Below are 57,671 nucleotides of genomic sequence, written 5' to 3' on the forward strand. Positions count from 1 at the left end.
CCCCTCGACTTGGAAGCTGGAAAGCAATTGGCCACGCCGTTGCGATTTCCGGGCAAGATCCTGGCCGATGAGCCGAGTGGGCGGCTGTTCATCTCGGACAGCAATCACAACCGCATCGTAATCACCGACTTGGATGGCAAGTTGCTCGACATCATCGGCAGCGGCGCGATCGGCAAGGACGATGGCGCATTTCAAACCGCTTCGTTCGATCATCCTCAAGGCTGCGTGCTGCACGGCGACACACTGTATGTGGCCGATACCGAAAACCACTTGCTCCGCAAAGTCGATTTGAAAGCCAAAACGGTCAAGACCATCGCGGGCGTCGGTTCACAGGCCAAGCATCCGTGGCCTGGTCTGGAAGAAGCTCGCCTTTCTGGCGCGATTCCCGAACGCTGGGCCGGCAAGCCGCTGGTGACTGGCCTCAATAGTCCCTGGGATTTGTGGATTCACGGCAAGAACATGTACATCGCCATGGCTGGACCACACCAGATCTGGATGATGCCGCTCGATGAATCCGAGATTGGCCCTTACGCCGGCAACGGTCGCGAAGACATCGTCGATGGCCCCCTCATGCCACCCACACCTTACGAGGCGGGCTTCAGTTCGTTCGCCCAGCCCAGCGGGTTGTCGAGCGATGGCGAATGGCTGTTCGTCGCCGATAGCGAAGGCAGCTCCATTCGCGCGGTCCCCTTCGATCGCAAACAGGAAGTGCGAACCGTTGTGGGTTCGAACCTGTTGCCCGGTGGCCGTTTGTTTGCCTTCGGCGATAGCGATGGCCCCAAGGAAAAGGCCAAACTGCAGCACGCGCTGGGCGTGACCTATCTCAACGGTCAACTTTATATCACTGACACCTACAACGATAAGATCAAGGTAGTGGACGCCAAGACCGGCGAAACGACGACCCTCGCCGGTACCGGCGAACCTGGCAAGACTGACGAGCCAGCAACCTTCGATGAGCCAGCTGGCATCTCTCATGCCAAGGGTAAGTTGTACATCGCCGATACCAACAACCACCTGATCCGCACCCTTGATCTGGCCACCAAGAAGGTGAACACGCTCGCCATTAGTGGGCTGACTTCTCCTGCCGCCAGCAAAGCCCCCGACAAGAAACCCACATTCAAGGGTGCACTGCAAGAGGCCGTTCCGCTGGCCAGTTTGAAGCCAACCGATGGCTCAGTAAAGGTAAACGTCCAGATCAAGATTCCTACGGGCTGGAAGGTGAACCCGCTCGCCCCGATGTCGTACTGGGTCGACTCGGCCAAAGCTGAGGGGCCGGTGAGTCGCACCTCGTTTGGCCGCAAAAAGCTAGGCGAGCCAACTGCGAATTTTGAAGTTGTGTTGCCAGTTACAGGTACGGGCGAAGATGAAATCAACATCTCGCTGAATTACTATTACTGCCAGGATGCCGACGAAGGCGTTTGCAAGATTGGCTCGGTGGTCTTTACCGTTCCACTCAAAATCGCCGACGATGCCAAGGAAAGTAGCGTCGTTATTTCGCATGTAATCCCGGAGTAGTCGTTTTATTCTGCTTTCGTACTTCTACAGTCTGCATTCACGTGACTGACGTCAACGGTGCCGCCAAGCGAATCATCGCCAACGTCGAAAAGGCGATTGTCGGCAAGCGTCAGTCATTGGTCCTGGCACTCTGTGCCTGGTTGTGCGAAGGGCATCTGCTGCTCGAAGATGTGCCGGGCGTCGCCAAAACGATGCTCGCCCGCGCGCTGGCCCGCAGCGTGGGCTGCTCGTTCAAGCGGATTCAATGCACGCCCGATCTCTTGCCCGGCGATGTGACCGGCGCATCGATCTTCAACCCCAAGACGACGGACTTTGAGTTTCGTCCCGGGCCCCTTTTCGCACAGGTGGTACTCGCCGACGAAATTAACCGCACGACGCCGCGCACTCAAGCTGCCTTGTTAGAAGCGATGGCCGAGAGTCGCGTGACCGTCGACGGGACAACGCACAGACTGGGGCCGCCGTTCCTGGTGATTGCCACGCAGAACCCCGTCGATCATGAAGGGACGTTCTCGCTTCCCGAAGCTCAACTCGACCGCTTTCTGATGCGGTTCAGCCTGGGATATCCAACCATGGAAGAAGAGTTGAAGATGCTCGAGATGCTGCAGCACACGCACCCCATCGATTCGCTCGAACCGGTCGTTAGTGCGGAAGAGCTGGTTGCGTGTCAGAAGGCCGTGCGGAACATTTATGTCGACGACAAAGTCCGGCGTTACCTGATGCAAATCGTCCACGACACGCGTTCGCACGAAGATATCGCCCTCGGCGGCAGCCCGCGGGCATCGATCGCCCTCTTTCGCTCGTCGCAAGCGATGGCCGCGCTGCGTGGCCGGGCCTATGTGCTGCCCGATGACGTGAAGCGAATTGCCGGGCCCGTGCTGACGCATCGCGTAATTGTGAAACCCGAGAGTCGACTGCGCAAAATAACCGCTGCCGCACTGGTCGAAGAAATCGTGGCAGAAATCGCCGTGCCCATTCTGGCCGAGAGTAACACGGCATGATCTGGCCAGCTGCCATCGTGCTCGTGCTGGTGTTGGCCTTGATCTTTCGGCTAGGACTGCTGGCCTACGCGATGTACACCCTCCTCGGCGTGGTGCTGCTCAGTCGCTATCTCACACATCGCTGGGCGACGGCCCTTTCCGCCTCGCGCGAATGCAACCGACTGACGGCCGAAGAAGGTGACGATATCGCCGTCATCATCACCATTGAGAATAGTGGCAACTTGCCGATTCCGTGGGTCATGGTCGAAGATCTTCTGCCGCGCGAAGCACTCCTCTATAGCCCTCCGCGATTGGCCGTCATGGGAAGTCGCGTGGAACTAACGCACCTTTGGTCACGCAGTCAGAAGAACCTGCGCTATCAATTGAAGTGCAATCGCCGCGGCTATTATCAGCTGGGGCCGCTAGTGCTGGAGACAGGCGACTTATTCGGCCTGCATCGGCGATTTCGCGTGCTCACGCAGCCTCATTTTTTGCTGGTGATGCCCAAGATCGTGCCGCTCACCGGCTATGCCATTTCGTCGAAGCGACCGATTGGCGAAGTCCGCATGACGTATCGCCTGTACGAAGACCCGACGCGCATCAGCGGAGTGCGGGCCTATCAAGAAGGAGATTCGCTCAATCGCATTCATTGGCGCGCGACCGCTCGCACGGGCGTACTCCATAGCAAAGTCTATGAACCGTCGACTGTGGCGGGCGTGACGTTGCTCGTCGACTTTCATCAAGCCTCGCACCCCGCGCGCAATGAGCCGCGGCGAAGTGAACTGGCAATCACCGCTGCAGCTTCAATTGCCCACGCCGTCAGCTTAATGGGGCAGCAAGTGGGATTGGTTACCAACGGCCGCGATGCCGCCGACCGCATCCGAACCGAGGGCTGGGCCAGCGACTGGCGAACTCGTGAAGCCGCGAATGTCGCCGCCAATGTGCGAGAAACGAGCGACCGCCTGCGCCCCGTTGTGATTGATACTCGACGGGGCGGCGATCAACTGCAGCAGATTCTCGAAATGCTGGCGCGGCTCGAACTGACCGACGGCTTGCTGCTTTCAGAGCTCATTCTCGAAACCTCGTCGCGTCTGCCCCGCGATGCCACGGTGATCGCGATTCTCCCCCACGTCACTCACGAAATTGCCATCTCGCTCGGCATGCTGCGGCGACGCGGTCTGGCCGTCGTGGCCATTCTCAACATGTTCGAGACCTATGAATACGCTGAAGCCGCCGGTCCGCTGATGGCCGAAGGAATCGAAACCCGGCACATGCCGGATGAAGCAGCGGTCGCAGAGATTTGTGCGCAGTATTGGCTGAGATGACAAGAACAGCTAGTTCAACTCATTGCCCGAGCGAAGTGCCAATTGATCGTCCGAGTTCATGTTGAATACAGCAACAGTTGTGCGCCCAACTGCCGTCTTACCAACGATGAGCAAACCTACCCAGTCGAAATGCTCGGTCCAAACTTGCCGGCGTGGATGAAACAACGCGGTTAGCTTTCCCGACTCTGGATCGAAACCGGTAAGATTCGGTCCCTTGTGCAAATTGCAGTCGATGCAAGCCAGTGCAAGGTTCTCATCGTCATCAGAACCGCCGTGTTTCTTGGGGATGATATGTTCGACGTGCAACACTGCCAGCGGCGAATCGGATTGGTGCAGATGGCAGTACTCGCACCGATTCGCCGCACGCGCGCGAACAAGCGACTTCGTTCCAGCGCTAACACTCACGACGGATCACTTAGAAACTTGCGAGCCTGCCTTTGGAAGATCGCGATGAATTTGTTAGCGCGCACATAGCCGGCGTACTCGGCTCGTTCGTCGGGAGTTAGTTCACCCTCGGTACTTTTTGCAGCGAGTTCTTCGATTCGTGCGCTCAAATCACGATCTACTTGAAATCCAGCGACTTGCGCGGCCTTATCAGGCAGAACGAGTTGCAAGAGTGAGTCGATACCACGCTCGAACGCGGCAGATTCTGAAGATGCGATCATGCAATTACTCTAACATGAGAGGCGAATATTCTGTCAATACTTTTTCGTTAAGCGGGCTGAGTATTTTCGTTGGCCAACGGCCACAGCGACTGACCAAACGAACTAGAATTCGGGCATGTCTCGTCGCACACCCGAAACACTCGTCGATTGGCTGGTCGTGGGGATTGCTCCCTTCCTGATCATGATGCTGGTCGGCAGTCTGGTGTTTTATCTGGTCGAAGTCTTTTACCTGGGTGACTATCAGATCCGGCTCTTGTTCGTGCTGGGACTGTTTGTGATGGCCATCGTTTGCGTGGCGCGTATCTCGATGGAAGACGGCGGCGCGTATGCAGCGTTGTTTGGCGTGCCGCTGGCGGTTGCCGTGGGAGTGGCGATCGCTACCTTTGTCGAAGTGAGCGGGCCGCTGGCACCGCTTGGCCCAGCCTTGAATTGGGCCCTAATGGCGCTCGTTTGGTGGGCCGCGCATAAGTTGACGTGGGACTGCACACTGATTGAAGGTGGCCGCGATTTTACCGGCCAAGGCTTGATGCAGACGACCGGTCTCGATCGCTTTTTCACTCCGAAAGTGCGAACTGCAGAGACTCTCGAGAATCCTGAGTCCGCTGCGCCCCGCTTAGCAGGCACGACTAGCACCGCGCCGCCAGCGAATCTTCCCGTCTGGCAATGGTGGCTAAAGCGCGATGAGCGACCACACGCGCCGGGTGTCTGGGTTGTCTACTTCTCACTCGCCGCATTGCCACTCTTCGGGCTCGGGCAATGGTTTATTCCAGCAGCCGATCTCGCACTCAGACGTCGCACATTTTGGCTACTCGTGATCTACGTCGCGGCTGGACTAGCCCTGTTGCTCTCGACCAGCTTTCTCAGTTTGCGGCGTTACTTGCGGCAACGCAAACTCGAAATGCCGTTGGAAATGGCTGGCATTTGGCTCTGCACGGGAGTCGCGATGATCGTCGCCTTGCTCATCATTGCGTCGCTCTTGCCGCGGCCGATTCCCGAGTATTCCATCACTCACTTGGCCCCAGAGATTCAATCGCCCGACCGCTCCGCCTCACGCTGGGGTTGGGGGAAAGAAGGAGCTAAGGCGCAGCCCGATTCAGCCCAAACCGCAACGAAGGGAGAGTCAGCGCAGAACTCGGAGCAGTCGTTAGCAGAGGGAAAAGGATCGCCGCAACCAAGTGCCGATGGCCAATCGGGATCAGGGCCACCGAGTTCGTCGAGCGACTCAGAGAAAACATCCGTCGGAAAACAAGACCAATCGAAACAAGGCGAACAGGGCTCCAAGTCCGATTCAGGCTCGTCATCGCAAAGTAAGCAAGACAACGAGTCTAAAGAAGGCTCGCAGCAACAACCACCAGAAGACAAACCGCCCGCTGAAACTGAAGCTAGTAAGTCCAACGAACAATCGCAGCCGAAGACCGACTCCGAATCTTCGCCCCAGAATGAGCAACCGCCGCCAACTGGCGAATCCAATCCCGCGCCGCCAACTCAGACCCTTTCGCAGAGGGCTGGTCAGTTGTTTGCGTACTTGATGCGGCTGTTGCAATGGCTCTTCTATTTGCTGGTGGTGCTTGTCATTGGCTATTTCGCCTGGCAGCATCGCCAGCGATTGTGGGCCGCTTGGCAACAGCTGCTCGCAGAGTTGCGAGAGCTCTGGGCTCGTTGGTTCGGGCCAGAGAAGAAACAGGCTGAGCCGCTAGCGCCCGTCGCTCTTGCTCCGCAACCCAAGCGCTTCGCCGAGTATGCCGATCCATTCCTATCGGGGTTGGCAGCACGCTGGTCGCTAGCAGAGTTGGTTCGCTACACTTTCGAGGCACTCGAGGCGCGCGGGCGCGAGCGGGCTTGCCCTCGGGGCGTCGACCAAACTCCGCTGGAATATGCGGCCATTGTGGGACAGGCCGAACCAGCGCTCGCGAGTGAATTTCAGCGATTGGCCGATCTTTATGGCCAATTGGCTTTCGCCCGCGGACTGCAATCGCCTCAAGCCCTGGCCCAACTTCAGCAACTTTGGCAGCGTTGGAAACTGGGCTGATCTTGACCCAGCATTGCTCTCTGGCGTACTCTGCACCGCGCCTTCGGTCCGCATTTTTTGCCGGAGGTGCCGCTCAACGATGTGCGGCGGATGACCCTGAACGCGTGCAAGGATGCACTGTAATGAATGCTCCGCTCGGCTCGGCTGGCAAGACCAGCAATGTTCCTCTGCTCGATGTCAACCGCGGCAACGCACCGTTGCGAGAAGAGTTCATCGCAGCCCTTACCCGCGTCGTCGACTCGGGTCGCTTCCTCTTCGGGCCCGACGTTACTCAGCTCGAACGCTCGGTCGCCGAGCGCTGCGAAGTCGAACACGCAATCGGCTGTGCGTCCGGCAGTGATGCCCTGCTGCTCGCCCTGATGGCGCTCGATATTACCGACTACGACGAAGTGATTGTTCCTAGCTTCACGTTCTTCGCCACGGCCAGCGCCGTGACGCGAGTGGGAGCAACACCTGTTTTTGTCGACATCGCGCCGGCCACGTTCAATCTCGATCCAGCCTGCCTCGAACGTGCGATCACCTCGCGTACGAAGGCGATCATCGCCGTTCACCTGTTCGGCCAATGTGCCGACATGACCTCGATTCTGGCCATTGCCAAGGCCCACAACATTCCGGTGATCGAAGACGCGGCCCAGGCCATCGACGCCAAGCATGGCGGCAAGCCGGCCTGCTCGATGGGGACCATTGGCTGTCTCAGCTTCTATCCCACCAAGAACCTCGGTGGCATGGGGGATGGCGGCATGCTCACCACCAACGATGGTGCGTTAGCAGAGCGGTTGCGCCTGTTTGCGGCCCACGGCATGAACCCGCGCTATCATCATCGCGTCATCGGGATCAACAGCCGGCTCGATACGCTGCAAGCTGCGGTCCTTAACGTCAAATTGCAACACCTGGCTCAGTGGGGTCAACAGCGGACGCAGAATGCTCTCGGCTATCACGCCGGGCTCACGTCTAGCGGACTGCACCATACGCTCGGCCTGCCGATCGCGCTGCCAGGAAACGAACACGTGTGGAATCAATACACCGTCCGCATCCCGAATGGCCAGCGGAACATGGTCAAGCAGCGTCTGAATGAAGCGGGCATCGGCAGCGAGGTCTACTATCCCATCCCGCTCCACTTGCAGGAATGTTACCGCTCGCTCGGCTATCGCCCCGGCAGCTTGCCGGAAACGGAACGGGCCGCGGAAGAAGTTCTGAGCCTGCCGATCTTTCCCGAGTTGACCTCGGCGGAACAACAAACCGTCATCGCCCGCTTGGACGAACTCCTCCTACCGCGCCGGGCAATGGCTGCTTAGTTGGCAATTTTTTCCTTCTGAGCCGGAAGCGTTAGCGCCCGGAGTTTTTCGCGTTAGTTACTCCGGGCGCTGACGCTTCCGGCTCAGACAAGAACGTCTTCTCCGAGATTCCACGTGTCGCTTCTGTTCAAGGTCGTCTTTGCGTCTGCGGCACGCAGCACGCATCACAAGCTGGCGCTCGATGCGCTCCGGCAGCTGCGCGGCCACGATGCCCAGGCTTGGATGGACGTCTTTCTTCGTTATAACCGCTCCTATCTGGAAGGAGCGAAGGCCCCCGACACTCAGTTCAAGGACTTCAAGAACCACGTCCTGCATGTGCAAGACAACTATTGGGGCGGCGCTGTGGCTGCAACACAAAAGTGGTACGCAGCCGCGCACACGTCGTTCCAGAATCAAGACTGGGAAGAAGCGGCTTACTCGGTCGGTGTGCTGAGTCACTACTTTTCCGATGCCTTGATGCCGCTGCACACGGGGCAGTCCGAAGACGAAGGTCCAATTCATCGCGCGGTCGAATGGAGTGTTTGCAAATCGTACGGCGAGTTGCGGTACATACTCGAAACGAATCGGGATGGCTACCCTCGCTGGGAATGTCCCACGGGCGATGACTGGCTCGCGCAGATGGTTCGCCGCGCTGCGGAAATTTCCAATCCCCACTACGACACCGTCATCGATCATTACAATCTGGCCCTCGGCACGCGCGACCCGCTGCAAGGGCTCGATCAGACGCTCAAAGACTGCCTGGCCAAGTGCCTGGGTTTTGCGACAGTCGGCCTCGCGCGAATCATCGAAAAACTGATCGACGAAACCAAATCGGTGCCGCCGTTTGTCGACGTCACGCTGCAAGGGATTGTCGCCGCCGCTAAAATGCCGTTCCGCATGCTGGCCAAGCATATTGAAGATGTGCGCGAACGAGAAACCCTGCGACTGATTTACGACGAGTTCGAACGAACCGGCAAGGTCGTCGATAATCTGTCTGCCGACGACGCCGAAGTGCGCAAATTGCACGCGGAAGAAGTGCTGCATACCTCGCTCACCAAACTCAATGCTCAGCCGATTCGCAAACCGGGCGAGCGGCATGGACAAAGCGCCACGCAACGTGACCGCAGCGTCAAGAGTGTCAGCACGGCACCCATCAGCGACAATCGCGAACAATCCGCGAGGGTCGCCCCCGAGCCCACAAAGATCTCCTCGGCTGTTGAACGACTGCTGAAAGAAGCAGAAACCAAGCCCACACCCGTCCCGCGTGACATGCTCAAGCCCAAGGAAGAAGTACTGAGTCCTTGGAAAGCTCCAACACAGATTGCCGACGAAGTCAAACCGGTTGCTCCCGCAGTTCCCGCCAAAGCCAAGCCGGAATCACCCGCGGTCTTGAAGATGGAGCCCATTAAGGTAGAGTCACCAAAAACTGAACCGAAAAAAGCCGAACCCAAACCGGCAGTCGCCGAACCAGCAAAGAAAGCGGAAGCTGCCAAACCGAAGGAAAAAGAGAAAGAAAAGCCTGCTGCAGAATCGAAGTTAAAGTTCTATCTCGATCGTAGCAAGCAGATCCAAGATGCACCTTCGATTGGCAACAAGACAGCCGAACGGATGCGCGGGGCGGGAGTTTCGACCGTTGGTGAATTGCTGGCCTCTCATCCCGAAAAACTCGCGGCCAAGCTCAATGTGGCCCACATCATTCCCGACGTGATCCGCCAATGGCAGGCGGAAGCCACCCTCTGCTGCCGTGTTCCCGGCCTGCGGGGTCATGACGCTCAAATTCTCGTGGCCTGCGGCATCGACCAGCCCGCCGAACTTGCCGAGTGCGAGGTCGATGATCTGCTCGATCTCATTCAGCCTTTCGTCGAAAGTCCGGACGGCCAACGCGTCCTCCGCGGCAGTTCGCCCCCCGACGAAGAAGAGGTGACCGAATGGATCGCGGCCGCCAAGCAGGCCCGCTCGCTCAAAGCGGCCTAATCGTGGGATAGGCATCCTGCCTGTCATCAATGGCGAGAGAACCGCACAGGCTGGAAGCCTGTGCCACTGCCAAGTTGGAAGTGCGTAAATCCGTTCTGATAAACTAGCGACTACTACAGGGCGAGACGTTAGAATAGGCAACGCGCCAGCCCATCTGTCAGCCTCAGCAATTAGGTACCTACCGTCACCGGGCCTGCGCGCAAACCATCACTTCACTCTCGCTTGGCGAGCCCCCTCCCATGAAGTTGTGCGTGCAATCTCTCTCACTCTACCTGTACGTGTTTGCGTTAACCAGCGAGGTGCGCGCTGCTGATAACGCTCTTCCCGCCAGCGCTCCATCCCCCTGCACGACAGCCGTCGATACCTATTTTGCCAACGAGTTGTGGGCCAAAGTGGCTTCCCAATCGTGCTTGAACTGTCACAAAGTGGGGGGCGATGCGGAGAAGAGCAAGTTCATCCTCCGCGATCTGGCCCGCATTCAAGGCGAAGAGCGCGAAGCAGCGCTGCGGGAAAACTGCGCCACTTTCGCGCGCCTTGCGAAGCTAAAAGAAGGAGAACAGTTTCGCGTGCTGCTGAAGGTCTCGGGAGGTCTCGATCACGGTGGAGAAGACGTTCTCAAACCGAACTCGGCTGGCTATCGAATCCTGGCAGAGTATGTACGCCGCGTGAATGCTCCCGCCTCAACGCCAACACCTGCCGAAATTAACTCGGCTACCAAGAACTTGCCGCCGTTCTTCGAGGGTGTCGTCATGCTGGACAATCGCCGGCTGTTGCGGCGGGCAACCCTGTCTCTCGCTGGTCGCTTGCCCACCGAAGCTGAACTCGCCGCCGTCAGAGAAAAAGGTCTCGACGCGCTGCCAGCCATTCTCGACGACGTGTTGAAGGAGGACGCTTTTTACACCCGGCTGGGCGAAGGCTTTAACGACATCTTTCTAACAGTCGGCTACGACGATGGGGCCGAATCGGCCCTCGCTTATGACCACTTCAACAAAACCAGACTCTGGACGCAAAAGCATGACCTGAGCCATGTCGGCGATGCCAAGATGCAGCAGCAGGCGCGCTACAAGTTAGCCGACGACTATCGCGCAGCCTTGCGCGGCGAACCGATGAAACTGGTGGAGCACATCGTCCGCAATGGCAAGCCATTCACCGAGATCGTCACCGCGGATTACATCATGGTCACGCCCTATTCCGCGCGCGGCTATGGCGTCTACGACGAGTTGAAAGAGAAGTTTGAGAATCCCGATGATCCGTTCGAATACATTCCAGTCAAGTTAAAGGCACTCAAGGGGCGCGATCGGAATCAAGACCAAGAGTCGGCCACCGGCGACTATCCGCATGCCGGCATGCTCAGCGTGTTTCAGTATTTGCGGCGATATCCCACCACCGAAACCAATCGCAATCGCCTGCGGGCGCGCATGTACTTCCAGCATTTTCTCGGCATTGATGCCTTGGAACTAGCCGCGCGAGTTTCGGACGCAGCTGCGGTGACGGCCAAGTATGAAATCCCCACAATGCAAGCTTCGGAGTGCGTCGTCTGCCACAAGACGATCGACCCGGTAGCGGGACTCTTTCAGGACTACTACAAGTTCGAAGGAGTGTACGGTCGTCGTAAAGAAGGTTGGTACAAGGATATGTTCCCTGCGGGCTATGAAGGGGAAGAAATGACTGCCGAGGAGCGTTGGCGATCGCTGCAATGGCTCGGGGAGCGAACTGCTAAAGACCCGCGGTTTGCGGTGGCGATGGTCGAACACGTTTACTACATCCTCACAGGCCGCAAGGTGCTACTGCCGCCGAAGGATCTCGATCACCCGCTGTTTGGCTCCAAGCAGCGGGCCTATGTTGAGCAGCGGAAAGAAATCGAGAAGATCGCTCAGCGGTTTGCTGCCGATAACTTCAACCTGAAGAGTGCCTTCAAGCAGTGGGCAGTTTCTGATTTCTACCGGGCCGATGGCGTGGCCACGGCCAATCAGAATCCCGAGCGAATGGCGGAACTTGACGATATTGGCCTCGTGCGTCTGTTGGGGCCAGAACAGGTGGAACGAAAGCTGGCAGCAGTCTTTGGAGAGCGCTGGGGAAAACTGCGCGATCAACTCGCCATGCTGTATGGCGCTATCGATTCCCAAGAAGTGACGGAACGACCGTCCGACCCGAGTGGAGCCATCGGCGCTATCCAGCGGATGATGGCCAACGACGTAGCCGCGCGACAGACGATTCGGGACTTTGCCCGCGCACCATCCGAGCGCAGACTCTTCTCGCAGGTCGAGCCGTCCATGATTCCGGGATCTTCCCCCGCAGCAGACGCGGCAATCCGGCAAAATATCGTACAGTTGCACGAAAAAGTGCTCGGCAAATACGATGCGACGGATTCGCCGGACGTTGAACGCACTTATCAACTATTTACGAGCATCGTTAACGATGCCAAGGGCAAGAAGGGACTCGATACTCGCGAGATATATCACGCGCGGAATAATGTTCCCGATGCCCCCAATGATCCACACTACACCATTCGAGCCTGGCGCGGCGTTGTGACTTATCTGCTCCGCCGTCAGGACTTCCTTTACGAGTGACACCATGCGACGCGACTTTCTCAAACTGTGCGGCCTCGCAGGGCTCGGACTTGCCTTTCCCTGGATAGACCAGCGGGAAGCTCAGGCTGCCCCCACCGACGAACCCTATGCGGGGCCGTTTTATGTGGTGCTCAACGCCTCGGGCGGTTGGGACACTACGTACCTGATGGATCCCAAGGGGATCGGCGGGATCAATCGCCTGTACGAAGAGGGAGACATTCTCACGCAGGGGGCACACAAGTATGCCCCGACAGCCAAGCACATGCAGGGCGGTCTGAGCAATGAGGACTTTTACAAAGAATTCGGCGATCAACTGCTGGTGCTGAATGGGCTCGATTACTCGGTGAATAATCATTCGCCGGGTGCCCGCTACATGGCCACCGGCAAGCTCGACAGTATGGCCTATCCGACGTTCGCCGCGTTGGTGGCGGCCTGTCAGGGGCCGAATTGCCCCATTTCGTATCTGACGTTTGGCAACTACTCGGCCACCGGCAACCTGGTGGCCATGTCGCGCGTTCCGTATCTTCCTTCGTTGCAAAAGCTGGCGAATGCCGACGCCATCGAAGGAAACGAGCGTTCTCCCTATCACGATTCGTTCGCCCTCGACCGCATCGAGCAGGCCCTGCAAGAGCAGCATGCCAGTGCTGCCACTCAACCACGTTTGCCGCGCTTGGAGCGGGCCGAAAATATGCTCTATGCGGCGCAGGTCAACTCCAAAGCCTTGCAACGGGTGACGCCGCACATTCCCAAAAGCATTCCCAAGGAACGGCTGTCGCAGCAAGCTGAAATTGCGTTGGCTTCGTTCAAGGCAGGAGTCTGTGTGTCGGCGAACTTGACGATTGGGCAGTTCGATAGTCATGCCAACAACGACCCAGACCAGATGAAACTGATTCCCGAGTTTCTCGCCGGTATCGCGTACCTGATTCGCCGCGCCGAGGAGTTACAGATTCGCGATCAACTGGTGGTGATCGTGCAGAGCGAAATGGGTCGTACACCGACCTACAACAAAGGGAACGGCAAAGACCATTGGTCGATTGGTTCGATCATGTTCCTCGGCCGCGGCATCAAGGGAAATCGAGTCATCGGCGCGACCGACGAAAAGCAATTTCAAGTGCCGATCGATCCGCAATCATTGGCGTGCGACACAGAGAAGGGTCTGCGCGTGCGACCCGAACACATTCACCACGCGCTGCGCGAATTTGCCGGCATTGCCGACCACGCCTTCAGCAAGAAATTCCCGCTGGGCGTCGCCGAGAAAGATCGCCTGCACGGGCTGTGGGGATAGAAAAAATCATCAGCGGGAAGCGTCAGCGCCCGGAGAGTATTTACTTAGTCATTTCTGATGTACTCTCCGGGCGCTGACGCTTCCGGCTCAGAAGATCAAAAGATCCCTTCACCGAAGCCACCATTCTTGGGCTTCGGTTTGTCACTTTGCTCACGCTTCTCTTTCGCCAGTCCCGAATGGGGTGTTTGCGGGCCACTCGGAGGCGGCGCTGGCGCAGGCAGCATGTGCGGCGCGCGAATCTCGCTTTCCGCGGGTTGGATTTGAGTTCCCGGCGGCAGATTCGGCCGGCGACTTTCACCAGCAGTGGGAGGCGTCAAGTCGGCGGCATCCACATCGTCATCGTAGTCGTCGTCGTACTTCGAAACGTAGCCGGGCTGTTTGGCGCGATCGAGTTCCGCGCGATACTCGGCTATCACCCGATTCTGAATCATCTCGCGGCACGACGAATTGATCGGGTGCGCGATATCGGCATACAGCTTCGTGCGACCTTCCTGATCGCGCACCGTGCGATCCTCCTTCAGCCGGCTGCCGCACTGATTGCAATGGGCGGCCTTGAGGTGGTTCTTGCAGCCGCACTGCGGGCAGTGGCTCGTGAGTTTGCGGCTGGGCATGGCGACGAAGGGGCCGCTGCTCCCTTCAATGATTTTCAGATCGCGAACGACGAAACAATTGTCGAACGTGATCGAACAAAAGCCTTGCAGGCGATCATCGGAATCCTCCATGAGCTTGACGCGAACTTCGGTAATTTCCATCGCCGCTTTCCCCTCCCGTGGTGCAGTTGGCTGCCAGTCTGTCGTGCAACTTCAAAAGGTGCTAACGCCGCCTGACCTGCTCTCCGTACTTTATCAATTCGCTACCAATGTTGCCTGTTTATGTCCGCTGCCGATCGTGCTGATCCCCGCAGTTTGAGCCATCATCACGGCTCCTATGTTTTGCCCGCGCAGGCGCGCCGCCGCTCTCCGTGCTTGAGCCGCGTGCCAGAAGAGTCCGAAATAGCTCGAGCCACTACCACTCATTTGATGACCGATGCACCCTGTGCGCGCGAATGCCTCTCGCAACTTGCCGATCCAAAGCGATAGCGCTTCCGCCGGACCTTGCAGGCCATTGTGCATCCCTTGCGCCGCAGCTGACAAATCGCCTCGATCTAAAGCCGCCCGCACCACGGCTGTCGCCCGACGATTGGGCTCGGGCTGGCAACCACGAAAGACAGCCGGTGTACTAAGGCCGACGGGTGGCCGCACTATCACCAGCCAGCAACGTGGCGGCCGAATCGCTTCGATCCGTTCGCCCCGCCCCCGGCAGATCGCTGCGCCGCTGGTGACAAAAAATGGCACGTCGCTCCCAAGCTGCGCGGCGAGTTCACAGAGTCGTGCTGTCGTCCAGTGCAATTGCCAAGCTTGATTGGCAACCAACAAAGCCGCGGCAGCATCAGCCGAAGCGCCACCCAGGCCAGCTTGCGCGGGAATTCGTTTGGTCAGGATCACATTTGCTCCCAACCGAATCCCCGCCGTTGTTTGCAGCAAATGAAGTGCCTGCCAAACCAGGTTATCGTGCGCAGCAGGCAAGTCGGACCACGCTTGCGCACTAACTGGAAGACCAGTTCTTTCATAAACACGGCGAGCGGCAACCAGGCCCGTTGCCCACTGGCAGTGCAAAGTAATTTGGGGTGCCGGGGTCGGCTCGAGGGACAACGTATCGCACACATCAACGGCCAGCATGAGCGTTTCGAGCTCATGAAAGCCATCAGGGCGGCGAGCCAGAACCTCTAGCGAAAGATTCACTTTCGCAGGGGCGCAGGCCGTCAGCCGCCAATCGTTGCGAAGTAAATACATCCCTGCTGTTGCCCACGAAAAAGCGGCCTGCTGAAAAGCCTCACTCACTGCCGCGGACCTTACCGCGACAGCATGAGGTGCAGACGACTAGCGTCGAAGCAAAACCCGGGTGCAGCATCAAGAGAAAGTCGAATGATTAACATTCGATTGTACCGGAGCAGGGGGTGGGGTCAACCTGCAAGTACATGAACCACTGCAGGTTGCTGCAATGTTGAGGAGACACTCGCGCGTGCGAGACTTAGTCGCCGCTCCCCATCACCAGGCTGCCCAGCCCGCCGATGTGGTTGAGCACCGAGCCTTCATCCTTGTTTCCTCTGGTGCCTGCATTCGCAAGGACGCGACCAGCTAAACGCGAGAAGGGCAACGACTGGAGCCAAATTTTTCCCGGGCCCGTCAGCGTGGCGAGAAAAAGACCTTCACCGCCGAAGAGCGTGTTCTTAATGCCGCCGACGAAGCCGATGTCGTAGTTGACGCTTGGCATTAGCGCGACGATGCAGCCGGTATCGACCTTGATTGTCTCTCCGGGCGCAAGATCCTTTTCGTACAACGTGCCGCCGGCATGCACCATGGCGATGCCGTCTCCTTGCAACTTTTGCATGATGAAGCCTTCGCCGCCAAACAGCCCGACCATCACTTTCTTCTGAAAGGCAATGCTGATCTGAATGCCGCGGGCACCGCACAGGAACGAATCTTTCTGGCAAATCAATTCGCCGCCGAGCCGGTCGAGATGTAGCGGAATAATCTTGCCGGGATAGGGTGCCGCAAAGGCGACCGTTTCGCGGCGATTCGAGGCGGCGGTGAATGTCGTCATGAACAGAGATTCACCCGTCATCGCGCGCTTGCCCGCTGACATCATTTTTCCCCAGAAACCTTGATTGCTTTGGCTGGGGTCGCCGAAGACGGTTTCCATCTTGATGCCGCTGGTCATGTACATCATGCCGCCCGACTCGGCGATGACCATCTCGTTCGGGTCGAGCGTGATCTCGCAGAACTGCATCTCCGAGCCGAAAATCTCATAGTCGATTTCGTCGGCTTTGCGGCCGCCACGGTTGGCGGTCATGTTGAACCCGCCAAAGCCACCTGCCACCGGCATGGCTTCCATCACTTCCAAGCCTTCGGGAGCGAGAGTCGGCACCGAAAACACTTGACCACACGAGCGACAACGAACCTGCCGGCCAGCTAGTTCCGGCGAGTACGGATATTGTTTGCCACACGAGGTACAGGCGATGTTCGGCATGGTTTGCTACCTATAGTGAAGGAAAGAACAACGGCAATTCGCCGTGGCGGAGCGATTCTTGGAATTCGGACGGACTACTTCACCAACTCGCGACCCTTCAACCAACGGAGGCAGGCTTCCGACCAATCCCCTGTGCCGGGAATGGACTTGCCCAAACCCACGCCGTGGCGACCTTTTTCATACACATGCAGTTCGCCGGGCACTTTGTGCTGCAGCATGGCCTGATAGAAAACGATGCTATTTTGCGGCGGGACGCCCGTGTCTTCGTAGGTGTGCCAGAGGAAGCAAGGAGGCGTTTGCGGCGTCACTTGCTTTTCGTTCGACAGGCTGGCCACCAGTTCCGGGGCGGCTTCGGCACCGAGGAGATTTTTTTGCGAACCCTTGTGAGTGAAGGGTTGATCGAAGGCGATCACGGCGTAGCAGAGCACGCCGAAGTCGGGGCGACTGCTGACACGATCGATGGGATCTGCCGATTTTTCGTCACCTGCATCAAAGTGTGTCACCGCTGTCGAAGCCAGATGCCCACCTGCCGAGAAACCGAGCACGCCAATCTTGGTGGGCTCGATGCCCAACTCTGCTGCGCGACTGCGGGTCGTACGAATCGCGCGCTGCACGTCCTGTAGCGGGGCGGGATGTCCATAGCCTTTGCCGCGGTGACGATAGTCGCAAATGACTGCCGTGATGCCATGGCTGTTCAACCATTCGCCAATCTGCTTTCCTTCGTGATCCATGGCCAGCCCACCGTAGCCGCCGCCGGGACAGACTACAACCGCTGCACCACAGTTCTTCTCCTTCTCGGGTGAATAAATAATGAGCATCGGTTTGTCCTTGGCTTCGGTGCCATTCGCGCCCGGTGCGCCGTTAGGCCAGAGGAGTTCGGTCTTCGGCTGAGCGGAGGCGAGGGAAGAGAAGCAACAAACGGCAACAGAAAGAAGAGCAACTCGACGCAGCAACATGGGCAAGAACTCCGGAGAGAGAATGAGAATCGAGGCTATCGTAGCCCTTGGCGCGCTATATCTCAATCAGCGAAGCTGTGTCGCAGCCAGTCCACTCACTCTCACTGTACACGGCTCGCCATGACCACCGATTATTCTTGCCTTCATCAACTGGCCAGCGATCTATTCAAGCTGCCACAGTCACCCGCCGAATGGGACCGCTATCGACTGACGGACGAGCAAGTCGATTTCTTTCAGGAAGAGGGGTACCTCGCCGGCGTGCGAATACTCACCGATGATCAAGTCGAAACGCTGCGCGGCGAACTGACCGAATTCTTCAATCCCCAGCATGCAGGGCGCGAGTTGTGGTACGAGTATCACACCAACGAGTCGGCCAGTCCCGACACGGTGCTGTTTCATGCCCTGGGGGCCTGGCGCTTGCGACCGGCCTTTCACGACATCCTCTGGCACCCGGCATTCACGGTACCCGCCAGCCAATTGCTCGAGGGCGCGGTCCGCTTCTGGCACGACCAGTTGTTCTGCAAACCCGCGCGGCACGGCGGCGTGGTCGCCTGGCATCAAGACTATTCTTATTGGACACGCACGACGCCGATGGCGCATCTCACGTGCTGGATTGGGCTCGACGACAGCCGGCGCGACAACGGCTGCCTGCACTATGTGCCGAAGAGTCATCGCTGGCCACTTTTGCCGATTACCGGACTGGCCGGCGACATGGAAGCGATTCGCGAGGTACTTTCGCCCGCGCAGTGGGAGCAATTTCAAAAGCCCGTCGCCATTGAACTGAAAGCGGGCGAGGCCTCGTTTCATCATCCGCTACTGGTGCACGGCAGCTTTGAGAATCGAACGGAGCGACCGCGACGGGCTACCGTCATTAACGTTTTTCGCGACGGCGTGCAAAGCCAGAGTAACGAACCACTGCTGCAAGGCGTGCCCGCGGTCCCGACTGGTGAAACGATGGATGGTCAGTACTTTCCGCTGCTCTATCAGCCGCAGTAGCAGTAACGGTGGCCGATCTGCGCATGAAAAAACCCCGCGAAAACCGAAGTCTTCGCGGGGTAAGATTGCTTGTTTCAACGAGTCAAATCGTGACTAGAAATCACCCACGACGTTGCCGTCGTCACGCACGGCAAGCCGTTTGAGCGTCAGCACAGGGATTTGTGCTGTTAATAACTGCACGTGGCCATCCAAAAAGCCCGTCACGCAACCAGCTGGGTGACCGGACAAGAGGGGAGTTTGGGTGCCCCGGATGTTGATATTTCCACTCGCCCAGTTGGTATCAGCCCCAGTGCGGTCATTCATACCGATCCGATAGGCAATTGTGACAAGATTGGCAACGTTGGCATTCGTTAATGCCTGCGACGTACCGGAACAGACCACGTTGGTATTCGTACCAGCAACCCAACCCATGTCTCGAGACAAACCGGCGTCCTGCCGGGCTGGAGTTTGACCGGGTGCGTAGTACCAGTCGGAAACCTCGCCAACCACGATGCAATTCGAAGTTCCATCCTGGCAAGCAGCGAAGGTCAAGGACTCATTAGGAACCAGCATTCCCGATCCACCCATGCCACCGCTGCTTAACCGAGTTTCGACCAAGTTAGTGCCGTCCGCCGTTGCACCAGCAATGCCGCCGTACGACGGGGCCGTTAATACGGTGGTGGCGGTAAAGGCCTGCGTCTCGGGCAGTGGGCTCGAAGGGCAGAGCATGTACTTGATCTTGGCATTGTGAGCCGGTACACGCAAAGTCGCCGCATTGTATTGGTGCGTAGCTTCCAGCGGGATGATTCTGTCGTAGAGCGCCTTTTGTTCGCAGAACGGGGTGATAGCGAACAGCCACGACGGCCCCCAGCCATTGGTACCTCGGGAACGCGCGCCATAGGGGCAGCTCATAAACGTGTCGTGGTAATTTTGCACACCAAGCAGCAACTGCTTGATGTTGTTACCACATTGCATACGACGGGCGGCCTCGCGAGCCGCCTGCACTGCCGGAAGCAGCAGTGCGACGAGCACACCGATGATCGCTATGACCACCAGCAACTCGACCAGTGTGAACCCTCTTCTCTTCATGCGTCCGTTCCCCAAACAAATACGAATAGATAAAAACAACGACCAATCCAGATATAAACACCCGGAGGCCGCACATGTTTCTAAAGTTCGCACAGTTCAGGGGAAAAGTCAACGAAAAAACTCAATCCGAACCACCCGCCTTCCACTGCAGAGAGCGAAAGGGTCGTCGGTCGTTATTCTTTTTCGCAACAAAACGAGACGTCTACTTTTCGAATCGCGCCTCCCAATATTCAAGCTGCCCCGCCTCCAACAGGGGAGGAGGGGCCAAACTGCTAAAATTCACGTACTAGAAGCCCCCGACGACGTTACCATCGTCACGAACGGCAAGTCGTTTGAGCGTCAGCACTGGAGTTTGTGCTGTCATTAACTGCACGTGGCCATCCAGGAAGCCCGTCACACAACCAGCTGGGTGACCGGACAAGAGGGGTGTTTGGGTACCACGGATGTTGATATTTCCACTCGCCCAGTTGGTATCAGCCCCCGTCCGGTCGTTCATGCCAATACGGTAGGCAATCGTGACAAGATTGGCAACGTTGGCATTCGTTAATGCCTGCGACGTACCGGAACAGACCACGTTGGTATTCGTACCAGCAACCCAACCCATGTCTCGAGACAAACCGGCGTCCCGACGGGCTGGAGTTTGACCGGGTGCGTAGTACCAGTCGGAGACCTCGCCAACCACGATGCAATTCGAAGTGCCATCCTGGCAAGCAGCGAAGGTCAAGGACTCATTAGGAACCAGCATTCCCGATCCACCCATGCCACCGCTGCTTAGTCGAGTCTCGACCAGGTTAGTGCCGTCCGCCGTTGCACCAGCAATGCCGCCGTACGACGGGGCCGTTAATACGGTGGTGGCGGTAAAGGCCTGCGTCTCGGGCAGTGGGCTCGAAGGGCAGAGCATGTACTTGATCTTGGCATTGTGAGCCGGTACACGCAAAGTCGCCGCATTGTATTGGTGCGTAGCTTCCAGCGGGATGATTCTGTCGTAGAGCGCCTTTTGTTCGCAGAACGGGGTGATAGCGAACAGCCACGACGGCCCCCAGCCATTGGTACCTCGGGAACGCGCGCCATAGGGGCAGCTCATAAACGTGTCGTGGTAATTTTGCACACCAAGCAGCAACTGCTTGATGTTGTTACCACATTGCATACGACGGGCGGCCTCGCGAGCCGCCTGCACTGCCGGAAGCAGCAGTGCGACGAGCACACCGATGATCGCTATGACCACCAGCAACTCGACGAGCGTAAATCCTCGTTTTTTCATGACAGAATCCTTGAATGAAGAGAATGATTAGAACAATCAGCAACTTCGATCGAAGCAGCTGTTGAACCGCCAGAATGGAGCAACAAGACAAGAGAATTGGCCGAATGTTCGTTCGTTGCCGCAATGCGCACAGCACCAGTGCCGGACTGCAACTCGGGCATTAAAGCGGTCAATTGCTGGAGCGTGGCAAAAATCTGCAACCGCTCCCAAGAATGCAGCGTTGCCAGCTTCTGGACCAGTGCTGCGTCCCAAGAGTCACGCGTTGCCTCGACCTGGCAGCAACGTTGGGTAACGCCGTACAGGGCTTCAACAATATCAATATTCAGTGAGGAGAGGATCGGCACCGAACTAAACTCCCGTTACGATTTACATTCGCGACCGAAGTATGTGAATGAGCAAGAGCAGTGTCAACACTTTTTTCACGGCAAATTGCTGCCTCTCACCAACAGCCTATAAATCACCGAAATATACTGACATTTTGTCACCGAACTGCGAAGAACTGACGGCCTTCACCGACCCGGCCAATCCGTACTGTCGCAAATAAACACACCAAATATAGTTCGTGTACAAATATAGAACCCGCGACAAATTGTCGCTACACTGCTTCCTTCACGAGTAATGCGTCCGGCGACCTCGCCGGGAACGAAAACAAAATCTTAAAGATGACATCTCGATGTCGACCGCGGCGAAACAGAGCGACAGAAACCTCAACAGCCGCGCGGCACCCCACAGCAAAACCGACGAGCCGCGCAGCCAGGCTACTTGCACCCAGGCTAAAACGTGGGAACCACCAAGCCATCATCGCGGATCGCCAGCCGCTTCAAGGCAAAAAGTGCCGTCTGCTTGGCTAGCAATTGCACATGACCGTCCAGAAACCCAACCATCGCTCCAGCAGGGTGTGCTGCGAGCAATGGATTGCAAGCGCCGCGCGTACCGATCGCCCCCTTTGACTGCCAGTCCGGATCGGCACCCGTCCGGTCGTTAATGCCAACCGAATGTGCAATCGTCATTAAATTGGCGGCATTCGCCGGATCAAACGTATTCGACGAACTCGTAATCACCGTTGCCGACTTGGTCCCAACCAACCAGCCCACACCAGCACTCTTGGCGGGATTCCGACGAGTGGTCAACGACGAGTAATACCAATCAGAGCATTCGCCAACAATCATGGTGTTTGATGTGCCATCGGAGCAGGCAGCAAACGTCAACGATTCATTCGGCACCAACATCCCCGACGACGCAAAGCCCGTATCCGGTGCCGCCGGACTATGCCAGGACGACTTGGCAACGCGAGTCTCGTTTACATCGTTCACTCCGGTAGTCCCCTGCCGAGTCCCACCGGAAATTCCAGCATACGACGGCACCACCAAGACTCGCGCCGTACTGCCAGAGCCGAAGGTTTCGGTCTCGGGCAATGGGCTAGAGGGGCATAGCATGTACTTGATCTTCGCATTGTGGGCCTGAAGACGCATGTCTGAGTGGTCATAGGCGTTCGAGTTGACCTGCTCGCGAGCAGCCAACTTGTCGAACAGCGGCCGCTGCTCGCAGAAGGGAAGCGTGGCCACAAGCCAAGAGGAACCCCAGGTGCTCGACGTACGTACCCGCCCACCGTAGGGCAGCGACAAAAACGTGTCGTGGTAATTCTGCAAACCCAGGCACAACTGCTTGACGTTGTTGCCACATTGCATACGACGGGCGGCTTCGCGAGCCGCCTGCACTGCTGGTAGCAGCAGGGCGACGAGCACACCGATGATCGCTATGACCACCAGCAGCTCGACGAGTGTAAAACCTCGTTTTTTCATGACAGAATCCTTGAATGAAGAGAAAGGAAGGGAAATGCAAGCAACGTCAGAACGAGTTGCCGTTGAGCCGCCAGAGTGTGGCCGAGCAAACTTGAAAACCTGGTCGCCAGCCGCTGTCGCTTGAGGAAGCGAACCACCGCACAAGGCTGCGAACGCCCAGCGTGGAATAAACCCAAATTGGCTGAGAACGCGATCTTCATCGGAGAACTCCGAACGCAAAAATAGATTCGCGTCCGAAGTATTGTGGGGTCAAGAAACTGCGTCAACCTTTTTCCTGCCTAAAGTTGGCCGCTTCCGCGAATCAGTGACAAAAGTGCGACAATAAGGCCTATTTATGCACAGATGTCGTAGTGACAGACCGCTCAGGCCAGCAGTCGATGTTGCACAAACGCACAGAATATTGCTTCGTGTGCAAATATAAAACATACGACACACTGACGCCCTGGCCGGGCCTACAGGACGCATCACCAGGTGTTGAAACGGTTGACCGTTCGAGGGTTTGGTCGAGGCTAACAAAGTTTGTTACGATGAAGTCCCCGCGGCGATGACCCATGACTCCCATATGCTTCTCCGCGCAACCACCTTTTCAGCGAACTTATAATGAAATTCATAGATACGACCGGAAAAATACTAAAGGAAATCATCAAGGAAGATGAAATGCAAGTTGCCGACTTGAACGCGGCGGGAGTGGCCGACGACACGATCGTCCGCATCAATCAGCAAGGAGATATCGAGGTTCGCCGCACCGACCGCTGGGACTGCATCGGCGGCCTGCTCGGAAATTACGAACAGCGGTTGCAAAAGCGAACGGGACTCGATTGGGCATAGTGCCGAGTCAAAGGCGAAAACAGGCGAGAGAATTGTCGCCTTGTGCGTGAAGTTGAGAAGCGGCGCGGTGGCGTAGGTGGTGCCGCTTACCGCTCATTGGATCGGACGGGCAGACTTCCCGAACTTGTCCATTCTGAGTGGCAGGGACTGGCTGCCTCCCACCGGCAATCGTCGTGTACCGCAGTTGAAATTTGGCCAGTTTTACGAAGGCGGCTAGCCCCGGTCGCGGGACGTGACTGACTGCCAAACAATGCCACCCTCGACACGTGGAACGGGAAGCACTTCTCGTACAAGTCTAGCGGGGCAGGCCCAGTTGTGTGGATTGCGGATTGATCGAAATCACTTGAAACGACAGCGAATCCGGGGCTTCTTCGGTGGGCATGGTCTGCTGTTTGGCAATGTCTGGATCGCGAGCAATGAACGAACCCTGGCAATGGGAGCACGCCAATTCGCGCCCCAAGTGATTCACGCCAATGCGCAATTGCCGCCCGCAGACCGGGCATTCTTGATAAAAAAAGTTGCGGATCGACATAGGCTCGCACTCCGTCACGCACGCGCAGCAAAACCGAAAAGACCACTATCGATCGCGGCATCCATTCGCCGGCAATCGCCGCAGTTAGACAAGGCCGGTGATTCTACGAATAGCAACAGTTCGAATCAAGCAAGAACGACGAAGGTTGAAGAAAAGTAATAGGACCAACTCCTCCCATTGCACCGCGTGACTGCCTCACCCGATTGCCGTAAATGGCTCAGAAGGCTGGCTTTGCTGTGTTTTCTGCAGTACTGGAGGCCAACTCAGGCCTCCAAGTGTCGCTGACAATTTGACGCATTCAAGCCGGAACAAGCACTATTCTTTCAATACCAAGTCGATGCACATCACTGCCCCCAGAATCAGCAAGCGGACGGGATTATCAGCGGGAACCTGGTCAGAAATCTGCAGCATGTAGTTATCTGCACTCGTAAATAGTTCCTTGCCAAATCCGGCCCACTTTTTACTGACCTTTGCCAGCTCGAAGTCGCCCGACTTGAACGAGAACTCCCAACTGGTCCACTTCCCCTTCAGTTCGCACACGACCTGGTCGTTGCTCCCCAGCACACTGAACGCGCCGCCGATCGAGAACAACTTTTGCTTGAAACCTCCAACGCGCTGATTGCTCTCGTTGAGGACATCGACCTTCGACAGAAAGAGCGACACGCCGCGCTTCACCGTTAGCACTGGCGCACCGTCAGGCGTGCGAATGACGACCTCGAACGGCGTCATCCGTTTGTAGTCGGAAAATCGCAGCATCTTGGTGAAGAACCCGAGTTTCTCCTCGCGACAGTTCAGGATCACCTGATTGTTAGTGGGATCGATGACATCATAATTGTTGGCAGCTTTGAACCAACCGACCTGCTCTTTGACGAAAAACAAGTTGCGCGACAGCACCGGATGCATGAAGTAGGCTCCTAACGCGTTGAGTAACCGGATGAATTCCCAGCAGGTGGAGAAGAAGCCGGATTATCGCGAGACACCGCAATCAACGCAAGCAACCAGCACGCTAGTGAGCCTTGGTCAAGTCATGAGCTGGAAATTCCTCCGGAGCCTCCGTTGGTTCAAACCAGCGATAAATGGCAGGCAACACGAGAAGTGTGAGGATGGTGCAGGTGATGAGCCCGCCAATCACCACGGTGGCCAATGGGCGCTGGACTTCGGCTCCTGCGCTCCCCGAAATGGCCATCGGCACGAAACCGAGCGCGCCACAGGTCGCGGTCATTAATACCGGCCGCAAGCGGTCGATCGAACCGTGGACAACAGCATTCAGTTGATCGTGACCATGTTGCCGCAAATGGCGGATGTGTTCGATGAGCACCACGCCGTTCATCACGGCAATTCCAAAGAGAGCGATAAAACCAACGCCCGCGGAAATCGAGAATGGCATATCGCGCAGCCACAGCGCGAAGATGCCGCCGGTCGCAGCGATGGGGACGTTCAAGTAAATGAGGAGCGTCAGCTTTACTGAACTGAACGTGACATACAGCAGTGCGAAGATCAAAAACAACGCTACCGGCACAGCAATCATCAGCCGCTGACTGGCCTGCTGCAGGTTTTGGAACTGTCCACCCCACGTAAGCGAGTAACCGGCCGGCAGTTTTATTTTTTGCGAGATCGTTTGCTGGGCATCCGTCACGAAACCGGCCAGATCGCGCCCCCGGACGTTGCACTGAATGAGCAGGCGACGGCGAATGGCATGGCGGCTGATTTCGGCTGGCCCATCTTCGATCACGATATCGGCTAATTGCGATATCGGAATCTGCCTCCCTTGCGGATCATCGATTTTCAGTTGCTTCAGGGCCTCGGCAGTTTGTCGCGCCTGTGGAGCCAGTCGAACCTGCAACGGAAAGCGGCGCTGGCCTTCAAACACTTCACCGACCGGCTGACCACCAACGACCGAGACTGCATTCAGGACGTCGCTGGAGTTGATACCGTAGCGAGCGATTGCGTCTCGATTGATGATGATTCGCATGTATGGCAGGCCGGCGATTTGCTGAGCCTGCACATCGGCAGCACCCGGGACCTGACTCAATTCGCGGACAATTCGATCGCCTTCAGTCTTAAGAACGTTCAGGTCGTCGCCGTACAGGCTCAAGCCCACATCCGACCGAACACCGGCGACTAACTCTTGTACCCGCAGTTCAATCGGCTGAGTAAACCCGTACGAGTTGCTCGGAACTTCACGCTCAAGTGCTTGCTGCATCTGTTCGATAAGTGCTTCTTTCGAGATCGGTTCCGGCCAATGCTCGGGTGGCTTCATCCGAATGAGAATATCGGTCTGATGCACGCCCATGGGATCGTTGGCAATCTCAGGCCGGCCCGTTTTCGAGATCACACTTTCGACTTGTGGAAAAACCTTGAGGGTGCGTTCCATCGCCTTGGTCATTTCGAGGGACGTTTCCAAAGAAACACTGGGTAAGCGAACTGCCTGGATCGCCAAATCTCCTTCATCGAGCTTGGGGACGAACTCGACTCCAAAGGTCGCAGCCACCGCCACGCTGAGGGCAAAGACCGCACCCGCGCTCGTGAGCATGAGTACCGGGCGTCGCATGGCGAAATTCAGGGCGGGCTCGTACGACCGCTTCAAATGCCGCACGAGAAATGTATCGGTCGCGCTCACACGCCTGGCCAGAAACAGCGAAGCCATCACTGGCATGACCGTCACTGATAGTACCAGTGCCCCGGTTAAAGCAGACATGAACGTGAAGGCCATGGGGCGAAACATCTTGCCTTCGACTCCCTGCAAACTCAGGATCGGCAGAAAGACAATGATGACAATCAGCCCCGCGAACAGAATGGGCGTTCCCACTTCTTTTGCAGATTCTTTGAACACCGACTTAGGAACTCGGAGTGCCCCCGTTTCGCGTTGGTAACGACTCGCACAGCGGACCGCATTTTCAATCATCACCACCGCGCCATCGACGATCACCCCAAAGTCAACTGCACCAAGGCTCATCAAATTGGCTGAGACACCGCCAATGCGCATCGCAATCAGAGCGCACATCGCGGAGAGGGGAATCGCGGCCGCCACAATTAACCCCGCACGGATATCGCCCAGCAACAGAAAAAGCATGATGATTACAAGGAGCACACCGACTCCAATGTTTTCGGCGATGGTGTGAATTGTTTTCTCGACGAGTTCGGTGCGGTCATAAAACGTGTCGATGTAGACACCAGCCGGCAACGTCGCCTCAATCAACTTGATCTTTTCCTTAACGTCGTGCACCACCTGCCGAGAGTTGCCCCCCATGAGCATCATTACCATCCCCGTGACTGCTTCCCGATCGCCATCGCGCGTGACTGCTCCTTGACGCAGCATTGGCGCGAAACGAACCTGGGCAACGTCAGCAATGCGAATGGGAGTGCCGTCACTGCGGCTATCCAGGACGATTTGACTAATGTCTTCGAGCGAACTGACCAGACCTTCGCCGCGAATCAGTCGCTGTTCAGCGCCGTGGGCAATGTAGCCGCCACCAGCGTTCGCATTGTTCTCTTCCAGGGCTTTGAAAACGCGACTGAGCGAAATGCCGTAGTTCAGCAGTTTGTTCGGTTCGATTTGTACCTCGTAGGTCTTCAATTCACCACCAAAGGTGTTGACCTCGATCACGCCCGGCACGCTGCGAAGTTGAAAGGCGATTTGCCAGTCGAGAATCGTGCGCAAGTCCATCAAGCTGTGGGAGTGACCGGGTTTCGAACGAACTTCGAATTGATAGATTTCGCTCATGCCGGTCGCGATCGGCCCCATCTGGGGATCGCCCATACCCTTCGGAATGTTTTCTCTCGCCTGCTGCAGTCGTTCGTTGATCAGATTGCGTGCCCAGTAGATATCGGTGCCGTCTTCGAACGCGACAGTCACTGCCGACAGGCCGAAGCGACTGATTGAACGAATCTCGCTCACCTTGGGAAGCCCGCTCATTGCGTTTTCTACGGGAAACGTGATGAACTGTTCGACTTCCACCGGTCCCAGTGCTGGCGAAGTGGTCAGGACTTGCACTTGAACGTTCGTCAAGTCGGGGACGGCGTCGAGCGGCAAGGACGAGACGGAAATGAAGCCCGCTCCCAGCAAGACGATTGCCAGCAGCATGACGATGAAGCGATTCTCGAGCGACCAGTCGATGATGTGATTGACCACGAGGCATTTCCAGAAGGCGAAGCAGAGAGATTGGGCACCAGATCACAACGTCTATTCAGCGAGTAATTCGGCCAGCATTTGCGTCTTGAGCGCAAAGCCGCCTTTGGTAACGACCATGTCGCCTGGCTTGAGGCCGCTCACCACTTCAACGTGGTCGCTGTTTCGCCGCGCGAGTTCTACTTCACGTCGCTCGAACTGATTGCCGCCGATATGCACAAAGACAAACGACTTGCCTTCGTGATCCTGCACAGCCGACAGCGGAACTTGGAGCATTTCGTTCTGCTCAACGTCCGGAAATTCAACGCTGACAAACATGCCGGGCTTTAGCAGCGCATCGGGATTCTTAGCCACAGCCCGCAGCGAAACGGTACGGGACGATTCGTGAATGATATCGCCCGTATAGAAAACAGTGGCTTCGAAAGTGCGGCCAGGCCAGGCACTGCTGCGCACCTTGATTGTCTTGCCATTGAGTTGATCCAACAGCGGCAGTTGTTCTTCGAAGACGTCGGCAGTGACCCAAACTGTGGAAAGATCGGCGATGCTGAGGAGTTGGCTATCCGGGCCGACACGCTCCAGCAGCGTGACGTCCTTTGCGATGATCGTCCCTGCAAACGGTGCCCGAACCGGATAGTGGGCCAGAGTTTCCCCTTGCTTGACCGGATCGATATTGGCTAGATCTTCTTTCTTGAAGCCGAGGATTTCCAGGTTGGTCTCGTCAACCGCGATGCGAGTTTTCAATTCTTTGATGGTTTGAGCCGAGACTATCGCTGCCTGCGTCGCATCCTGGCTGATTTGCTCGATCAACGATTGCAGCGTCGCGCGCGAGGTGTTTTGTTCGGATTCTGCTTCCAGAAGTTGCTTACCTGCGACCGACCCATCGCGCGAGAGGGGCAGGAGGCGGTCGTATTGCAACCGAGACTTGTAATGACTGACATACGCCGTCAAGAGTTTATCGCGATGTTCACCCACCGGACGGTTGCGCAATTTGGTCTCGATGTCATCTATTTTGGCATCGGCCCGCAGCAGTTCGATTAACGCGAGGGTGTTCGAAGTTACCTCTTGGGTCCAGCGATCTTTGGTGACCGCGAACTCCAGTTGCAGCCGATCCTGAAACAGCTGGAGCATCGCTTGCCCCACCTCTTTGCTCTGCACAATTGCCAGGAGTTCACCAGCCTCTACGTGCTGACCAAATTGCACTTTCACTTCGTCAACACGACCGTCCACCAGGGGAAACAAGTGCGTCACACGATCTTCATTCAAGGTAATTTTTCCGGTCAGTTGAACCGACTGAACGAGCTTGCCTTGCGCGGCGGCGTGCAACTCGATGCCAGCGGCGTTCCACGACTCTTGCGGAAACTCAACGAGCGTGTTGGCAGGTGCCGCCACCTGATGCGATGCCTGGGTAACGGGATGCAGGCTCGGTGCTTCATGCGCAGGTAATGAGTCGTGATTAGGACCGGTGAAACGCCACCAGAGCCCGCCAATAACCAAAGCCGCTGCCGCAATCGCAGCAATGGCTTTCGTCCGCGCAGAAATAGACGCCAATCGAGACATGAGAACTCTCCTGATCGAGGCAGCCAGCAAGAACTGCGAGAACAAAAGCGTCCATCGCAGGGAGTACAAAGAAACCCGGCTGTCAGCCGGGAGCGATCAAGAAAGGCTGATTAGCAGCGAGCAACACAGAAGCGCAGCGGCAATGGCAGTGAAGTGGCAAAGTTGGCCAAGAAGTGCTGTGAACAGGCAGAATGAACTTGTCGTCCGCAGTTCAAGTCGTGGCATTCGCAATCAGCATCCACGGCGATGGGATTGGAAGATTCCCACGCACGAGAAAGTGCATGGCCTACCAGATCGATCGACTCAACTGCCGGTGTGCGCGGCAGTTCCGTTTCGTCCGATTCTTCTGATTCGCTGCCAGGCTGCGGCAGGTCCACATGCACATGCCAGCTGAAGAAAATATCGCCGAACAAGTTGGTGCCTGGATGATGCGAACGCAAATGTTCCTGCAAAGAACAATTTGCCACTTCCGAGCAATTTCCCAATGTGCCGTGAGCATGGCACCAGGGAAGCGGTCCTTGCCAGGCAACGACCAGCAGCAGACAGCGCAACAGCCAACTCACACCGCGGCGAGTGCGAGCACGAAGATGCGATTGATTGCGGTAGTGAAGCATGGCGATTCTGGGCGGGCAGAAACAGGCTGGCTGCTAGAATTGGCTGGCTGGAACCCGACAGACTTAGCCTAGCTTCGTCGCACAGAAACCGTCAAGGCATTTTCTGGGGGCGACTTACCGCATTCGGGGGAATTGGCCGGCGTAATTCAAGTCAGGGCGCGGGGTCGGGTTGAATTGGTTCGAAGATGACAAGTTCTTCGTCGCGAGCGGTCGGTTGAATCAGCCCCAATTGCACCAGGCGGCGGATCAGGCGGGCTCGATGAACACCCAGCAACTCGGCAGCCTTGGTTTTGTTGCCACTCGATTTCTTCAAGGCCCGCTGTAGCAGTTCTTTCTCAACTTCGGCTAGAAAGTCGTCGAGCTTGATATTTGGCTCCGCCACAGGCTGATGCAGGAGCGACTCCCGGCCATGATGCAATCGCTCCGGCAAGTCGGCAGCGGTGATGAGCGGCGCGACTGCTCGCTCGCAAGCCTCGCGCACGGTTTCTGCCAACTCTTCGACATTGCCCGGCCACCCGAACAACGTGAGGAGTTCAATCGCGTCATTCGCAAACCCGCTGTGCTGAGTTTCGCCGCGGCTGTTGTATTGCTCCAAGAAGTGCTGCGCTAGCAGTGGCACATCGTCTAAACGTTTAGCGAGCGCAGGAACGGTGAGCGTAAAGGTGCTGAGAGCGAATGCCAGATCGAGACGGAATTTGCCGCGCGCGGCCAACTTGTGCAACGAGCGGGTCGCTGTCGAAATGGTCTGCAATTCAACCCCGGGGAGCAACAAAAAGCCGGCCAACTCCTGCTGGGCATCCGCGCGCAATTGATCGACATCGGTGAGTAAGAGTGCTGGCGGCCGACGATATTGCTGACCTTCCCGTTGTTTCAGGAAGCGCGTTAGTGTCAGCTGCATCAGTTCCGCGTCCATCACCGGACAATCGACGGAAGCAAGCGGCCCGATCTTGCTTGCATCGCCGACATAGTGAATCGCCCGTGCCAGTTGCCGTCTGCCGCTTCCTTTAGGCCCGACCATCAATACGCGTACGTTTGCCTGCTGTGCGACTTTCACTTGCTCGCGCAACCGCTTGAGCGCGTGACTTTGACCGATAAGTGGACTGAGAAAAAGCTCGGGATCGAGTTCCCGCCGCAGCTGCAGCAACTGCAAATGACTAAGCCGCGCCGTCGGCGAAGCTTGCAAGTCGTTGCTGACTTGAGCGGCTGAAACCACGTCTCCGACGATCACTAAAACGGCGGCCGAAGGATGTTCACTGCCACTGGTTTCTGCCATTGAGTGAAAGACTGCCGAGCGAATTTGACCTTCACCGCTGGCAGTGCCGCCGAAGACTTCGCCCGATAGCGCCGGCACTTTAAAGGCCTCCGGTGGCGGCCCTAACGACAGTTCGGCCGGGGGTTGGTTCTCGCGAGGACTTGTGGCCAGGTAATTGCACACGAGGCCTTGAAGCTCGTCGGCTGTGCGTCCCAGCCATTGGCAGCAAGCCTCGTTTGCGAACTGCAAACGCCGCTCACCATCGACGAGGTAGACGGGATTTGTCGCGCGATCGAGATACTTCAACAGCAAGCGGGCTGGAGAAGCAGGGCGTGGCATGGCAAGAACCGCTGAATGGAAGAGGAGAGCGAGCGACGGTGCTCACCGACCATGATAGCTGGTCAAGCCGTTACTTGCGTTCGGCCTTCGCTTTTTCCAACTCTTGCAGCATGACTACGAGCTTCGGAAACTCGACCACCGTCGGAAATTTCTCGCCGGCGCGGATGCCCATCTTCAAAAACTCAATGGCCAGATACAAATTGCTTTGCTCATTTGCCTTGCCGATGGCTGCCAAGCAATTCTTGACGAACTCGCGAGTCAGCTCGGGCGAATCATGTTTGCAGCGACCAAACAGCCGGTATTGAATATCGAGCGGGTTTTCGCCACTTATCGGCCCGATCTCTTCGCTCCATTGAACGATGCTGGCGCTATCGCCCAGTTTGGCAGCTAGTTCACAGGCCTGCGTTAGCATCACGACCTTTAGTTCGTTTGATTCCGCTGTCTTCGCACCTTCCGCCAGTTCGTCCATTAAGGGCTTCACGTTTGCAGGTTGTTCTTCGGCCTGCAGTAGCCGCTCGCGATACTTTGCCTGGAACTTCTCGCGGGCTTCTTTTTGCGCCTGACGATCCGAAACGGGAGGTGGATTTGCTCCAGGCAAAGGACCGCTGGTCGGAGTCGCTCCACCGACGATCATGGGCGGAGTGAAGTCATCGTCACCACCGGCCGACTTGGGCAGCGAAAGGAGTTCGCGTTTGAGAAGAGGATTATTCTCGACCCCCGCATTGGCCAGGTCTTCGGCCAGCTTGCCAGCCAACCGATAACTGCCCGGATCGCTGGCAGCCTCTGCATCGACGGCCAGGAACAGGGCCATCGCAATCTTGCCTTCAATGTTGTCATTGCCGAATGCTCGATAAGCGATTGTCACAGCAATTCGCCCAGGCAACTTTTTGAGTGCCGAGGATTCTTCTTTGCCATCCAGCTTGTAGATCAGGTTGTCCCCTTCGAGCGAGACAAGTTCCACTTCGTGCTTGCGAAATTTGAAGCGTTCCCCTTTGGGAATCTTTTTCTCCGCGCCATCCCGGACTGACTGCCAAAACGAAGCTAACTGTTTGTGGAGTTCGCGGAGGTGCTCTTCTTCTGCCTGAATCTCGGCCGGATTTTCCCCGGGCTGATTGGTGTTCAGGTAGTTGGCCTGATTGATATGAAACTGGTACTTGCTTTCGTCGCGCAGCGACATCGCCTGCCGCGCAAGAATCAGTTCCGCTTTGGGGTCAGACGTCGTTTGCGGTAGCGGTGACGTGGAATCGCTGGGGCGACTGGCGACGGTGTCGGTCTTTGGTTGGAACGGCGGCTTGGGACGGCTCACCGTCGAGCCGAGCGGGAACTTGGTATGTCCCGCCTGGGGCTTGGGCGTTGGCCGCTCGTTAGCCGACGGCTTTGGTTTGGGATGGTTCTTGGCCGTGGTCGAATCCTGTGAGTACATCAGCGCGATTACGCCGCCACCGATTACCAGCAGACACAACGCGCCGACGAGCAACAACATCGGCAGAGGCGAACTTTGCTTGCGACCGCGGGCGACGGTGGTGGTGCGACGAAGCGCGGGCGTGGCGACAACGGGTGCCGAAGGCATCGGAATCGGGACCGGTCGAACACCAGCGGGCGGAGGAATTTGAGTATCGCCGCCGGTGCGCCAACGACCTTCCCCTTGCCGAAAACCGGCAGGCGGGGGTGGCGGCATTCCCGCTTCATCTTCCAGGACCGGCTCTAAAGCCGATTCAGAAGATAGCTTGCCGGCCGCCTGCAGGCGCTGGCGCAACTGTGCGTCGTAGGGGGCCTTCTTCGCAGGCTGAAGCAAGCAGAGCTTCGCACTTGTTAGCTCGTTGAGAATGCGCTGCGAGTGAGCCGAAAAGCGGCCCCCCTGAAATGTCCGCACGTGCGCCATTTGACGCGTTGCGGCATTTTCGATGACATCCGGATCGTCTTCGAAATGCGGAATACCTAGCAGGCGATAGTGATTCGGCGGCTGATCTTTCGGGGGAATCCCGAGCCACTTGCGATACGGATCAAACTCTTCCGACATCGCTTGAGCCCTGAAAAATTAGTGTGAACGAAGAATCCCTTGCCAGCACATCGCCTGTCGGAGAGAAACAGGGGCCAGAGCATGAATTATCGTGCAAATCTCAAAAGTGACAAGGACAATGCAATTGTCACGACAGCTTACGGAAGTGATTAGCGGCTAATCTTGCGGAGTATTCCGGTGAAATGGCGACTCGCACTCGCCACCCACCCGAATGAACAATCGCCGCTTAAGCATTTCATTCCACCGTTGTATGGTCGTTAGGGCGGCGATGCGTTACCTTCGTCCCAGCACGGCCAATGGCAACCATAAACCGAACGGGCCACTGATTAACAGGCTCCGCTAGAATTCAGACGATCTCGCACCCCTCGCTGAGCGCAACTTCGCGACATTTTTTTGGGAATATTTCTCGTGCAGCTGGGACCAACCCTGATCGACGACACTTTTGCCGAAGCCTTTGGCATGCGGTATTGCCGTCTGATTGTGACCGCTGCTGATGGCTACTGGCTCGATGCGGCAGTCCGCGAGTTCTCCGGATACAGTGCCTCCGTCATTGCCTGCGATGCCGAGATTGGCATCGAGCGCCGCCTCTCGCCTGCGGAAAGTCCCGACGGTCGAGTCGGCGTTAGCCTGCTGGTGTTTGGCTTCTCGACCGATGCGCTGGCCAAAGCCATACCGAACCGCACCGGCCAATGTTTGATGACATGTCCCTCGACGGCCGTTTTCAATGGGTTGCCCCATAGCGAGACAAAAATTCCACTTGGTAAGCACTTGCGTTACTTCGGCGATGGCTACCAAAAGGGCAAACTGATCAGCACGCGGCGCTATTGGCGCATTCCGGTGATGGACGGCGAGTTCATTGTCGAAGATGTCCTGGGCGTGGAGCGCGGCGTGGCCGGCGGCAACATCATTCTGCAAGCGCGCGAACAAAGCGTGGCCCTGGCAGCAGCCCGACGGGCGGCGGAAGCGGTACACGCCATGCCTGGTGTCATTGCCCCATTCCCTGGCGGCGTCGCACGTTCCGGCAGCAAAGTCGGTTCTCGCTACAAAGGATTAAAAGCGTCAACCGCCGATGCCTATTGCCCGACGCTGCGGGGGCGAGTCCTGTGCAATCTTCACCCCGAGACAAACTGCGCGTACGAAATCGTGATCGACGGCGAAACCGAATCCGCCGTGGGGCAGGCAATGGTCGCCGCCATGCAGGCCGCGGCCGGTGAGGGGATCGTCGCCATTACTGCCGGCAACTACGGGGGCAAGCTCGGGAAGTTCCATTTTCACCTGCACAAGCTCCTAAGTTGAGTGCGAAAGCCCGTCATTCGCTGGTAGAACACGTTTTCACCCTAAGAATTCGCAGCTGAATCGATCTTGATTCTGGAGCGGGGCGAAACCTAAGTTGGTTGGCGAAGGTTTAGTATGGGGAACGAGGTGCATTGCCAGTCCTCACTCGCCTTAACTCACTGGTCCAGAAGGAAGTTTTCGAATGCCATCACTCGTTTGCCGCTCGACTGTGGGGATTTTGGCTCTGTTCTTCACACTTGGTCTGGCTCAACCGGGGCTAAAGGCTGCTGAGTCTGCTACCCAGGCCACTAACTTCTCGCTGCAAGATTTTCGCGGCAAAGCCCATTCGCTGGCGGATGTGAAGGACCAAAAGGTCATTGTGCTGGCGTTCCTCGGTTGCGAGTGTCCGTTGGCCGGGCAATATGCACAAACGTTGCAAAAGCTGGCAACGAAGCACGCAGCTGACGGGGTGACTGTGTGGGGCATTTTTTCCAACCAACAAGATTCACTGGCCGAAGTGGCTCAATTTGCAAAAACACTGCGGATTGAGTTTCCCCTGCTCAAGGATCCGGGCAACGTCATTGCCGATCAATTCCAAGCCACCCGCACTCCCGAAATCGTGGTGCTCGATGGCAAACATGTGGTCCGCTACCACGGTCGCATCGACGATCAATTCACCTACGGCAAGCAACGCCCCAAGGCTGAACACGACTACCTGGGGGATGCCATCACCGCGATTCTTGCGGGCCAAGAACCAAAAATCAAAACAGCCGACCCAGTGGGCTGCCTTATCGGCCGCAAACTGAAAGCCGATGAGTCCGCGCCGGTCACTTACACCGGTCACGTCGCCAAGATTTTGAACAAAAATTGCGTTCACTGTCATCGCCCAGGCGAGATCGGCCCATTCTCGATGACCAGCTACGAAGAAACCGTGGGCTGGGCGGAAATGATTGCCGAAGTTGTTGAGGATGGGCGCATGCCGCCGTGGCACGCCAATCCCGCGCACGGCAAGTTCCGCAACGATACGCGACTCTCGGCCGAGGACAAGCAAACGATCGAAGATTGGGTTTCGTACGGTGCGCCACAGGGCGATCCTAAACTGCTTCCAGCCGCTCCCAAGTTTGTCGAAGGCTGGCAAATCGGCGAGCCCGACCTGGTCATTCACATGGCCGATAAACCGTTCAACGTGCCGGCCACCGGTGAAGTGCGCTACCAGTACTTCGTTGTGGATCCGGGCTTCACCGAAGACAAATGGGTGAAGGCCGCGGAGTGCCGGCCAGGCAATCGCGCGGTCGTGCATCACATCATTCTCGGGCTGCAGCAAGGAAATGGTCGCGGCCGACAGGTGGGCGATGTCCATTCCGAATGGCTCACGGCCACTGCGCCCGGTGCGCGGCCACTCGTGCTGACCGATGGTCATGCCAAGCTCATTCCAGCGGGTTCGCGCTTGGTGTTTCAAATGCACTACACGCCCAATGGCACTCCGCAAACCGATCGGAGCAGCTTGGGGCTGATCTTCATCGATCCGTCCGAGGTGAAGCACCAGGTGGGCACCGATCAGGCCACTAATCGCGGGCTCCGCATTCCGCCCGGTGATGCCAACTACCAAGTCGACGCGATTCACGCCTTCAGCCGCGATACCAACCTGCTCGCCTTTTTTCCGCACATGCACCTGCGGGGCAAAGCGTTCCGCTATACGGCCGTCTATCCCGATGGCAAAGAAGAGATTCTGCTCGATATTCCCCGTTATGACTTCGCCTGGCAAAACGCTTACGAACTTGCCGAGCCCAAGTTGATGCCACAAGGCTCTCGCTTGCGCTGTGAAGCCACCTTCGATAACTCGACCGAGAATCTGGCCAATCCCGATCCGAAGTCGACGGTGCGCTGGGGAGATCAGACCTGGGAAGAAATGATGATCGGCTATTTCGACGCTACTCCAGCTGAAGTGAAGCCAATCAAGATCAGCATCTCGCGATTGAAAGAGTTCGAAGCACTCGCCGCGAAACAACAGGCCAAGTTAACGCCCGAACTGCGAACGCTGGCCAAAGATGCTCTTACCTCGGATGCCAAGTTGGCCGCGTTTGGCCTAGAATTGCGCAAGGTTGTGCCCCAACTCGATCGGATTTGCTGGACGACCGTCGAAGGGGACAAGCTGAACATTGCTTGTGTTGCGCAAGAAGAGGGAATTCGCAAGATCGTCGGCGGTTCGGGGCGCAAGCTGCCCGCCTCTTTCACTACCGTGGCCACCTATGCCGACAAGACAGATCCCATCGTTCACGAGAAACTGGCCGCTGCGAAAGGTGTCGACTTGCAGTTTATGGCTCGCACGTTCGGCTCCAGCGTCCACTTTCCCCGCAAGTCGGACGACGCCACCGGCTCCCTCAATTTCTGGAGCACCGAGTCGGCAGCCTTTCCGCCTGCTGCCGTTGAAGTATTGAAAGAAGCTGCCGACCTGCTGAAGAAGTAAATCCCTGGTCCGTGTAAACTGGAGTCATGCTGCCGACACCGATTTACATGGACAATCATGCGACCACGCGCGTCGACCCCCGTGTGGTCGACGCGATGCTGCCGTACTTCACCAGCGTGTATGGCAATGCGGGGAGCACCAGCCACAGCTTCGGCTGGGAAGCGAAAGCAGCCACCGATGATGCCCGCAGTCGCATTGCCGCAGCCATCGGGGCGAGCGAGCGCGAGATTGTCTTCACCAGCGGCGCGACCGAAAGCAACAACCTGGCGATTCGCGGCGTGACCGACCGGGCTCGCCGACGCGGCAATCACATCGTCAGTGTAACGACCGAGCACAAAGCGGTCCTCGATCCGCTGAAGAAGCTGGCTCGCAAGGGCTTTGAAATCACTTTGTTGCCGGTCGAGCAAGTCGGCAGTCCGGGTGCTGGGCGCATCAATCTCGAAACGTTTCGGGCTGCTCTGCGTGACGACACTTGCCTCGTCAGCGTGATGTTGGCGAACAACGAGATTGGCGTCATTCAGCCCATCGAAGCGCTTGGCGCGATCTGCCGCGAGTGCGGGATTCCCTTTCATTGCGACGCGACGCAGGGGGTGGGCAAGTTGCCCGTGGATGTTGTGGCGCTGAATGTCGACCTGATGTCTTTCACAGCCCACAAGGTCTACGGACCCAAGGGAATTGGAGCCCTCTACGTCAAACGTGGTACGCGGCTGGAATCGCAAATCGATGGCGGCGGACAAGAGAATGGCCTCCGCAGTGGCACGTTGCCGGTGGCGAGTGTCGTGGGATTTGCGTCGGCCCTCGACCTGTGTCTGGCTGAACAGCCGAATGAATCACATCGTTTGCAGCACCTGCGCAAACGGCTTTTTCAAGCACTGCAGCGTGAACTTCCCGATGTCGTGCTGAATGGCCCCGAGTGGAACACCAGCGAAGAGATTCGTCTTCCTGGCAACCTCAACTGCGCCTTTCCCTATGTCCAAGGGGAAGCCCTGATGATGAGCATGCGCGACGTTGCCGTTTCGAGCGGCAGCGCTTGCACCTCGGCCAATCCGGAACCAAGTCACGTGTTGCGAGCCATTGGTCAGACCGAAGACCTCACGCTGGCCAGCCTGCGGTTCGGCCTGGGTCGCTTCAACACCACAGAAGAAATCGATTTCGCCGCGCAGCTTGTCATCGACAACGTTCGTCGACTGCGGGCCTTGAGCAGCATGGCGTAAAGCTGCCGTCGAATCTCAAAAACACCTGCTAAGTCCGTACAAACTGGCCGTCTTGATAGGCGATCTTGCTTCCTTGAAGTTCCGGGGCAACCCGCCGATCCACAATGATCGGGATGCCGCACGATTGACCAATCCAATCTTGGCCATCGGCGACTGCCTCGTCGAAGGTCACCGTGACCAGGCGGGCTGATGACCGAACCGGATCGACGCGAACAACAACATCGTGACTGAATCCTGATTTCGCATGCCGAGCTTTGATTTCTTCAACGGCCGCGGGCAACAACTCGACGACATTGCCATAGGTGCCGGACAAGGAGGTCGAATGATCGAGGCCCGCTTCAAAGGCGCTCGGCACGGCCAGCGTGTCTCCACCTAGGACGGCGACGGAGAACGCAGTCCGGCAGCTGTCACATTCAACCCGTTCGCCGATTACGCGCGAGCCAATGGGGATGAAATAGATATGCGAATAGTTCCGCGTGCGGACCAAAGTAAAGGTCTGATGTGGACCACATCGCGGACAAGTGAATCGTCCCGAATCTTCGGGTTTCTCACGTTCGTATTGGCCCCAAATGATCATACGTCTTCGCCTCGCGACACGTTACCTGCTGTACGATATGCTCACATGTTAGGTGATGTAGATGCACTTACCAAGATTTCGGATGTTCTATGCTTGCCGCTCATGCTTCACGTCGCGATTTTCTCCGTGCCGCAGTAGTCGTCGCCGCTGCGAACTTGACGTGCAATCTCGTGATTGCCCAAGAATCCGCAAAGCGCGAGCGCAAAAAAGTCGTCCTGACCGACGAAGGTCGACGGGTGCATGCGGCGGGCTTTGTGTTTGATGGGCACAACGATCTGCCGTGGGAAATGCGGAAGGAGGCGAGCAGTTCGTTCGATAAACGGGACATCGCCCAGCCGCAGCCCAAGATGCACACCGATATCGCGCGGCTGAAACAAGGGAACGTCGGGGCCCAGTTTTGGAGCGTCTATGTCCCTGCGGAAACGGCGCAGGCGGGGACGGCGCTGCAGCAGACGATGGAACAGATCGATCTCGTCGAGGCGATGATTAAGCGCTATCCGGAAACATTCGCCGCAGCTGTGACCGTCGCCGATATCGAGGCCGCGCGCAAGGCAGGCAAGATCGCGTCGCTCATCGGAGTGGAAGGTGGCCATTGCATCGAGGACTCGCTCGAGAACCTGCGGCGTTTGAAAAAGCGTGGCGCAGGCTACCTGACACTCACCCATAGCGACACACTTCAATGGGCCGATGCGGCGACCGACACGGCCAAGCACGAAGGGCTGACGCCATTTGGCGAAGAAGTCGTACGCGAATTGAACAAGCTGGGCATGCTGGTCGATCTGTCGCACGTCAGCGATGCCACCATGCGCGACGCGCTGCGAGTGTCGAAGGCACCGGTCATTTATTCCCATTCGTCGGCCCGCTCAATCGCCAACCATCCGCGCAATGTGCCCGACGATGTACTCAAACTGGTGAAAGCGAACGGCGGCGTGGTGATGGTCAATTTCTTCTCAGGCTTTGTCGTCCCCGAATCGGCTGAGATTCTGTCGAACATGTTTGCCGTCTCGCGCGAACTGCGGGCGAAGTTTCCCAATGAGGCCGACTACACGCGCGAGAGCGTACGCTGGGAAAAGCGCAATCCGTACCCGGTCGGCGATATTCATGACGTGGTGGATCACATCGAACATATCGCCAAAGTCGCTTGCAAAGAGTCCGTCGGGCTCGGCTCCGATTACGACGGCATCAGCAAGTGCCCGATGCAGCTTGAAGATGTTTCGACCTATCCGCTGATCACCCAGGAGTTGCTCAATCGCGGCTGGCAGCCCGCCGAGATTCACGGCCTAATGAGCGGCAATGTCCTTCGCGTGATGAAGAAGGCTGAGGAAGTTGCCGCCGCGATGACTCAAGAATAGGGACGCAGTTTAGGCGTTATTTGTCGCCGACCTGGGTAATTCTGCTCAATCTGACGATCGTAACGACCAATTGCCCCCGCTTGGGGCAATTCACCCTTGGCAATGTTCAGTGGCGAAAGGTAAGTTAGTCGAGCGTCTTACTCGCATTCTGTTCACTAGCTTGCTGGGTTTCCATGCGTGCATTTTTGCAAGTGATCAAAGGTCCTGGCTTGGGGCGCAAGATTACCCTGCGTGAAGGGCAGTTGCTTTACGTCGGACGGACCGATCAGGCAGATGTCAGCTGCCCGGAGAATCCGGAGATGAGCAGCGTGCACTTCACCATCCGTTGGCTGGGTAGCGAGTGCCAATTCAAAGACCTGAACTCGGCAAACGGCAGCTTTCGCAACGGCGAACGGATCGCTGAAACGTTGGTCTATGACGGCGACGAGATAAAGACTGGGCAAGCTACGTTTCGCGTCTTCATGGGAGATGCTGCCGAAGGGGATACGACCCGCCCCGAGATTCCGGCGATGCAACTGGCACCGCCCCTGTTCGATACTAAAAAAGAAATGCTCTTAGTGCCGGCCAAGGCACCCGGTTCCGGCATTGCTCCGTCGGAACACAAGACGCATAGCCACGCGCCCCATTCGCAGGCTGCGGCTGCAACGCCAGCCCCGTCTGCACCAACAGCGAGCTCGGTGGCCGGTAGCATTGGGCTGCTGATCCCGGTCTCGACCGATGTTGCCGCCATCGCGCCGATTGAAGACGACAACAAAAAGCTCGCTTCGCCCAGCCAAAGCACGCCGCAGTTCGCGACCCTCCTGGCAAATCAAGAAAAATTCCTCGACGCCATTCGCGTCCTCGCCTTCGGCATGGGCAAACTCTCGGCGATCGAGTGGTCGCTGCGGTGCGTGCAGACGGCGCTCGGCGATGGCTTGTCGAAAGTCGATGCCCGCGCGCTGGAGATCGTTCAACGCTGGCTAGGCGAACCGGGCGAAGATCTGCGCCGGGCTGCCTACGCCGCAGCTCAGGAGGCGGAACACGCAACCCCCGCCAGTTGGGTGGCGATGGCTGTGTTTTGGAGCGAAGGGAGCATGGGACCGCCGCCTCCAGCACCTGTGGTGCCGCCGGGACCGACGCAGTGTGCCCACGCCGCCACCGGGGCCATTCTGCTCGCCGCGGTCGCGCGCCAGCCTGAGAAGGCTCCGGATCGCTATCGCGAGTTTGTTCGCATTGGTCTAGAACTGGTGGGAGGCGCGAAATAAGCGGAAATGGGGCCTGATTTTACGTTTGTCGGAATTTCGGGAATTTTCCTCGCAACTTTGGCAACCGGCCGGCGATCATCGTAGTAGGCCCTGATTTCGCAATTGTTTTGCGTCCAACTTGGGAGAGGCTGAGATGGGAATGCCCTGTGCCCGCGTTACCGACATGCACGTCTGCCCGATGGTGACGGTGCTGGTGCCTCACGTCGGCGGCCCCATTTTGCCCCCCGGCGGCATCCCCACGCTGGTTGGCGGCATGCCCCCGGCAAGAGTTGGCGATATGTGCGTTTGCGTCGGCCCGCCCGATGTCATCGTGCTTGGCTCGTTCATTACTTTCTTCAGCGGTATGCCCGCTGCCCGCATGGGAGACTTGACTGCCCATGGCGGTACCATCGTCCTCGGCCATCCAACCACGCTGATCGGCTAACTGCCGATGAGTGGGATAGGCATTCCTGCCTGCCAGGTCTGCACTCTCGTACTCGTGCCTCTGACTTCAGCTTTCCGCGAAAATCGCCGGCTACAGGCCTTGCGCTTTCCTGCGGGCCAGATGAACCGGCAGTTCCATTTCCATGCGGGCAATGAACGTCCCTACGGTATCGCCGTCGGAATGGGGCACAACGATATCGGACATCGGTCGCAGCAGTTCTAAGGGGCGCGGATCGACCTGCGTCCAGTAGACCGTCTCGCGCACTGTTTCCAGCGTCCAAACGTGCTGCAAATTGCCGAGCCGGCGGCGAATGCGGTCCAAGATCATGGTGGGTTCGATTCCTTGGGCGGCCAATCGCAGCAACCGCACGATCACAAAGTTGTGATAGGTCGAATCATTGCGATCCATCAGCAGAAGCAAGTGCGGTAGACCATCGAGTTTCAATTGAATCAGGATTTCGGTGAGGGCTTCAAACCAAAGCTGCTCCCAGGCATCCTTAAGCTCTGGCGCTCCTGCTTTCTTTGCGCTAAAGGCAGGGGCCCAACGATCCGGCAATTTATCGATATCCTTCTGCGTTAGTTGACTTGCTCTCTCCGTGGCCACTTGCGCGAGCGCGGCTTGATCGCGCGCAGCAGTGACAATGGCAACCATAGCGATTGTTTCATCTAGCTTGCTGGCCAGAGCGACTTTCCAAACGGAGGTGGCGATGCAAAGGCAGTGACAACTATTGTCAGCGCACGCGCCACGTTCGGGAACTAGGCAACACAGCGTTCTAATTGGCTAGTTCGCATTCATATTGTGGAAGTATTTAAAGTAAAGCGATTGAACACGGCAATTAATTAATTGACTTGAGAATATTGAGTCGCTAATTTTCTTGTGCTTAACGCTTAGACGGAAATAAATATATGCCGTCGAGTTAGTAGCCGCGTCTTCGTTCATTGGTACCTAGGCTCATACCATGAGGATGTCCAAACATGATTAGCAACTCGATCGGGAATCAACTCTCCGTTACTGGCACGGCACAAGTTATTGTGGTGCTAAAGCCATCTACGGCGGCAAGCATGGTGAAGCCGAGCCTTGGGTTGGCATCGGCATTTCCGGTGCGAGAATCACGCGGTGCGATGGCCGCACCAGAAGCCACCATGCTGCAGTTGGCGTCCTGCTTTCGCATTTCAGAAACCTCTCAGGCGTCGGCAATGGCCACTTCGGGACCGCGGGGCTTGCTCGCGACTGCCGGCGGCAAGTGGTACGAAGGGGCGCGATCGGCGGCCTCGCACACTCCGGCAGCGCGCATTTTTCCCAACTTGGGCGTGATGCTCGGCAGTGTCGATCAAACCGGTCTGGCGTCATTGCAGAACAACAACGAAGTCAAAGATGTGATGTTGGCGCCCAAGTTCAGTTTGATTCGCCCCGTCGAAAGGAAGCCAGCTCCGCCTACTGGCGCGGCAGCGGGCAATACTGTTACCTGGGGCGTGAAGCGGCTCAAGGCGGACAAACTACATGCCAGTGGGATCACGGGTAAAGGAATCATCGTTGGCCATCTCGATACGGGGATTGATGGGAGTCATCCAGCGCTCAAGAAGGCAATTCACGCCTTTGCCGAATTCGACCTCTTTGGTTTTGAAGTTTCGCCCACGCCAACGGCCCACGACACGGGCGATCACGGCACGCACACCGCGGGGACCATCGCCGGCCGCGCCAGTGGCGGCCAGGCGATTGGCGTTGCTCCTGAAGCGCTGCTCGCCAGTGCGATTGTGATCGAAGGGGGCGAAGTCATTGCCCGCATTCTGGCCGGCATGGACTGGGCAATCGGACAAGGAAGCCGGATTTTGAACATGTCCCTGGGCCTGCGCGGCTTTTCTGACGACTTCCTTCCCCTCACTCAACTTTTGCGCGAGAAGGGAGTGCTGCCGGTCTTTGCGGTGGGCAATGAAGGAGCTGGAACAAGTCGATCTCCCGGAAACTATGACGAAGCACTGAGCGTGGGAGCGATGGACGATCGGGATGGCGTGGCCGATTTTTCTTCGAGTCAGCGTTTCAGCCGCTGGAGCGTTCCCGATATGGTGGCTCCAGGTGTCGACACCCTTTCCGCTCAGCCTGGCGGCGGCTTTCAACTGATGTCGGGTTCTTCGATGGCTACGCCACATGTGGCGGGGCTCGCGGCCCTACTGTTGGAAGCAGTACCTAGCGCGACGGTCGATCAATTGGAGCAAGCCATTTTCGACTCGTGCCAGCAACTGACCACCGAACCGATCGCTCGCCAGAACCGTGGCGTTCCCGATGCGGTCGCGGCCCTGGCTGCCCTCCGACTAGCGACTGGCAGCGCCGCGCCAGCACCTGCGGCTCCACCGGCAGCGGTCATCAAGAAGGCAACTAAGAAAAAGGCGAAGAAGGTTGCGAAGGGAACTGCTAAACCGGCGTCAAAAAAAGCTGCTAAACCGAAGAAGCCCGTTGTGAAAAAGAAAGTGAAAAAGAAAGTGAAGAAGGCAGTGAAGACAAAAGTGAAAAAGTAAGCCGAGGCATTTGCAGCGGAGCATCGCTCCAGGTCTGCCTTGCGAGCCAACGGCAAAAGGGGGGTGTCCAACAATCGGGGCTATTGTTGAACAGTGAGGTGCGCAACTCACGGGTTTCCGCGAGAGTGGTGTCCAACAATCGATGGTATTGTTGGACATTTACGATGGAAATGGGAGCGGAGTTTTCGCGGCCAAACGCTGGGGCAGGCCACAACGAACAAGCTCCAAGTCTTGTCTTCGGCAGGGCGCGACCGGATAATCCGGGTGGTAGACGTCTTTGGATTTGGTAGAAAAAGGAATGACAGGCAGGAAGCCTATTTCACATCATGCCGTCACTTCATGCTGAATTGCTCGAACAACTGGCTGCTGCCGGCGATTCACTCGTCCGCGCGGTGGTGCAGTTGCGTTCGCCGGGTAGCACGAAGAAAGGGGCAGACGATGTCTCCGCCCTGGCAAAAGAAGTGCTCGCGCGAGTCGCCGAAACCGTTGGTCATGACGCCAAGCGAACCAATGTCCTCAAGAATGTTGGTTCGGTGATTATCGAGTCGGATGCCGACTTTCTCCGCGAGATGATTAAACAGCCCGAAGTCATCTCCGCGCTGCCGAGCCAGATCAGCCAGGATCTGATGATTCGGCCGGTGAATAAAAAGCCGCTCTAGGCTTGCTGGCGAGACTTACTTCACTTCCAGCATGCGGCTGAGGGCAACCAGACTTTGCTCGGTCGTCGTGTCGTCGACGCGAATGATATTCACCGGTTCGCCAGCTGCGAGTCGCTCGAGACTCCAGCACAGATGGGCGAGATCGATGCGGTACATCGTGGCGCACATGCAGACGACCGGCGAGAGGAAGTGAATCTCTTGCTCGGGATGTTCCTGCTTAAGCCGATTGACGAGGTGCAGCTCCGTACCGATGGCCCACTTGCTGCCCGCCGGAGCTTTTTCCACGACGTCGATGATTTTGCTTGTGCTGCCGCTGATATCGGCGATGTCGTTTACTTCTTGGGGACACTCGGGGTGAACGAGAATCTTGATCCCCGGGTGATGCTGCCTGAACAGAGCGACGTGTTCGGCTTTGAACATCTGATGGACGCTACAATGCCCCTTCCACAGGACAACCTTGCTGCGCCGAATGGCATCCTCGGTATTGCCGCCGAATTCAGGTTCGTACGGATCCCAGACGGGCATCTGGTCATTCGTAATGCCCATCTTCAGCGCTGTGTTTCGTCCCAAGTGCTGATCGGGAAAAAAGAAGACGCGGCTAGTCCGTTGGTAGGCCCAGTCGAGAACCGCGCGAGCATTGCTGCTGGTGCAAACAATGCCTCCATGCCGGCCGCAAAAGGCCTTCAAGCTGGCGGCGCTGTTGATGTAGGTAACGGGGGTGATGTCGTTGGTATCGATCACTTCGCCCAAGTCTTGCCAGGCAGCTTCGACCTGATCGATGGCGGCCATATCGGCCATCGAACAGCCCGCACCCAGGTCGGGCAGCACGACGGCAACGCGCTCGCCATTTCGTTCGGCCAGCTTCTCTGGGCGGTTGGCCAGGATGTCCGCTGTCTCGGCCATGAAGTGGACGCCGCAAAATACGATGTAGCGACAGTCGCTGCTGGAGGCGGCCAATTGGCTGAGCTGATATGAGTCGCCGCGCAGGTCGGAGTGGGCGATCACTTCATCTTGCTGATAATGGTGGCCGAGAATTAGCAGCTTGGGGCCGAAGTCGCGGCGGACCTTCGCAATCCGCGCGGCCAACTCTTCATTCGAGAGGGACTTGTACGGCTTGAGAGAAGCTGGGGCCAATTTGTCTAAGCGAGCTTGAACGAGTGTTTCCATGCCCGAATTATAACGCGCTGGAGCCTGTTGTGGCGGCAGGTCAAGGTGCCGAATTGAGTTCTAGTTTGACCCGAGGCTGTTCTGCCGAAACGTCTGCGTTCAGACCGGAGGTGTTAAAGCTGTTGTAGCGGGCAGGAATTAGGGAGGGGTAGAGCTCTGACTCGCTGAGTTGCGGGTCTCCCTTGGCGACCGGCTTGATCTTCTTCTCGTCGAGCGCAACCACACTAATTGAGTACTGCCCAGGTGCCACGCCGTCGTTGGGGTTCGTGGTCGTCAAGTGAAACTTGCTCGCGACGTCTGACTTGCCACTCGCAGGTCTGCCGCCAGCTTGCGGCACAAACATCACACTGGCACCGGGGAGCGGCTTGCCATCCAGAAGAATCTCACCTTCCACTTTGACCAAACTAGTCCCACACCCGGCGCACAATACGAGCACCAACGGCAAGACTCCAGCCAGGGAGCAACACGCACGTGAAAACAAGGTGGCAGACATGCAAGCTCAGTCAAAATCAGCCAAGCGACTACGGAGGAGACGCGGAATTGCCGTCGGCCATCGCCCCCAGGTACTGATACAGCTGATGATCCATTTCCTGCCGCATGAACCGCACGCCGCCGTCACCGAAAGCGAACTGCGCGCCGCCGGGATGATTCGATTTGAATCCCAGCGAAACGGTGTCATTGCAGTCGGTGCGGCAGCCATCGATGGTTTGCCACGTCTTGCGCTGACCGCAGGAGTTGTAATTGATTGGCACGATAGTGGTCATTACCCCGCTGCCATTGTTCGAGTTGGCCCAACTGGCCAGCGCTACGCTGCTGCACTGTGGTCGCATCTCGCCCAGAAAAATGGTGTTCGACAAACCGTCATCGACCTCGGCCTGACGCGAGGCGACTCGGCGCGGCTTGGCTGCGTCGGTGGTGCTGTTGTGCCGAAAGAACGGGCCGGGCGCACCATGCTGTTGCAGCCGAGCACTGGGAATCGCGAACGAGTTGTAGGGATGCGAGCAGGTGCAATTGCCGCGCGAATTGCCGACCGCGGAAAGTGCGTTTGGTCCCGCCGAACCGGCATACGTCGTCAGTGCCAGCTTGTTGTACCAGCCTTGGTAATCACTGCTGGGGCAATAAAAAATCTTAATGCGAACCTGCCGCAGGGTATTCGCATGATTGCCGAGTTCAACATAGGCAAAGGTGCCCGCTTCGACCGCGGCCAGATCTTCGGCAAATTGTCGATACTCGGCTGGACGTTCGATAAATGGCAACAGAAAGTGGTGCATTGCTCCACGCCCTTCGGTGCGCGGGGCAGGAGCTGGCGGAGTCGTGTTTTCCCAAGCCGCCCACGAGCCCAATGGATGGCTGTTGTGGGTGTCGTGATAGTTGTGCAGAGCCAGCGACATCTGCTTGAGATGATTGCCGCATTGGCTGCGGCGGGTTGCTTCGCGCGCGGCCTGCACTGCTGGAAGCAACAGCGCAACGAGCAGCCCGATGATGGCAATGACTACCAACAGTTCGACCAGTGTGAAACCACGCCGTTGCATCGACCGCGCCCTCGGCCAGATCAGGTTCGCCTGCGAGAAATCTTACTGCCGGCGAGCGGTTACCGCCAACAAAGGGTTGATAGTTTCAATCGCCGCAACTATTCGCGCGGCTCAGGATGCGTCGCGATTGATAAGCACCCGTTGAGCGACTGCCACACTCAGGGTCGCCGTCGATTCGCCGACCTTCAACGTAATTACGCCCGCTTCCTGGCGGTTCGAAACAACTTGTCCCTGGGCTCCCAACTTCAGCCCGGTCTCGGCCAGATAGCGGAGAAACTCGGGAGATTGGTCGAGGACTCGTTCGATTCGAAACGACTCGTGCTCCTGCAAATCGGCGAGGCGAATGGTCGGTGTCGGCGCAAGGGTGCCGTCGGCTTTCGGAATGGGATCGCCATGGGGATCGCAGGCGGGATACTTGAGAAAAGCGTCGATCCGGTCGATCAGCAGATCGCTCACCGCGTGCTCCATGTTTTCGGCTTCTTCGTGCACTTCGTCCCAAGTGAGGTTGAGTGTCTGCGACAAGAAGAGTTCAATCAGCCGATGTCTGCGCAGCACCCGCAAAGCCAAGGCACGTCCCGCGTCGGTCAGTTCGGCTCCGCCATAGCGAACGTAGGTTGCGAGGCCAGATTCGCTGAGCGTTTTCAGCATGCTGGTGACGGTGCTGGGAGATACCTGCAGCGATTCGGCCAATTGACCCGTCGTGGCCGGCCCATCGGCTTGCGCTGAGCTGATCTGATAGATCGTTTTGACATAGTTTTCAATCGTCAGACTGGCCAAGGGTCATTGCTCCGAGAGGGAAGAGGTCTGTCGATTGTAAAACGTGAACGGCAGTCGCGAAATCAGTGTTAAGTTGTGTGAAAAATCATTGTGGGAGAAAAACCTGTGGTTGATCAGAGCCTGCTAGCCATGTTCGACGAAGTTCGCGGTTCGCTGCTGGGAGTATTGCAAGGAGTTGATCAGCAAGCGGCGCTATGGCACCCACCGGGACTGTGCAATCACATTGTGTGGCATGCTGGACACGCGCTGGTGGTGGTCGAATGGCTGACCAAGGGCCCCCTTGGCTTGGAACCAGAAGTGCCGGCCGGTTGGTTCGAACTCTTCAGCTGGGAGAGTAAACCGGCGGACACACGCGCCTCGCAATATCCTCCGCTGGCGATCATTGTTGCAGAGTTGCAGGCCCAGCATGTTCGCTTACGAGCGTTGTATGCCGGACTCAGCGAGATTGACCTCAAGGGAAGGCCATTGATGAGCCAGGTCGCACCGTGCGCGAAGTCATCCTGCACGGCTTGCAGGATGAGGCAGCCCACAAAGGAGAGATTTGGCTGCTGAGAAAACTGTATGCGGTTTCGCAAACTCCGTCATGAACAGGCGACGGAGCGATCGACTACATGTGAGCTTGAGGCAACTTGTCGATGCCGAGGCGCTTCATTTTCTTATAAAGCGTGGTGCGATTGATGCCGAGGGCATCGGCCGTGGCGTTGCGATTCCAGCGGTTATTTTCGAGCATTTCGAGAATGATGGCCCGCTCCGGAGCAGCCATCGCTTCTTTGAGCGCCTTACCGCTGAGGGTTTCGAGCGAAACCGGCTGGCCGGCCGCGATCTGCGGAGGCAGATCATCAATGGTCACTTTGTTCGAACGACCGAGCAGCACCGCGCGCTCGATGGTGTTTTGCAACTCACGCACATTGCCGGGCCAGTTATAGCGTTGCATGGCTTGCAAGGCATCGTCGGCGAAGCCTTCGGCCGGTCGGCCAGCTTCTTCGCAAGTCTTCTGCTGAAAATGGGCTGCCAGCAGTGGGATGTCGGCAATGCGTTCCCGGAGCGAGGGTAGTTCGATGTTGATGACGTTAACGCGATAGAACAGGTCCTGACGAAAGCGTCCATCGGCAACTGCTTCGGACAGATCTTCGTTGGTGGCGAGAATGACCCGTGAGTCGACCTTGATCGTCTTGGTGCTACCCACCGGTTCGAAGTTGAATTCTTGCAGCACTCGCAACAGCTTGACCTGCAAGCTGGGGGAGGCAGTCCCGATTTCGTCGAGAAAAATAGTCCCCTTGTCCGCTTGCGTGAACTTGCCAATTTTCTCGCCGACTGCACCGGTGAACGAACCAGCCGCATGGCCGAACAATTCACTCTCGAGCAGTGCTTCGGGCATTGCTCCGCAGGCAACTTCGACGAATGACTGATCGCGCCGCCCGCTACGACGGTGAATGGCCCGCGCCAGCAAACTCTTACCGGTACCGCTTTCGCCAGTGATGAGAACTGTGGCCCGAGTATCGGCAATGCGATCGACCATGTCGTAAACGCGTTGCATGCGGTGATCGTGGCCGACAATGCTCTCCAAGCCGAAGCGGAGATCCAGTTGGGCCTTCAGGTGTTGGTTTTCGACCAGCACCTTGTTTTGCGAGAGGGCACGCTGAATCGACATTTCCAACTCTTCGTCGATCAGCGGCTTCGTCAGCAGATCGAACGCGCCAGCACGCAGCGCTTCAATGCCCGTTTCAACGGTCCCGTAGCCAGTCAAGAGGATGACCATCAGGTCGGGCTTATTTTGGCGGCACCACGCCAAAACGTCGAAGCCGTCGCCATCATCCAGTCGAATGTCAGCAATCACCAGGTCCAACTGCTCTTTGCGAAGTTGCTCGAAGGCGGTCGTGCAACTGCGCGCCGTCAGGACAAAATACCCCTGTTCGCGGAGCCAGGTGGCCATTGAATCGAGCAGGTGCGAATCGTCATCAACAAGTAGTAGCCGTCCCGACTTCATGGCGTGGCATCCAGGGGGAGCAAAATGGAACAGATTGAGGTGCTCTAAGTGGTCAAAATCCTGCAAACGGCTTTGCGACCTACCGCAGAATGGTTGGGACGGCGGTTACCCGCCCCTTGCTGTCAGCGTGCGGACGACGAACAATGAGTTCGTCCGTTGGATATGTAGGTTGAGCAACGATGTTGGTCAAATCCCACGCTAGTTGTTGAAAAGCAACACGAGACTTAGTGGAGACTGGTGATCGGTGCGTAACCGCTTGTGCGGCTTGTGATTCGGCAACCGAACATCAAATAGACCGATTTTTCGGAACAACCCGCAAATTGCTCGCCTGCTCCCCCACCAAAGCATAGGATGAGTAGACGATTGAGCCGCCTTTTTCTCGGCTGACGGATTTACGTGAGTAAGAATTATTTTTAGGATTTGACGCCGGGGCTTTAGGAATCGCGATACACCGGTCGAAGCGGTTTCGGGGGCAGAGTTCAACCTAAAGCGGGCGAAAGCAACTTGTGTGTTTCTAATCGAAGGTACGGGGCAGTGAAGGGCCGCTTATGACCATTAGTTTGCTAATCGCTGACGACCACGAGGTCATCCGCACGGGTGTTAAGTCCATGCTCGAGGGTTCGGACATTCAGGTAGTGGCGGAAGCCGCGACCGGAAACCAAGCCATCGAACAAACGGTAAAGCACCACCCGGACGTGGTGCTGCTGGACGTCCGCATGCCAGAGACCGACGGTCTCGAAGCACTGGAGCGGATCATCGACCGCTCGCCGAGAACCAAGGTTGTCATGCTCACTGGGCACGACAATCCCACCTACATCGCTCGCGCGGTGGCACTCGGAGCTGCTGGGTACCTGCTGAAGGATTCGCCCCGTGATGCGATCCTGGGAGCCATCAACCGCGCTCACACCGGTTTGCCGCCGGACAGCGAGAGCCTGATGGGCCGGGTGAAGAACACGATGGCGCGCCGTCGTCCCACCTACGACGAGGACATCCCACTCACCAATCGCGAAGTGCAGGTGCTGCGTCATGTGGCGCTCGGCCTGAGCAATCGCGAAATCGGCCGCTCGCTGGAAATCAGCATCGAAACGGTCAAAGAGCACGTGCAGAATATCCTGCGCAAGCTCGAAGCTGGCGATCGCACCGAAGCGGCCGTGTGGGCCGTGAAAAAAGGCTTGGTTTAAGCCTCTTTTCGCTCGGCAGTACGCTGACTAGATCGACTCAAGCAAGCAAAGCCTCCGGCAGTTCCGGAGGCTTTTTTCGTTGGCCAATTACGATACACGAGCTCGCGGGTGAGCCCGTTCATAGACGGCCTTCAGCCCCGCAGTGCTGACATGGGTATAGATTTGGGTCGTTACCAGGCTCTTGTGACCCAGTAGTTCCTGCACACTTCGAATGTCAGCTCCGCGGTCGAGTAAATGGGTCGCAAAGCTGTGCCGCAACGTGTGGGGCGTCGTTCGCAGGTCGAGTCCGGTGGTCTTCAGATACTTCTCGAGCATTCGCGCCACACTGCGTGTAGTTAGCCGCCGACCAAACTTGTTGGTGAAAACTGGCGCGAGGGGTCCCTGCTTCTCTTTCGGAGAGAGGACACGCACTTTCAGCCAGCGCCGGAGCGCCGCGATCGCAAACGAACCGAGTGGGGCGAGGCGTTCTTTGCGGCCTTTGCCGCGAATGCGGACGATCGACTCGGTCAGGTCGAGGTCGCCGCTGTTCATCCCCACCACTTCACTCACGCGGAGCCCGGCTGAGTAAGTGACTTCGAGGATCGCGCGATCGCGCAGGCCCATCGTTTGGCCAGCTGGCGGGGCGTCCAGCAGCTGGCCAATCTCGTCGCCCGAAAGGAAGTGAGGCAACTTGCGATCCGGCCGCGGGTTACGCAGGGGCTTAGCGGGGTTATTCTGGGCGATCCCTTCGCGCTGGGCGAACTTGAAGAACGTTCGTAGCGAGGCAAGTCGCCGAGAAATGGACGTTTTCGCATAGCCGGCCTCGTGCATGGCCGAGACATAGCCGCGGAGATCGAGGGGAGTGATTTCCGCAGGATCAGCAGGCCGCTGATAGGCCTGTCCGAGGTATTCATCGAGCGCGACCAGGTCTTCGCGATACGACTTGACCGTCAAGTCGGCTGCATTCCGTTCAACCGTCAGGAACTGCAGAAACTGATCAATGGCCGCTTTCATGGTCGGCACCTGTCCGATGTCCATCCGCGCTGAATCCGCAATCTAACGGACAGGACACTTAGGCTTCTTCGCCAGTACTGTCGGTTGCGCTGTCGGTGGGAAGAGAAAGTTTGAAGCGGGGGCGATGCGGGGCCGGTACTGCAGCCGAGCCCGCATCGGTGCGGGTAGTGGCAGCCTTGGCTTCTTCGGCGGCTTCGCTTTCGGGCACCGTGCTGCGAATTCGCTGGCTCAGCACAGCGGCGTCGTACCAGCTGAAGCTCAGTTCAGGATTCGAAGCGAACCGACCCAAGGTTCGGAGTGCTTCGGCGCGGCGGTCATCATCGAACAAGAAGATGTACCGCTCTTCGCCCTTCACTAGCGCCAGTACGTTGATATCTTGACTCACGAAGCGGAACTCCTGGTGGCTGCCAGCGCTGTCACTGCTGCGGTAGAACGATTCCGCTGCGGACAACTGAAACCTGACAAAAGAGGAAGCCGGTTACCGCATTCCTATCGGCTAATCGGCCAGCGCCACGCCACTCGGGACTCACCAGCCCCACCTCTCGCTGCGAGCGTTTCCGTCACGTGCAAATAGCAACAAAAACGGATGAAATCGCTAGGACGTTGAAGATAAGTTTGCCAGCCGCCGAAACGGGCGTCGTCGCGGGTCTCGTAGTAGTGTTCTAATCGCTGGGTAAACTCTGAGTCCTGGCCATGATAAATTCGCGTGTGCGTGATGATTGGATCGTATTGCGGACGTAAATCAGGCGGATTTTCCGTGGGCCCGAGCGGAATGAAGCCGCGCGGATCGGGCCAGGGCGGAGTCGGTTCATGCCCATCGGCAACAGCAGTGTCTGTGCTGGTAGTGGCACTTGCCTGACGAATGGCTGACTCTGCAGATGGTGCCTGTTTTGCGGCTATTTTTCCGTCACTGCCACTCGCTGGCGCTGCTCGCAGTGCAGGATCATCAAACTTGGGCGTTTGAGTTTTTAGTTGCTCGCGTGCTAAGGCAAACTCTGCTTCGCGCACGAGTGCTGACGGAATGAACTCTTCTTCCGCCGTTCCCCAGGGCAGGCCATAGCCTGCGGGAATTGGATGAAAGCCAGGGTTGGCTGCGTACCAATCGACCGAGAGTCCGATGCGCGGTGGATAGTAAGGCGAGTATTCCGTCACGGACCCCACAATGATTGCATCGACATGCATCAGCCGGGCAAGTTCCTGGAAGTCGGCACTCGTTCGCGGTTGTAGTTTGCTGGCTTGCAGAAATCGACGGGAGACGCCGACCGGCATCACTTCAAAACCGGGGATATTCTGCAGTTCGTTGTAGTAGGCGATAGCAAGTTCATCGCCATCGACCGTGGGCTCTTTGCTCTGATTAAAAAATGGCAGAATCGCGATGCGGTGCAACTGCGGGAACGGATTGTGATAGACCGGATGCACGTGGCGGTCGGGAATCGCCGCGCAGCCCGTGCAGAGCAGCGCAGTGATTGCGATGACAGCAAGGACAGCGGCATTTCGCACAGCAGGGAGCATCGACGAAGGTCATCCGTACTAGCAGCGACCGCGCGCAGGAGAAATCCAGGCGCGCAATGTCCGCAGTGTCGGCTTTATCGTCAAACTCCGCGCAGTCGCTCCAATCAAACAGGGCAGCTGTTGCTACTTTCCAGCTGGTGCTAGCGATAGCGTCGCAGCAGCCCCGGATTCACGGATTCGTAGCAACATGGGTAGCGTGGTCTGATTCCCTTCCACGTTTGCAGTCGCCTGGAACTGGCGGTCCTGGCTTCGCACCCACGGCTCGGCCCGCAAAGAAATCATGCGCTCGGTTTGGCCTTCGGGGATGAGTACGCCACTCAAGCCGATGTCTTCGACAATGACCCCGTGCGGCAAATTACCGACGTCGAAGGCCACGCGATCTTTGAAGCCGTTGCGTTCGATTCGCAGTTTGCAAGTGACGCTGCCGCCGGGAACAAGTGTTAGCTCCGGCAATGTGGAGATGGCTTCGGCTGGTTTCTCATTGCCACCCAGTTCGAGAAAGGCGAGCAACTTCGGCTTATCGGCGCGTTTGATCGTTCCGAGCGAACCAGCATCCTTAGTTCGCTCTTCGCCGGCGACCACGGCAGTGGCAGTGATTTTCGAACTCTTCTCGTTCTCCGGCGTCGGCGCTGCCGCATCTGCGGCACAGTTGATGACGCCTTGAGCTTCGTACAAGCCGGCCGCAATGATCACCGGCGAGGTGACTTGAAACCCCGGAGGGAGTCCGGTGATTTCGAGCCGGATTGGTCCCATGAAGTGGTCGGTCCGTTCCGCCTTTACGGTGAATGTCTTGCCGCTGCCCGCGTTAATCGTGGGGTTCATGCCCGTGACCGTCACTTTGAAATCAGGCTGCGGCCGACGACCGATGAGTTGATACTTGAACTTGTCGCCCGCGAAGCCACGCACGTCGCTGACGCGAACCAGATATTCGCCTGATTCCGGCGCGACGAACGTCACCTGCGAATCCTTACCCAGTTTCCTCGTAGCCTGATCGTCGTTTTCATAATTCAGCGTGAAGACCGGCAAACCATTGTTGGGTAGCTGGGTACCGACCGGGTACGGCACCACGATGTAGCCCGGTTCGCCTAGTGCGTGCGCACGGCTGGTGGTCTCAAAGAATGTGAATCGATTGCCATTCTCGGGATAGAACTGCCCGTCGGCATCGGGCCCACGTCGCTGCTGAAAGTGCTTGATAACCTCACCATTGAGATAGACATATTCGTTGAGCAGCAACTCTTCATAATTCTTCAGTCGAACACCGCGTTGGTCACTGTTCATGCCGCGGAACTCGATCTCCGTATCGCGCACGCCGCGCAGCAGCACTCGGGGAACAGGATTGCCCGCTGCATCGAGGATTTCCAGTTTGCTATCGAGCTGCGAACCGGAGCGGGCGGCATTGGTTTCGAAGATCCACTGGTCTCCCTTGGTGGCTTGAAAGCGGAAGAGGTCGGCATCGACGGCTGGCGTTTGACTTTGAATAACTCCGCTGACCACCCCGGGCAGTTTCCATTCCTGGGCTTGATCGGGTTGGTCGTTGGGTTCCACCTCTGTTGACTGTGAAAGTTTATCAAGCGCCGGTTGCTCGCCGTAGTTCACCTCCGGGGGCGTTTCAGCTGCGATGGCTATTGCAGTGACTGAAGCCTGCGCAGGTGGTTCGATCGGCAGGGTCGCAGTAGTGCCGTCGATGCGCCCCACCACCACGCGATTGCCAGCTGGCAACATGCCCAGGCCGCTGGCCCAATCGGGCTGCTTGGCCAAGGTTTGCCGAATCGTCAAATCGGCCGCGTTCCAAACTTTGATTAGTCGATCTTCGCCCGTGGAGATCAACGTCTTTCCATCCGTCGACCAGGCCAGCCGAAGAACGGGCGTCTCGTGCGCGAACTGTGAACTGATGAGCGGATTGGTCCCTTCCTTCGCATCGCTACTCAGTTGCCAAATACGAATGCGGTTATCAACTCCAGCCGCTGCAACTTGGTTCCCTTCTGGATGAAATGCCAGCGTATAAAGTTCCTTGGTCGCCTCTTTGAGCGTGTCGAGTCGCTCGCCCGTGGCGACGTTCCACAATTTGACCGTGCGGTCGCCACTACAGCTGGCCAGCAGTTTGCCATCGCGACGAAAAGCCAGTTCAAACACGGCTCCGTTGTGCCCCTCAAGCTTCTTCAGCAGTTCGCCGCTGCTGGTTTCCCACAACAGAATCAGGCCATCGTAGCCGCCAGTTGCCAGCACACTGCGGTCGGGACTGAGACGCACAGCGTACAGGCTGTCCTTATGTCCCTGCACCATTTTCACCAGGGAACGGTCGGCGACATTCCAGATGCGAGCTTCGCCGAATAAACCCGGTTCGCCCGCTCCAGCAACAAGCCATTGGCCATCTTCGGAGAACGAAACCGAATTCACGCTGCCGCGGTGGCCCAACAAATGTTGCGTCGGCGCTGGTACAGCTTTGCTCCCCTCGGCTGCGACCAATTCCACTTCGCCATGTCGCGCCAGGGCAACCAAGGCGCCCACGGGCGAAACTGCGACTGCGTTCACACTTTGCCGCACTGGCGCGAGCAGCTTGATCTGCGGAGCGACGAGCACGGTTGGGTCGGGCGCAGCGCCGCTGGGACCTTTGGCGCCGGCATCGATCCAAGCTCGCAACGTGGCTAGTTCAGCAGCCGATGGTGGATCGCTATCTTTCGGCGGCATCGCGGGCTGGGCTTTGCCGGTCAGGACTAAAATCATCCGGCTGAGTTCGCTGTGCCCCGGCGTAATGATCGC

The 57,671-nt window shown here is 57.5% G+C and carries 48 protein-coding genes (2 of these 48 cut by a window edge); 20 read left to right on the plus strand and 28 right to left on the minus strand.

The window, feature by feature from the left end:
- The 3 genes in view from ETAA8_RS25370 to ETAA8_RS25380 are tightly spaced (at most 35 nt apart) and all read left to right on the plus strand, a layout consistent with a single transcriptional unit that may run on beyond the window.
- On the plus strand, nucleotides 1-1,515 hold the 3' portion of the coding sequence (locus ETAA8_RS25370) for a thioredoxin-like domain-containing protein (RefSeq protein ID WP_238397564.1). It extends 867 nt beyond the left edge of the window; 1,515 of the gene's 2,382 nt are visible here — the last part of the coding sequence; the start codon falls outside the window, past its left edge; its stop codon occupies nucleotides 1,513-1,515.
- 35 nt (nucleotides 1,516-1,550) lie between these two features.
- The gene (locus tag ETAA8_RS25375) at nucleotides 1,551-2,513 is read left to right on the plus strand and encodes an AAA family ATPase (protein ID WP_391484825.1); all 963 of its coding nucleotides are present in this window, start codon (nucleotides 1,551-1,553) and stop codon (nucleotides 2,511-2,513) included.
- Nucleotides 2,510-3,817, plus strand: coding sequence for a DUF58 domain-containing protein (locus ETAA8_RS25380; RefSeq protein ID WP_145095227.1), 1,308 nt, complete (start codon nucleotides 2,510-2,512; stop codon nucleotides 3,815-3,817). The genes ETAA8_RS25375 and ETAA8_RS25380 overlap by 4 nt, the downstream gene beginning before the upstream one ends.
- Before the next feature lie 9 nt (nucleotides 3,818-3,826).
- Here ETAA8_RS25380 and ETAA8_RS25385 read toward each other — a convergent pair whose 3' ends face one another.
- Both ETAA8_RS25385 and ETAA8_RS25390 read right to left on the minus strand, forming a co-directional pair.
- Nucleotides 3,827-4,222, minus strand: a complete 396-nt coding sequence (locus tag ETAA8_RS25385; RefSeq protein ID WP_145095230.1) for an HNH endonuclease — start codon at nucleotides 4,220-4,222, stop codon at nucleotides 3,827-3,829.
- On the minus strand, nucleotides 4,219-4,482 hold the full coding sequence (locus ETAA8_RS25390; RefSeq protein ID WP_145095234.1) for a hypothetical protein: 264 nt from the start codon (nucleotides 4,480-4,482) through the stop codon (nucleotides 4,219-4,221). Before ETAA8_RS25390 ends, ETAA8_RS25385 begins: the two co-directional genes overlap by 4 nt.
- A gap of 115 nt (nucleotides 4,483-4,597) precedes the next feature.
- On the opposite strand from ETAA8_RS25390, the gene ETAA8_RS25395 reads away from it, so the two are divergent.
- The 5 genes from ETAA8_RS25395 (at nucleotide 4,598) to ETAA8_RS25415 (ending at nucleotide 13,614) form a co-directional block, all read left to right on the plus strand.
- On the plus strand, nucleotides 4,598-6,511 hold the full coding sequence (locus ETAA8_RS25395; RefSeq protein ID WP_145095237.1) for a DUF4129 domain-containing protein: 1,914 nt from the start codon (nucleotides 4,598-4,600) through the stop codon (nucleotides 6,509-6,511).
- Nucleotides 6,512-6,633: 122 nt separating this feature from the next.
- Nucleotides 6,634-7,806, plus strand: a complete 1,173-nt coding sequence (locus tag ETAA8_RS25400) for a DegT/DnrJ/EryC1/StrS family aminotransferase (protein ID WP_145095240.1) — start codon at nucleotides 6,634-6,636, stop codon at nucleotides 7,804-7,806.
- 114 nt (nucleotides 7,807-7,920) lie between these two features.
- Entirely contained in the window at nucleotides 7,921-9,759 is a 1,839-nt protein-coding gene (locus ETAA8_RS25405) for a DUF4332 domain-containing protein (protein ID WP_145095243.1), read from the plus strand.
- A gap of 251 nt (nucleotides 9,760-10,010) precedes the next feature.
- Nucleotides 10,011-12,329: a hypothetical protein gene (locus ETAA8_RS25410; RefSeq protein WP_202921262.1), complete on the plus strand. Its 2,319-nt coding sequence runs from the start codon at nucleotides 10,011-10,013 to the stop codon at nucleotides 12,327-12,329.
- A 4-nt stretch (nucleotides 12,330-12,333) separates the two neighbouring features.
- Nucleotides 12,334-13,614, plus strand: a complete 1,281-nt coding sequence (locus ETAA8_RS25415) for a DUF1501 domain-containing protein (RefSeq protein WP_145095246.1) — start codon at nucleotides 12,334-12,336, stop codon at nucleotides 13,612-13,614.
- A gap of 95 nt (nucleotides 13,615-13,709) precedes the next feature.
- Here ETAA8_RS25415 and ETAA8_RS25420 read toward each other — a convergent pair whose 3' ends face one another.
- The 4 genes from ETAA8_RS25420 to ETAA8_RS25435 form a co-directional block, all read right to left on the minus strand.
- Complete coding sequence (locus ETAA8_RS25420) at nucleotides 13,710-14,366, minus strand: SpoVG family protein (RefSeq protein ID WP_145095249.1); 657 nt, start codon at nucleotides 14,364-14,366, stop codon at nucleotides 13,710-13,712.
- Nucleotides 14,367-14,459: 93 nt separating this feature from the next.
- On the minus strand, nucleotides 14,460-15,446 hold the full coding sequence (gene ispE / locus ETAA8_RS25425; protein ID WP_145095252.1) for a 4-(cytidine 5'-diphospho)-2-C-methyl-D-erythritol kinase: 987 nt from the start codon (nucleotides 15,444-15,446) through the stop codon (nucleotides 14,460-14,462).
- Nucleotides 15,447-15,684: 238 nt separating this feature from the next.
- Nucleotides 15,685-16,683 (minus strand): TIGR00266 family protein, encoded by a 999-nt coding sequence (locus ETAA8_RS25430; RefSeq protein WP_145095255.1) that lies wholly within the window; start codon nucleotides 16,681-16,683, stop codon nucleotides 15,685-15,687.
- A 74-nt stretch (nucleotides 16,684-16,757) separates the two neighbouring features.
- Nucleotides 16,758-17,639, minus strand: coding sequence for an alpha/beta hydrolase (locus tag ETAA8_RS25435; RefSeq protein WP_145095258.1), 882 nt, complete (start codon nucleotides 17,637-17,639; stop codon nucleotides 16,758-16,760).
- 120 nt (nucleotides 17,640-17,759) lie between these two features.
- On the opposite strand from ETAA8_RS25435, the gene ETAA8_RS25440 reads away from it, so the two are divergent.
- A complete protein-coding gene (locus ETAA8_RS25440) occupies nucleotides 17,760-18,635 on the plus strand; it encodes a phytanoyl-CoA dioxygenase family protein (protein WP_145095261.1) in 876 nt (291 codons plus the stop codon).
- 93 nt (nucleotides 18,636-18,728) lie between these two features.
- On the opposite strand, the gene ETAA8_RS25445 is transcribed toward ETAA8_RS25440, so the two are convergent.
- The 4 genes from ETAA8_RS25445 to ETAA8_RS25460 form a co-directional block, all read right to left on the minus strand.
- A complete protein-coding gene (locus ETAA8_RS25445) occupies nucleotides 18,729-19,742 on the minus strand; it encodes a DUF1559 domain-containing protein (RefSeq protein WP_145095264.1) in 1,014 nt (337 codons plus the stop codon).
- Nucleotides 19,743-19,989: 247 nt separating this feature from the next.
- Complete coding sequence (locus tag ETAA8_RS25450) at nucleotides 19,990-20,964, minus strand: DUF1559 domain-containing protein (RefSeq protein ID WP_145095267.1); 975 nt, start codon at nucleotides 20,962-20,964, stop codon at nucleotides 19,990-19,992.
- Entirely contained in the window at nucleotides 20,961-21,308 is a 348-nt protein-coding gene (locus ETAA8_RS25455; protein ID WP_145095269.1) for a hypothetical protein, read from the minus strand. The genes ETAA8_RS25450 and ETAA8_RS25455 overlap by 4 nt, the downstream gene beginning before the upstream one ends.
- Before the next feature lie 429 nt (nucleotides 21,309-21,737).
- Nucleotides 21,738-22,766: a DUF1559 domain-containing protein gene (locus ETAA8_RS25460; RefSeq protein WP_145095272.1), complete on the minus strand. Its 1,029-nt coding sequence runs from the start codon at nucleotides 22,764-22,766 to the stop codon at nucleotides 21,738-21,740.
- A 600-nt stretch (nucleotides 22,767-23,366) separates the two neighbouring features.
- Between ETAA8_RS25460 and ETAA8_RS25465 the strand changes: the two genes are divergently transcribed.
- Nucleotides 23,367-23,594, plus strand: a complete 228-nt coding sequence (locus ETAA8_RS25465) for a hypothetical protein (RefSeq protein WP_145095276.1) — start codon at nucleotides 23,367-23,369, stop codon at nucleotides 23,592-23,594.
- A gap of 295 nt (nucleotides 23,595-23,889) precedes the next feature.
- On the opposite strand, the gene ETAA8_RS25470 is transcribed toward ETAA8_RS25465, so the two are convergent.
- From ETAA8_RS25470 to ETAA8_RS25500, 7 genes are all read right to left on the minus strand, one after another.
- Nucleotides 23,890-24,126, minus strand: coding sequence for a hypothetical protein (locus ETAA8_RS25470; protein ID WP_145095279.1), 237 nt, complete (start codon nucleotides 24,124-24,126; stop codon nucleotides 23,890-23,892).
- A gap of 315 nt (nucleotides 24,127-24,441) precedes the next feature.
- On the minus strand, nucleotides 24,442-25,029 hold the full coding sequence (locus ETAA8_RS25475) for a phospholipid scramblase-related protein (protein WP_145095282.1): 588 nt from the start codon (nucleotides 25,027-25,029) through the stop codon (nucleotides 24,442-24,444).
- Between the two features lie 103 nt (nucleotides 25,030-25,132).
- Nucleotides 25,133-28,258: an efflux RND transporter permease subunit gene (locus ETAA8_RS25480; RefSeq protein ID WP_145095285.1), complete on the minus strand. Its 3,126-nt coding sequence runs from the start codon at nucleotides 28,256-28,258 to the stop codon at nucleotides 25,133-25,135.
- 51 nt (nucleotides 28,259-28,309) lie between these two features.
- Nucleotides 28,310-29,812 (minus strand): efflux RND transporter periplasmic adaptor subunit, encoded by a 1,503-nt coding sequence (locus ETAA8_RS25485; RefSeq protein WP_145095289.1) that lies wholly within the window; start codon nucleotides 29,810-29,812, stop codon nucleotides 28,310-28,312.
- Between the two features lie 110 nt (nucleotides 29,813-29,922).
- The gene (locus ETAA8_RS25490; protein ID WP_145095291.1) at nucleotides 29,923-30,426 is read right to left on the minus strand and encodes a hypothetical protein; all 504 of its coding nucleotides are present in this window, start codon (nucleotides 30,424-30,426) and stop codon (nucleotides 29,923-29,925) included.
- A gap of 151 nt (nucleotides 30,427-30,577) precedes the next feature.
- Nucleotides 30,578-32,017, minus strand: a complete 1,440-nt coding sequence (locus ETAA8_RS25495) for a helix-turn-helix domain-containing protein (RefSeq protein ID WP_145095294.1) — start codon at nucleotides 32,015-32,017, stop codon at nucleotides 30,578-30,580.
- Between the two features lie 70 nt (nucleotides 32,018-32,087).
- Entirely contained in the window at nucleotides 32,088-34,037 is a 1,950-nt protein-coding gene (locus ETAA8_RS25500; protein WP_145095297.1) for a hypothetical protein, read from the minus strand.
- A gap of 408 nt (nucleotides 34,038-34,445) precedes the next feature.
- Here ETAA8_RS25500 and fhcD point away from each other — a divergent pair, with 408 nt between their 5' ends.
- From fhcD to ETAA8_RS25515, 3 genes are all read left to right on the plus strand, one after another.
- On the plus strand, nucleotides 34,446-35,333 hold the full coding sequence (gene fhcD, locus ETAA8_RS25505; RefSeq protein WP_145095300.1) for a formylmethanofuran--tetrahydromethanopterin N-formyltransferase: 888 nt from the start codon (nucleotides 34,446-34,448) through the stop codon (nucleotides 35,331-35,333).
- 181 nt (nucleotides 35,334-35,514) lie between these two features.
- Nucleotides 35,515-37,779 carry a redoxin domain-containing protein gene (locus ETAA8_RS25510; protein WP_145095302.1) on the plus strand — a complete coding sequence of 755 codons (2,265 nt, stop codon included), beginning with the start codon at nucleotides 35,515-35,517 and terminating at the stop codon, nucleotides 37,777-37,779.
- 26 nt (nucleotides 37,780-37,805) lie between these two features.
- A complete protein-coding gene (locus ETAA8_RS25515; protein WP_145095305.1) occupies nucleotides 37,806-38,993 on the plus strand; it encodes a cysteine desulfurase family protein in 1,188 nt (395 codons plus the stop codon).
- 28 nt (nucleotides 38,994-39,021) lie between these two features.
- Here the strand turns inward: ETAA8_RS25515 and ETAA8_RS25520 are convergent, their stop codons facing one another.
- Nucleotides 39,022-39,570 carry a zinc ribbon domain-containing protein gene (locus ETAA8_RS25520; protein WP_145095308.1) on the minus strand — a complete coding sequence of 183 codons (549 nt, stop codon included), beginning with the start codon at nucleotides 39,568-39,570 and terminating at the stop codon, nucleotides 39,022-39,024.
- An 89-nt stretch (nucleotides 39,571-39,659) separates the two neighbouring features.
- Between ETAA8_RS25520 and ETAA8_RS25525 the strand changes: the two genes are divergently transcribed.
- The 3 genes from ETAA8_RS25525 to ETAA8_RS25535 all read left to right on the plus strand — a co-directional run bounded on the left by ETAA8_RS25525 (nucleotide 39,660) and on the right by ETAA8_RS25535 (nucleotide 42,590).
- Complete coding sequence (locus ETAA8_RS25525) at nucleotides 39,660-40,922, plus strand: dipeptidase (protein ID WP_145095311.1); 1,263 nt, start codon at nucleotides 39,660-39,662, stop codon at nucleotides 40,920-40,922.
- A gap of 173 nt (nucleotides 40,923-41,095) precedes the next feature.
- Nucleotides 41,096-42,166, plus strand: coding sequence for an FHA domain-containing protein (locus ETAA8_RS25530; protein ID WP_145095313.1), 1,071 nt, complete (start codon nucleotides 41,096-41,098; stop codon nucleotides 42,164-42,166).
- Nucleotides 42,167-42,299: 133 nt separating this feature from the next.
- Complete coding sequence (locus ETAA8_RS25535) at nucleotides 42,300-42,590, plus strand: PAAR domain-containing protein (RefSeq protein ID WP_145095316.1); 291 nt, start codon at nucleotides 42,300-42,302, stop codon at nucleotides 42,588-42,590.
- Nucleotides 42,591-42,680: 90 nt separating this feature from the next.
- Here ETAA8_RS25535 and ETAA8_RS25540 read toward each other — a convergent pair whose 3' ends face one another.
- Complete coding sequence (locus tag ETAA8_RS25540) at nucleotides 42,681-43,241, minus strand: hypothetical protein (protein WP_145095319.1); 561 nt, start codon at nucleotides 43,239-43,241, stop codon at nucleotides 42,681-42,683.
- 323 nt (nucleotides 43,242-43,564) lie between these two features.
- Between ETAA8_RS25540 and ETAA8_RS25545 the strand changes: the two genes are divergently transcribed.
- Both ETAA8_RS25545 and ETAA8_RS25550 read left to right on the plus strand, forming a co-directional pair.
- Nucleotides 43,565-45,103 (plus strand): S8 family peptidase, encoded by a 1,539-nt coding sequence (locus tag ETAA8_RS25545; protein WP_145095321.1) that lies wholly within the window; start codon nucleotides 43,565-43,567, stop codon nucleotides 45,101-45,103.
- 326 nt (nucleotides 45,104-45,429) lie between these two features.
- Nucleotides 45,430-45,762, plus strand: a complete 333-nt coding sequence (locus ETAA8_RS25550; RefSeq protein WP_145095324.1) for a hypothetical protein — start codon at nucleotides 45,430-45,432, stop codon at nucleotides 45,760-45,762.
- A gap of 15 nt (nucleotides 45,763-45,777) precedes the next feature.
- Here ETAA8_RS25550 and nadA read toward each other — a convergent pair whose 3' ends face one another.
- The 4 genes from nadA to ETAA8_RS25570 all read right to left on the minus strand — a co-directional run bounded on the left by nadA (nucleotide 45,778) and on the right by ETAA8_RS25570 (nucleotide 49,238).
- Nucleotides 45,778-46,929 carry a quinolinate synthase NadA gene (nadA, locus tag ETAA8_RS25555; RefSeq protein WP_145095327.1) on the minus strand — a complete coding sequence of 384 codons (1,152 nt, stop codon included), beginning with the start codon at nucleotides 46,927-46,929 and terminating at the stop codon, nucleotides 45,778-45,780.
- Between the two features lie 40 nt (nucleotides 46,930-46,969).
- Complete coding sequence (locus tag ETAA8_RS25560) at nucleotides 46,970-47,422, minus strand: carboxypeptidase-like regulatory domain-containing protein (RefSeq protein WP_145095330.1); 453 nt, start codon at nucleotides 47,420-47,422, stop codon at nucleotides 46,970-46,972.
- A 28-nt stretch (nucleotides 47,423-47,450) separates the two neighbouring features.
- Nucleotides 47,451-48,461 carry a DUF1559 family PulG-like putative transporter gene (locus ETAA8_RS25565; protein ID WP_145095333.1) on the minus strand — a complete coding sequence of 337 codons (1,011 nt, stop codon included), beginning with the start codon at nucleotides 48,459-48,461 and terminating at the stop codon, nucleotides 47,451-47,453.
- A gap of 111 nt (nucleotides 48,462-48,572) precedes the next feature.
- Nucleotides 48,573-49,238: a metal-dependent transcriptional regulator gene (locus tag ETAA8_RS25570; protein WP_145095336.1), complete on the minus strand. Its 666-nt coding sequence runs from the start codon at nucleotides 49,236-49,238 to the stop codon at nucleotides 48,573-48,575.
- Nucleotides 49,239-49,343: 105 nt separating this feature from the next.
- Between ETAA8_RS25570 and ETAA8_RS25575 the strand changes: the two genes are divergently transcribed.
- Complete coding sequence (locus ETAA8_RS25575) at nucleotides 49,344-49,790, plus strand: DinB family protein (RefSeq protein ID WP_145095339.1); 447 nt, start codon at nucleotides 49,344-49,346, stop codon at nucleotides 49,788-49,790.
- 55 nt (nucleotides 49,791-49,845) lie between these two features.
- Here ETAA8_RS25575 and ETAA8_RS25580 read toward each other — a convergent pair whose 3' ends face one another.
- A complete protein-coding gene (locus ETAA8_RS25580; RefSeq protein WP_145095342.1) occupies nucleotides 49,846-51,225 on the minus strand; it encodes a sigma-54-dependent transcriptional regulator in 1,380 nt (459 codons plus the stop codon).
- A 548-nt stretch (nucleotides 51,226-51,773) separates the two neighbouring features.
- Here ETAA8_RS25580 and ETAA8_RS25585 point away from each other — a divergent pair.
- On the plus strand, nucleotides 51,774-52,406 hold the full coding sequence (locus tag ETAA8_RS25585) for a response regulator (RefSeq protein WP_145095345.1): 633 nt from the start codon (nucleotides 51,774-51,776) through the stop codon (nucleotides 52,404-52,406).
- A gap of 87 nt (nucleotides 52,407-52,493) precedes the next feature.
- Here the strand turns inward: ETAA8_RS25585 and xerC are convergent, their stop codons facing one another.
- The 4 genes from xerC to ETAA8_RS25605 form a co-directional block, all read right to left on the minus strand.
- Nucleotides 52,494-53,399, minus strand: coding sequence for a tyrosine recombinase XerC (gene xerC, locus ETAA8_RS25590; protein WP_145095348.1), 906 nt, complete (start codon nucleotides 53,397-53,399; stop codon nucleotides 52,494-52,496).
- 58 nt (nucleotides 53,400-53,457) lie between these two features.
- Nucleotides 53,458-53,784, minus strand: coding sequence for a hypothetical protein (locus tag ETAA8_RS34925; protein WP_202921263.1), 327 nt, complete (start codon nucleotides 53,782-53,784; stop codon nucleotides 53,458-53,460).
- A 104-nt stretch (nucleotides 53,785-53,888) separates the two neighbouring features.
- Complete coding sequence (locus tag ETAA8_RS25600) at nucleotides 53,889-54,911, minus strand: hypothetical protein (protein ID WP_238397565.1); 1,023 nt, start codon at nucleotides 54,909-54,911, stop codon at nucleotides 53,889-53,891.
- 123 nt (nucleotides 54,912-55,034) lie between these two features.
- A protein-coding gene (locus tag ETAA8_RS25605; RefSeq protein WP_202921264.1) for a c-type cytochrome domain-containing protein crosses the window boundary here: on the minus strand, nucleotides 55,035-57,671 show its 3' portion. Its footprint extends 171 nt past the window's final position; the window shows 2,637 of its 2,808 coding nt (coding positions 172-2,808); its start codon lies off the right edge, out of view — the gene reads right to left on this strand; the stop codon is at nucleotides 55,035-55,037.

Origin of the sequence: Anatilimnocola aggregata, from assembly GCF_007747655.1 — a bacterium.
Taxonomy (GTDB): Bacteria; Planctomycetota; Planctomycetia; order Pirellulales; family Pirellulaceae; genus Anatilimnocola; species Anatilimnocola aggregata.

Bases quoted from the DNA above. Each gene is read 5' to 3' on its own strand.
- ETAA8_RS25380 (WP_145095227.1), top strand. From the start codon at position 2,510: ATGATCTGGCCAGCTGCCATCGTGCTCGTGCTGGTGTTGGCCTTGATC.
- ETAA8_RS25390 (WP_145095234.1), bottom strand. From the start codon at position 4,482: ATGATCGCATCTTCAGAATCTGCCGCGTTCGAGCGTGGTATCGACTCA.
- ETAA8_RS25395 (WP_145095237.1), top strand. From the start codon at position 4,598: ATGTCTCGTCGCACACCCGAAACACTCGTCGATTGGCTGGTCGTGGGG.
- ETAA8_RS25400 (WP_145095240.1), top strand. From the start codon at position 6,634: ATGAATGCTCCGCTCGGCTCGGCTGGCAAGACCAGCAATGTTCCTCTG.
- ETAA8_RS25415 (WP_145095246.1), top strand. From the start codon at position 12,334: ATGCGACGCGACTTTCTCAAACTGTGCGGCCTCGCAGGGCTCGGACTT.
- ETAA8_RS25420 (WP_145095249.1), bottom strand. From the start codon at position 14,366: ATGGAAATTACCGAAGTTCGCGTCAAGCTCATGGAGGATTCCGATGAT.
- ispE (WP_145095252.1), bottom strand. From the start codon at position 15,446: ATGTATTTACTTCGCAACGATTGGCGGCTGACGGCCTGCGCCCCTGCG.
- ETAA8_RS25430 (WP_145095255.1), bottom strand. From the start codon at position 16,683: ATGCCGAACATCGCCTGTACCTCGTGTGGCAAACAATATCCGTACTCG.
- ETAA8_RS25435 (WP_145095258.1), bottom strand. From the start codon at position 17,639: ATGTTGCTGCGTCGAGTTGCTCTTCTTTCTGTTGCCGTTTGTTGCTTC.
- ETAA8_RS25440 (WP_145095261.1), top strand. From the start codon at position 17,760: ATGACCACCGATTATTCTTGCCTTCATCAACTGGCCAGCGATCTATTC.
- ETAA8_RS25450 (WP_145095267.1), bottom strand. From the start codon at position 20,964: ATGAAAAAACGAGGATTTACGCTCGTCGAGTTGCTGGTGGTCATAGCG.
- ETAA8_RS25460 (WP_145095272.1), bottom strand. From the start codon at position 22,766: ATGAAAAAACGAGGTTTTACACTCGTCGAGCTGCTGGTGGTCATAGCG.
- ETAA8_RS25465 (WP_145095276.1), top strand. From the start codon at position 23,367: ATGAAATTCATAGATACGACCGGAAAAATACTAAAGGAAATCATCAAG.
- ETAA8_RS25470 (WP_145095279.1), bottom strand. From the start codon at position 24,126: ATGTCGATCCGCAACTTTTTTTATCAAGAATGCCCGGTCTGCGGGCGG.
- ETAA8_RS25475 (WP_145095282.1), bottom strand. From the start codon at position 25,029: ATGCATCCGGTGCTGTCGCGCAACTTGTTTTTCGTCAAAGAGCAGGTC.
- ETAA8_RS25485 (WP_145095289.1), bottom strand. From the start codon at position 29,812: ATGTCTCGATTGGCGTCTATTTCTGCGCGGACGAAAGCCATTGCTGCG.
- ETAA8_RS25490 (WP_145095291.1), bottom strand. From the start codon at position 30,426: ATGCTTCACTACCGCAATCAATCGCATCTTCGTGCTCGCACTCGCCGC.
- ETAA8_RS25495 (WP_145095294.1), bottom strand. From the start codon at position 32,017: ATGCCACGCCCTGCTTCTCCAGCCCGCTTGCTGTTGAAGTATCTCGAT.
- ETAA8_RS25500 (WP_145095297.1), bottom strand. From the start codon at position 34,037: ATGTCGGAAGAGTTTGATCCGTATCGCAAGTGGCTCGGGATTCCCCCG.
- ETAA8_RS25510 (WP_145095302.1), top strand. From the start codon at position 35,515: ATGCCATCACTCGTTTGCCGCTCGACTGTGGGGATTTTGGCTCTGTTC.
- ETAA8_RS25515 (WP_145095305.1), top strand. From the start codon at position 37,806: ATGCTGCCGACACCGATTTACATGGACAATCATGCGACCACGCGCGTC.
- ETAA8_RS25520 (WP_145095308.1), bottom strand. From the start codon at position 39,570: ATGATCATTTGGGGCCAATACGAACGTGAGAAACCCGAAGATTCGGGA.
- ETAA8_RS25525 (WP_145095311.1), top strand. From the start codon at position 39,660: ATGCTTGCCGCTCATGCTTCACGTCGCGATTTTCTCCGTGCCGCAGTA.
- ETAA8_RS25530 (WP_145095313.1), top strand. From the start codon at position 41,096: ATGCGTGCATTTTTGCAAGTGATCAAAGGTCCTGGCTTGGGGCGCAAG.
- ETAA8_RS25535 (WP_145095316.1), top strand. From the start codon at position 42,300: ATGGGAATGCCCTGTGCCCGCGTTACCGACATGCACGTCTGCCCGATG.
- ETAA8_RS25540 (WP_145095319.1), bottom strand. From the start codon at position 43,241: ATGGTTGCCATTGTCACTGCTGCGCGCGATCAAGCCGCGCTCGCGCAA.
- ETAA8_RS25545 (WP_145095321.1), top strand. From the start codon at position 43,565: ATGATTAGCAACTCGATCGGGAATCAACTCTCCGTTACTGGCACGGCA.
- ETAA8_RS25550 (WP_145095324.1), top strand. From the start codon at position 45,430: ATGCCGTCACTTCATGCTGAATTGCTCGAACAACTGGCTGCTGCCGGC.
- nadA (WP_145095327.1), bottom strand. From the start codon at position 46,929: ATGGAAACACTCGTTCAAGCTCGCTTAGACAAATTGGCCCCAGCTTCT.
- ETAA8_RS25560 (WP_145095330.1), bottom strand. From the start codon at position 47,422: ATGTCTGCCACCTTGTTTTCACGTGCGTGTTGCTCCCTGGCTGGAGTC.
- ETAA8_RS25565 (WP_145095333.1), bottom strand. From the start codon at position 48,461: ATGCAACGGCGTGGTTTCACACTGGTCGAACTGTTGGTAGTCATTGCC.
- ETAA8_RS25580 (WP_145095342.1), bottom strand. From the start codon at position 51,225: ATGAAGTCGGGACGGCTACTACTTGTTGATGACGATTCGCACCTGCTC.
- ETAA8_RS25585 (WP_145095345.1), top strand. From the start codon at position 51,774: ATGACCATTAGTTTGCTAATCGCTGACGACCACGAGGTCATCCGCACG.
- xerC (WP_145095348.1), bottom strand. From the start codon at position 53,399: ATGAAAGCGGCCATTGATCAGTTTCTGCAGTTCCTGACGGTTGAACGG.
- ETAA8_RS25600 (WP_238397565.1), bottom strand. From the start codon at position 54,911: ATGCTCCCTGCTGTGCGAAATGCCGCTGTCCTTGCTGTCATCGCAATC.